This window comes from Paenibacillus sp. JT22N15 (genome assembly GCF_059383755.1).
On the sequence record NZ_JBXENV010000006.1, the window covers coordinates 403,699 to 447,677 of the forward strand.

Genomic DNA, 43,979 nt, shown 5'->3' on the forward strand with positions numbered 1-43,979 from the left:
TGATCAAGCAGCGATGGACGAAGTGCTGGCCAGACTGGGGCAAAAGCAAATACAATTCCGCAAGCAGGCAGATGGCTGGATGGTCACAGATCCTTCTGGCATATCCAGTTTGCTGACGATTGGTGGGTAAGTGGAGATGGAGAAGCAAACGGATGGTCAACCGGAACAGGCCGCTATTGAAATTGGCATTTATACACTAGGCGATATATTGCCTGATCCTCATACATCGGACACGATAAGTGCGAAGCAGCGGATTCAGGACATTATTGCTGCGGCAAAGCTGGCGGATGAGGGAGGCCTCGACATTTTCGGCTTGGGCGAGCATCATCGCCATGATTTTGTCGTTTCGGCAACGCCGGTTATGCTGGCAGCTATTGCCCGGGAAACGAAGCGCATCAGGCTGACGAGTGCGACTACCGTGCTAAGTACGGTTGATCCGGTGCGCTTGTTTGAGGATTATGCGACGCTTGATTTATTATCTGATGGACGCGCGGAAATTATTGCAGGACGCGGAGCTTTCGTCGAATCGTTCCCGCTGTTTGGCTATGAATTGAGCGATTATGATGAGCTGTTTAGCGAAAATCTGGAGCTGTTCGGCGAGCTAAGCCGCCAGGATACGGTAACCTGGAATGGCAAGCATCGCCCTGCCCTTCGGGCCGCTGCGATTGCCCCGCGTCCAATTCAGCCGCAAATTCCGGTATGGGTTGGCGTTGGCGGATCGCCGCAGAGCGCCGTGCGCGCAGGGGAGTTTGGCCTCGGCATGATCATGGCGATTCTTGGCGGTTCGCCGGACAGGTTCAAGCCGCTCGTCGATCTTTATCGCGAAACGGGAATCGCGTCGGGCTTTGATGCAGCGAGCTTGAAGGTTGGCGTCACTGGCCACAGTTATATCGCGAAGGATAGCCAGCAGGCGCGTGCGGAATATTTCCCCTATTACACGAATTATTGGTCGCATATGAACCGCCAGCGCGGCAGCGATTTCCGGATTACGAAGGAGGAATTCGCCGATATGACGGCGCCGGATCAGGCCTTGTTCGTCGGCAGCCCTGAGGAAATAGCTGAGAAGATTATTTGCCAGCATGAGCTGTTCGGGCATCAGCGTTTTATTGCCCAGCTCGATATTGGCGGCATTCCTTATGCCAAAGTTGCCGAAAGCATCGAGCTTTTAGCCGGGAAGGTCGCACCTATGGTGCGTGCAGCGACAAAAACGAAATCATAGTTTGAACCGCATCCGTGCTGATTTTGCCGAAAGCTGGCGCTTAACGGTATGCCATTCATAGATTCATAGACAATCTGGCAGACGCTGCTTTATAGCGTTTGCCAGATTTTTTTTAAATATAAGCCGATTATAAGTTTCACACTTATAATCGGCTTATATTTCTCGGAATGTAACGCGCCGCGCCGCCAAAGGACGGCGACAGCCGTTTCACCTTGTATGCTCCAAAATATTTTCAATAATCAGACGATTCTACAATTTTCTCGTAAACGATCCTTTACAATAGATTTTAGCGAACTTAGAAATACATATTTATGGATTAAAAGGAAATTTGTGATATGAGATAGAAAGGAGGATCGGCTAGCAGTTTAGTAGAGGGCAAAGAAAAATAGGAGGGATTTCATGCAGCAATGGTTTAAACGCAAAACAAGTCGGAATAAGCCATTATCTATTTTAATCGTTATGGCGCTTTTGCTCACCTTATTGTTCCCCGCGGGAGCTATGGGGGCGGAAGCAGCGCCGCAAAGCATTAAGTCTTCCATTTTGTCACAGCAGCTGAAGCTGCCAAAATCGGCCTATCAGCAAATAGATTCAGCTGGCAAGAAGGAGTCGGCAGGCTTGCTTGGCGCTCAGGGCGAGCAGCGCTTCAAGCTGGAAGCGGCGAGTGGCTCCGAAACCACGGGTTCTGCAGCAGATGGAACAACGCCATTGCTCAAAAATTATGTGCCGCATTCGGACAGTGGCCAGACGATCAGCGTCATTGTTGAGCTGGTTTCTGATCCCATTGCCGTACAGGGCGTCAAGGCACAGCAAGGGCAGGCTAAGTCTATTGCCAACTATCAGACGATTGTGAAGCAGGAGCAATCGAGCTTTGCTGCTGCTGCGAGGAAGATGAATGTGAAGCTCGGGCGCCAGTATCAGCAAATTTTCAATGGCTACGCGGTACAGGTTCCGGCCAATCAGGTGGACAAGCTGCTGGCGCTGCCTGGCGTGAAGGCAATCTACCCGAATACGGAAATCATTATAGACCCGCTGCCAAGCGTAGAGGCGAAAATGGACGAAAGTGCTCCATTTATCGGTGCCCCTACTTATTGGGACAGCGGCCTAACGGGGGAAGGCATTAAGGTTGGTGTGATCGACAGCGGCATTGACTATCTCCATCCAAGCTTGAAGGATGCTTATAAGGGCGGCTATGATTTTGTCGACAATGACAATGATCCGTACGAGACGCTTCCCGATCCGAATGATGCCGAAGTGGCAACCTCCCACGGCACACATGTGGCTGGTACCGTGGCAGGGCGCGGCGATCCGGGAAACCCGGATAGCGAAAGCGGCTGGGTAAAAGGCGTCGCATACGGTGCAGATATTTATGCTTACCGCGTACTGGGGCCAAAAGGCAGAGGTTCGACCGAAAACGTCATTGCCGCCATGGAACGATCGGTTACTGATGGTATGGATGTCATTAACCTTTCGCTGGGCGATGACTTTAATGACCAGTTCGAGGCTAGCGCCGTTGCGCTGAATAATGTGATGCTGGCGGGCGTCGTGGCAGTTGCGGCGAACGGCAATGATGGACCAGAGCCGTATACGGTTGGTGTTCCAGCTACTGCAGAGCTGGCGATTTCCGTCGGTGCATCTTCACCGCCATTATCAGTGCCAGTGCTGACAGGAGCTGGTGCAGGCCGTGTTTATGGTGCGTACATGGCCTATTCTCCCGAGCTTGGAAATTTGGAAAATAGTGCACTGGAGCTTGTATATGCCGGCTTTGGAACAGCGGCAGATTTCATTGGCAAAGATGTGACGGGGAAAGCTGCCCTCATTTCACGGGGCTCCATTACTTTTGGCGAAAAGGCGCTGAATGCCTTAAATGCCGGAGCTGCGGCTGTCATTATTTATAACAATGCGACAGGCGAATTTAGCGGAACGCTCAATGCTGGAGTCGATTATGTCCCAACGCTTAGCATCTCGCAGGAGGATGGACTTGCGCTCAAAGCGAAGGCTGACGCGGCGGCGGCTGGAGCCAGTGCTTACATGATCGACTTCAGCACAGTAGTAGAGCAGGATATGATGGGAGATTTCAGCTCGCGCGGCCCATCGCTGCCGGGTCTGGCCATTAAGCCGGATATAACGGCGCCAGGTGTAGCCATTCGTTCATCCATACCTGCGTATGGCGGCGATTATTCGGATGCTTATGAAAATAAGCAAGGCACGAGCATGGCAAGTCCGCATATTGCAGGCGCTGCGGCGCTGCTGCTTCAAAAGAAGCGGGGGCTTACTCCGTTTGAGGTAAAAGGACTGCTGATGAACAATGCGAAGAAGCTGGCAGATCGCAGCGGCGAGCGTTATTCGCATATGGATCAAGGGGCAGGACGGATTGACTTGGAGCAAATTTCCAATGCCAAAGCGATAGCGCTCGTGGAAGAAACGACGGTTGCGGTAGCAGGATCAGCCGCTACATCCTATTTGACGGGCAGCTTGTCTTTCGGGGCGCTGGCCGCCGGGAATGAGTCGGCAAAAACCATTCAAGTGAAGGATATTTCCGGAGCAGGTAGCTCGTATGCGGTATCGTCGATATGGTATGGCGAGGCAGCGGGTGAGCTGAGTGTTAGCGAAGAACAGTTTGCGGTGGCGGCAGGAGGTACTGCTTCCTTCGATGTAGCGCTGCATGTAGCTGAAGCAGCAGCAGCTGGCCGTTACGAGGGCGAGGTCGTCATTCAAGGTGCAGGACAGACGATACAGCTTCCACTCGCTGTCTATGTGGGCGACGTGGAGCTTCCGGCAAAAGTATCGGAAATTACGCTTGAACCGTTCCTCTTTTCGCCAAATGGTGATGGCGCAGCGGATACGACCGACCTTAAGTTCCGCGTAAATGCCACACTGCCGTATTTTTCACTAGATGTTTATGCGGTTTCGGGAAGCAATTTGTCCTGGAAGGGCGTCATTGTGGAAAGCGCGCAAGGCATTAGCCCGGGCAGCTACATCGTTGAAGGCTGGGACGGGGAAATATTGACGGCACTTGGCCCTCAGCAGCTTGGGGAAGGACAATATGTCGTCGTGCCTTGGGTTGGTCTTGGGAACGAAGATTATTTGCTGGACCAGCTTGCCGAATTTATCGTGGATGTGCAGGCTCCGGTTGCGGAGCTCTCTGATCCGCCGATTGCCGTTACGGGCAGTGAAGGCGTGATTAGCGGGCGAATTATTAGCGACCGCCTCATTACTTTGTTCGGCGATTATTCGGCAGTTGGCGCTGCTGCGATGGCTGAGGATGCAAAAGGCGATTTGCAGCAGTATGATGCGACGATTGCAGCAGACGGGCGTTTTGAGATTCCGGTGCCGATTGTCCAAGGAAGCAATACGTTTGATGTGTATGTGTATGATGCCGCCGATAATGGCGTCATTGAGCCAGCCTTTGTTGTCCGTTATGAGAGCACGGCTCAGCAGCCTGCCACATTAGCGGCTGTTGCTTCAAAGTCCAGCGTACGGACAGGAGAAACCTTTGACATTGATGTGAATTTTGCTCATGTTAAGGACTTATATGCGGCGCAATTCAGCTTGACGTATGACAGCTCGCTGGTGAAAGGCTCAGTGGAGCCGAGCGTTGCATTGTCGACCTACCAGCAGCAGGCGAATCCTGGCGGATCGCTTATCGTAGATGAGACGATTGTCGATCTCGGCAACGGCACTGCAAGGAGCGATTATGTCGTATCCTTGACCGGAGATCATAGCGGCTACAGTGGCTCCGGGACGCTGGCAACGTTCCATTTCTCCAGTGGCAGCACCGGAAAACGGGATTTTAAATTGTCCAATGTACGGGCATTGAACAGCGATACGCAAGAAATTTCCTACAGCAGCGTGAGTGACGTGTCTGTTACGGTGACTGCGGGTCCTACAGAGCCGGAGCATCGGATTACAGGCAGAATAACAGCGGAAGCTTTCGGCAGCGGTGTGAATTACAGCGAGACTTGGTACCAGGGTGCGGATGGCGTGCATAAAGTTGTGGTAGAGGCCATTACAGCAAGCAAAGAGGTTGCAGCTGTTGGTGAAGTGAAGGCGGATGGAAGCTATACGCTGCTTGTCCCAGCGGGGACTTATACGGTGCGCGTAGTAGCGCCAGGCCATGTGGCTTCGGCTGCTTCGGTGACGGTGGCAGGCGAGGATACGACGCTTAATGTCGGACCGCTTCTGGCGGGCGACGTGAATGGCGACGGCAAAATCGATCTGGCCGATCTCCAGCTTGTTGCCAAGCAGTTCGGCAAGTCGCGGAGCTCAAGCTGGGCAAATGCGCAAGCAAGCGCTGCGGACATTAACCGGGATAACGCGGTTGATCTGCTCGATATTTCCTTCGTTTTAGGCAACTTCAAGCTGTAAGCGGCAAGAGGTAAAAGGACAAGAAACAAGAAACAAGAGACAAGTGGCTGATCATGAAACAGTCGTGAAAAAATGGAAGGGGAGCGCGATCGGCTCCCCTCCTTATTTTCAGGATGCCACATAGGTATGGTTGAATCTGAGCATTCTCTTTTTTAATAGGCTGTTTTCTGAAATATGGTAGCTAAATAAAAAACAATTATAGTGATTTTACCCTCGCAATAGATTCTCTTAGAGAGTTATTATAGACATTAGTACAGTTTATAGAGGGAGAATTATCATGGACACTAATATTCGTTTCGTTCCAGAGGAAAACGCTTTTACGATTGACTGCAAGGATGTGATTCTAAGAGAATTCTTGGCTACTGATTTAGATCATTTTCATTCACTCACCTGGCAACCTGAAATACATGAGTATTTGCCAGGCTGGAACGTATCTAAAGAGCAACGGAAAGATTGGTTTATTAACTATGAAATTCCAGAGAACAAACAGTTTTTCAATACGGTATCGAAAGGTGAAGATATTGGTGATCTCCGTCTTCGATTAGGAATTATTTTGAAAGAGACAGGAGAATTTATCGGTTGGTGTTGTTCAGGAATGAAAGAAGAATTGCCACCGCCAAACCGAGAAATCATGTATGCAATTTCAAAAGATCATAGAGGTAAAGGTTATACACCCCAAGCCTCACAAGGAATGACTAATTATTTATTCGAGAATACGAATGTTGAGGTGCTTAGTGCTATTGCTCTATTAGACAATGTTCCGTCGAATAGAGTAATAGATAAATGTGGTTTCAACTTTCAGAGTATGATCGAGATTGATAACGAAAAATATAACTATTATAAACTTGATAAAAAAGATTGGGCAGGCAACCTAACAACTTTCAGACCACTTCCGCATAATAGTAATAACCTTTAAGAAAACCGCCTTTTAAATTATATTTGCTCACTAGGCAAGCGATGGATATGGCGTAAGAAGCTGAGGACAGGAGAGATGGGATTTGAGAGTGAGTCTGCATTCAAAATGGTTGTTATTGATGGGGGCTAGCCTGCTGGCCGCTGCATGGCTGGGGCTTGGTACGGTTGCAGCCGCGGGAGCCGAGAAGGTGGAGGCAGGCAAGCTGCCGCAAATTCGCATTGTCCCATCCGCGGACCAGGTGAAGGCTGGCGAGGAGTTCGAGGTCGCCGTATGGCTGCAAGGGTTTAAGGGGAGCTACGGTGGTGTCCAAGGCTATGAGGTACATATGAAATACGATACGGAGCGGATAGCGCCTGTAGTTGAAAAAGGGGCGGGGGCGCTGCTGCGGCCTGCAGTATTTGCAGCTGCGGCGAGCCCCATGCAGCTGCTGAACAAGCTTGATGCAGCAGCAGGTCTGATTCAGATTGCCGAGGCGACGGCCCAGCGCGGCCCGGCATTATTTTCAGGCTATGGCAAGCTGGGCAGTGTGACCTTCAAAGCGGTGAAGGATGGAGCAGCGAGCTTCAGCTTGGCGAAGTCGATTATTATTTTGCCGGATAATCCGGGGCTGAATATCCAGCATAGCGTGAATGAGCCAGTTGTCAGCATTGGCGCCGGACCCGCAAAGGAAGGTGCGGCGAAAATCGTTGGACAAGCGCCTTCGAAAGCTGCCGCCCAATTGACCGTGGAGCAGCGCCTTAAGCAATTCAAGGATTATGAAGCGGTTGCGAAGCTGAAATGGGCTTCCGCAGCTGTCGGGGAGCTGGCGCTGGAGCAGGTGATGCAAGGTACGGCCGCTGGCGATTTTGAGCCGGGACGCCTAATGACGCGGGCAGAATTCGCTAAGGCTGCTGTGCTGGCATTTGAGCTGGATATGAAGCAGCAGTCCATCCCTGCTTTTACCGATGTGGGCAAAAGCGATTGGTCATACGACTATGTGGAGACGGCTGCGGCAAGTGGCCTGCTGCAAGGGGTAGAGCGGCCGCAAGGCAGCGCTTTTCTGCCGAACCAGCCGATTACGCGGGCGGAAATTGCTGCGGTGCTGTCGCGGCAGCTTAAGGCGCTCGGCGCGGCGGAGGCCGCTGCTTCCGCAGCAGCTGCAAAGCCTGCAACGGGGGAAGCAGCTACTGCGGAAGCCTCGCCGACAAACGAGGCCAAGCCAGCAGGTGCGCCGGGAGCAGCCTCGTCCGCCGGGCATCCGTTTAGCGATATTAGCGGCCACTGGGCAGAGCAGGATATTGCGTATTTGTACGGGCAGGAGCTGCTGCAAGGGCGGACGGACAAGCTTTTTGCTCCGGGCGAGCATGCGATCCGTGCAGAAGTCAGCGTGCTGCTGCACCGCGTGATGCAGCGCTTGAATTAACAGCCACTATACGACGCAGCCATGAAAAATCCCCCTGCCACGCGGCAGGGGGATTTTGTATAACACGCGCTATACCGGAATCATAAGCAAAATAATCGAAAATAGCGAGAAGCATACGCTAATCAGGAACAGAAACGACAATACTTGCGTAGGTTTGAGGCCGGAATGCAGCAGACGGTAATGGACCTGTGTCGCATCTGCCTGATAGATCGGCTTGCCCTGAATCATGCGCTTGATTACGACGAAGATGTTATCGAAGATCGGTACGCCGAGCGCTAAAATCGGAATGAATATCGACAGCACGGTCGCCTGCTTGAAGGCGCCATCGAGGGCAATAACCCCGAGCATGAAGCCGAGAAACGTCGCGCCAGCGTCGCCCATAAATATTTTCGCCGGAGGCTTGTTGTAACGCAAGTACGCAATCGCAGCTCCGATCAAAATAATAGCCAGCATCGCGGAATCGCTTTGTCCCTTGGTGAGGGCCACAATAAACAGCGTCACAGCTGAAATTGTTGAAAGGCCGCCCGCCAAGCCATCCATGCCATCCGAGAAGTTAATAACGGTCGTTACGCCGAAGATCCATAAAATCGTCAGCACGAACTGCAAAGCATAAGGCAGGTTGACGAATTCCCCGCTAAGCGGATTATAGAAGCCCTCGAACGATACCCCGGCGAAAAATACGATTGCGGCGGCTGACACTTGAACGAGCATTTTCGGCAGAGACGGAAAATCCTTGCCATGCGTCTTGTACCAATCGTCAATCGTGCCAATAATGAGCAGCAAAATCGAGCTTATAATAATAGCTACTGTTTTCATTGTAATTTCATCTACAAACACCAAATACGTTGCCATGAAGCCGACAAAAATAGCATAGCTCGCCGTGAGTGGAATCGGCTCTTTATGTATTTTGCGTTCGACATCCTTGCGAGGCTTGTCCACAAAATCGATGCGGAAAGCGAGCTTGCGAAGCGGAGGAATAAGCAGCAGCACAATAAGGAAAGACATTGCAAATGCAGCAGCGTAACTAATCTAGATCATCTCCTGAATGTATAAATATAAATAATGGGCAGCAAAACTAGCAATCTCTCAAACTAATAAAATGTTACAATAAACGAGTTTGAATAGCAAATTTCTGATAAAGTACTCATTTTCTGTCCCTTTTCGGCCGTCGTCCAAATCGTTCACCCTTCGCCGGATTGTTCAATTGAAATCGCTTACATAAATGTTGATTGCTGCCGGAGCGATTCCGGCGGGCCGTGCCAACGCTGCAAGCGTCAGCATTATGAACGGGACGGATTGGAAAGACACCGCAGGCAATCCGATCCTTGCGAACAGCGGCAACATTTTAAAAGTCGGTTCTACCTACTATTGGTATGGCGAGCATGCAACGAGCGGAACCTTCGATGCCGTTAACGTGTATACGTCAAGCGATCTCAAAAATTGGACCTTCCGCAGCAGTGTGCTGACTAAAACCTCGGCAACGGAGCTGAATACGAGCAAAATTGAGCGCCCGAAGGTCATCTATAACGCCGCAACAGGCAAATAGGTGCTTTGGATGCATTACGAAAATGGCAGCGATTATTCGCGGCTATTACGTTCGCCATTATAACTTCGTGCTGCGGCTGGATGTCTTGAGCGCGCTCACAACAACGACTGCCAAAAACGACGCGACATTCAAACGAACGAACTATTCTTAAAATATAGAAAGATGGAAAGGTGAGAGGCTGAATAGAGCCTGAAAAAAGAGGCGCGAGAAAGAGTAGAAAGAGAGGCCGCCCCCTCTTTCTCTTGTTTTTATGGATGGACAGTGGCTTCATATATTTTTGCAGCTTCTCCATTAAAGAGGTAGCCCTTGGTGAGATACGTCCAATCATATTTTTCATAATAGCCTTCCAAATCAGTAGAGAGATGTACCGACAATGGAATCATTTTGCAGCGCAATATAAAATCGTGGAAGGTCACAATCGGATTTACATGAATGAAGCATGCAATCCTGATAAAACTTAAAGTTGCTCTCGCTACCCCATTGATCCCAGTACATCTGAACAGCCTCATCAAAAAACGCCATCTTATCTCGCAATTCAAATACTTCTATCATCGTTTGCAATCTCCTATTTAATAATACCTTGCTGCAATTTATTTAAAGCCGTTAGCGAATATCCTTATAAATTTCCCGCATCACATGACCGAGTTCAGGAACGATAATGCGTTCGGCCGCGAGCCGGACTGCGCCGCTGGAGCCGGGCATAGAGAAAATCGCTGTATCCTCGTAGACGCCAGCAATCGCCCTGCTTAAAATTGCCGCCGTGCCGATATCTTCAGCAAAGCTCAAATAGCGAAAAATCTCGCCAAACCCATGCATCTCCTTGTCCAGCAAATCTTTTACAGCCTCATAGGTCGTATCGCGCTTGGCAATGCCCGTCCCGCCATTGAGCAAAATCGCCTCAACTGCCGGGTCCGAAGCTCCGCTGCGCAGCGCGGACTGGATTTCGCTGTATTCATCCTTGACGATGGCGTAGCGCGTCGTTTGATAGCCGCCTGCCTTGAGCAGCTCTATAAGCAGCGTGCCGCTTTTATCGGTAGAAGGCGTACGTGTGTCAGATACGGTAATGACCATGCAATTGACGGTCGAAGGTGCTTCCTCGCGATGTTGTTCAACGGATGTACTCATCGGAAATGTAAACATCCTTTCTTGGCAAGCTATGCCGGAAAATATTTGAATAATGACTTTTATTGTATACTGGATCTGGCCTGTATGCCAGCGCATGCCTCGGATATTCCTCCGTATAAGGCGATGGGGGCTAGCCCAAAATAGGCAGTTGACGAATGAAAATCTGCTTGCTATACTCATTAAGCGTAATAATTACTATTAAACAAGGTGATAACGGATAACAAGTCGCTGCTGGCGATTTATTTTTCAAGATAATATCGTAATAATTACGATTAGTCATAAACGGCTGTCTCCATCCCCAGGCGGCAAAGCTGCCGTTTCGCGGGTGAAACTTATAAATTCTTATATTTTTAAAAAATAACGTTGGAGCAGAAGGAGAGAGACCGCGTGCAGATTGCTACTTTAAAAAAGGTCGTATTCGGCTACGGCAGCGTACCGAGTCTGAATGAAGCCGATATGGCGATTCATGCCGGCGAATTTATAGCGGTAACCGGGCCTAACGGCGCCTCGAAGACGACGCTGCTTAAGCTGGCGCTGGGCTTGCTGAAGCCATGGAGCGGGGAGGTTTACTTGGCGAAGCAGAGTGCGAGCGGCAAGAAGCTCGTGATCGGCTATGTGCCGCAGCAGATTGCGGCGTTTAACAGCGGCTTTCCCAGCACGGTGCTGGAGTTCGTCAGGTCAGGCGCATATGAGAGCGGAGCTTGGCTGCGGCGGCTGCGGCCGCAGGAGCGGGCTCGTGCCGAGGAGGCGCTGCGCCAGGTCGGCATGTGGGAGCAGCACGGCTGCAAAATCGGCGAGCTCTCAGGCGGACAGAAGCAGCGGGTGTGTATTGCCAGAGCGCTGGCCCAGCAGCCTGATCTGCTCGTTATGGATGAGCCGACAACCGGCATGGATGAAGCGAGCCGTAGAGGTTTTTACGAGTTAATGTATCATCATGTGCAGGCTCATGGACGGACGGTTGTGATGGTGACCCATGGACTCGAAGAGGTCCGGCCTTATTTGGACCGAATAATTGAGCTGGAACGAAAGGGGGAGGGAGGATGGAAATGCTGCACTACGACTTCATGCAGCGGGCATTTTGCGCCGGAGGCATCATCGCTTTAGTCGCCTCTGTGCTGGGCGTACATTTAATGCTGAGACGGCAGGCGCTGATGGCGGATATGCTTTCGCATGTATCATTAGCCGGCGTTGCCGCGGGTGCCTACCTGGGCTGGAATCCTTCCTATGCCGGGTTTGCTGCTGCTGTAGCAGGAGCGATAGCGGTTGAATATATTCGGCGCTCCTACCGCGCCTACAGCGAAATGTCGATTGCCATTATTATGATTGGCGGCTTGTCGAGTGCCGTTGTACTGATGGGGCTGAATAAGGGAATGAACAAAAGCTTCTCCTCGTATTTATTCGGCTCCGTCGTCGCGGTGAACGAAGCCGAGCTTATGCTCATGCTCGGTGCGGCGGCAGTAGGCGCGATCTTTTTTATTTTGCTGCGCAGACCGTTGTATCAGATGGCTTTCGACGAGGAAACGGCACAAACGAATGGCATTCCCGTCCGGCTCATCTCCATGCTGTTCAGCATGGTGACGGGCATGATTGTCGCTGCGGCTATGCCGATTGTAGGCGTGCTGCTCGTATCGGCGCTGATCGTGCTGCCTGCGGCGCTGGCGGTTCGTCTTGCCCGCAGCTTTGCGGCAGCGCTCATGATTGCGATGCTGGCCGGCGTGGCGGGCGTTTTTACCGGACTGACCGCCTCTTATGAGCTGGGAACGCCGCCAGGCGGAACGATCGCCCTATTTTTGCTGGCGCTGCTGATCCTTGGCATTGTATTGAAGAAGGTATCCGTCATCGCCGGCAAGCTGGGCAATCGGCAAAATCGCACCATCATCAACCATCATCAAACGGGGCAAGTGCAAGTGGCGAAGCAGGACGCTTTTCCCCGTATGAAGAGCAACAAGCTGGATGCACCAGCTACTCACACACATGGAGGTACAGAAAATGAAAGTTATGTTTAGTAAAATTTCTTTGTTATTAATGGCAGCGATGCTGCTGTTGTCGGGATGCGGCGCGGCAGGAAGCACGAATGGGGTGAATACAGTTGGGGCGCAGGCAGATAACGGAGGTGCTGCTTCATCAGAGCCAAGCGTTTCGCCAACTGCGGGGGAGAAGGAAGCGAAGAAGCTGCAAGTCGTAACTACCTTTTATCCCATGTATGAATTCAGCAAGCAGGTGGGCGGCGAATATGCCGATGTAACAGCGCTTATTCCGGCCGGCACGGAGCCGCATGACTGGGAGCCAAGTGCCAAGGACATGGCGGTGCTGAAAGAGGCAGATGTATTCGTATATAACGGCATTGTAGAAGGCTGGGCGGAACAGGCGCTGGACAGCGCCGCCAATGAGAAGCGCATCGTCGTGGAGGCGAGCAGCAGCATTGAACTAGCAGAGGGCGGGGAAGATGAGCATTCGCATGGAGAAGAGGCGCACGGTGCTGCGAGTGATGCGGATGCGGAACATGATCATGACCATGCTGCCGAGCATGAGGAAGCTGCCCATGGGGAGGAGGGGCATGATCACGCTCATGAGCATAGCCTCGATCCGCATGTATGGCTGAGTCCGAAGCTGGCACAAGCAGAAGTAGCGGCGATTCAAGAGGCGTTCGCGAAAGCAGATCCCGCCCATGCCGACAACTACAAAGCGAATGCTGATGCTTATATTACCAAGCTCCAAGAGCTGGATGAGGCTTATAAAACAGGGCTTGCAGGAGTGAAGCGTACGGAGTTCGTTACCCAGCATGCGGCTTTTGGCTATTTGGCGCGTGAATACGGCTTGACGCAGGTGCCGATTTCCGGCCTTTCTCCTGACCAGGAGCCATCCCCGGAGCAAATGGCGGAAATTGTGAAGCTGGCGAAGGAGCAGCAAATAAAGACGATTTTTTTCGAAACGTTGGTTGATCCAAAAATCGCCAGCACGATTGCGAGCGAAATCGGCGCCAAGACAGCTGTACTTAATCCACTTGAAGGGCTGACAGAGGAAGAAGCGGCAGACGGGCTCGATTATATTGGTGTAATGAAAAATAACCTGGAAGCACTCAAGCTCGCTTTGAACGAATAAGGCAGTTTTAAGCCATAGCAAGAGACAGGTCATCTAGCGTTTAGACCAAGCTATTTACAAGCTATATATGAAGGGAAGCGTGAAAACGAATGGACAAGGAAGCAGTAGTGGAGAAGCAAGCAGGCTTTAAAATTCCCGTGACGGTGCTAAGCGGTTATTTAGGAGCAGGAAAAACGACGATTCTCAATCATGTGCTGAACAATCGCGATGGCCTTCGGGTGGCGGTCATCGTCAATGATCTAAGCGAGGTCAATATTGATGCGGCTTTGGTTCAAAAAGAAGGCGGGCTGTCCCGCACCGATGAGCAGCTGGTGGAAATGTCGAATGGCTGCATCTGCTGCACGCTGCGCGAGGATTTGCTGCGCGAGGTGGAGCGGCTGGCGAAGCAGGAGCGCTTTGATTATATTTTGATTGAATCGACGGGTGTGGGCGAGCCGGTTCCCGTTGCCCAAACGTTCACCTATATTGATGAGGAGCAGGGCATTGACCTGTCGCAATTTTGCCGCTTGGACTGCATGGTGACGGTCGTTGATGCATACCGCTTCTGGCATGATTATGCCTCTGGCGAGACGCTGCTTGAACGCAGCCAAGGGGCGCATGAGGAAGACCACCGGGAGGTCGTTGATCTGCTGATCGACCAAATTGAATTTTGCGATGTGCTGCTGCTAAATAAATGCGATCTGGTGAGCGAGGAGGATTTGGACGAGCTGGAAGGTGTGCTTCGTACACTTCAGCCGCGTGCCAAGCTGATTCGCACCGAGCAGGGCAAGGTCGATCCCGCGGAAATTTTGAATACCGGCAGATTCAACTTTGAAGAAGCCAGCGTATCGGCTGGCTGGATGCGGGAGCTGAATGCCCCAGTACATACGCCAGAAACGGAAGAATACGGGATTGGCTCATTCGTTTATGTGCGGGCGAAGCCTTTTCATCCGGGGCGCTTGATGCATTGGATGGAGGAGTGGCCTTCGGACATTATCCGGGCCAAAGGCATTATGTGGCTGGCAACCCGCAGCTTGCAGGCGCAGAGCATTAGCCAGGCGGGGCCATCGATTCAATTTGGCCCTGCTGGACTGTGGGTGGCTGCGCTTCCTGAGTCAGAGCAGCACCTGCTGCTTGAGTCGGAGCCTGAGCTGGCGGACAGCTGGCATCCGATGTATGGCGACCGAATCAATAAGGTTGTGTTTATCGGAATCGATTTGCAGCGTGCCGAGATTGAAGCAACGCTTGACCAATGCTTGCTGACGAAGGAAGAGATGAAGCAGGATTGGGACAGCCTTATTGATCCGTTTCCGCAGTCGCAGCAGGAGGCTTGCGCAATAAATTAAGGAGACAGGCCGTTCAATAATATGTTATAAAAGGAGGTGAGCCTAATGAGAGTTACTGTAACGTTGGCATGCACGGAGACGGGTGACCGCAACTACACGACCTCCAAAAATAAACGTACGACCCCGGAGCGGCTGGAGATGCGCAAATACAGTCCTCGCCTCAAGCGGGTAACTGTGCACCGGGAAACGAGGTAGGAAAGGAGGCTTCAAGAGGATGGCAACTTGGAACCTGACGCAGACGCGCCATCATCTGCTTCTATGCAACGGAGGCAGCTGTAAACGCAGCGGCGCTGAAGAGGTAACGCTCGCCATCCGTGAGGAGCTTGCGAGGCGCGAAGCGGATTCTTTCGTCCATACGACGAAGACGATGTGCAACGGCAGATGCGAGGATGCTTGCAATGTGGTCGTCTATCCCGACGGCAACTGGTATAACGGCATGACGCCAGAGCTTGGCCGCGAGCTCGTTCGCGGACTGCTAGACGGCAATCGGATGCCGCTGCCGGAGCGAATCTCGTATAACTACGAAGCGGATAGCTTCGCAGCGACGGGCAGTGCGGCGGAAGGCATCAGCAAGCCGGTAGTGAAGAGAGTGGAAAGAGCATAGCATCGAATTTTTTTTACGCTAGATCTATCGTTTTATTTTTGACCAAGAGGAGGGGCTCTATAGAGCTCTTCCTCTTGGTTTTAATGTTGAGATGCAACAATTTAATAAATATGATGCTGAAAAAAAGAAAGCTCATTTGGATTGACGGAAGAGGAGATCCGAGCAATAAAGCCGTTGTAATAAACGAAATACAGAAGGGCCGCCCCATTAAGGTGCGGCTCTTCTGTATTTTGCCTTTTTTTAAACCAACGTCGCCAACTGCTGCGCAAGATGCTCAGGGCTTACAACCTCAAGGGATGAAATTTTATTATCATAATCAAGGGATTAGCTAAGGCTGCAATAAAACAAGTGAATAGAAAATTGTCGAAAAAGTGTCACATTGGTTAAAAAGTCTCATTCCTATTCCGATATAACTACTACACAATAATCATTTTTTAAAAAAGGGGATAGCTTATGGCTTTCAAAAATTCACGTTTTATTCGTGCTTTACTTAGGTTCTGTTCCCTTCGTCAAACAGCGGGGCGGATCGTGCTGTCTACACTGCTCATAGTCGTTGTCTGTGTATCGGTCCTGTCCTATACGTTCTATGCCCCCACCTCAAGTGAGGTCAGGAGCCAGTCAGAGAAGCAAATGGAGTTGAATACGCGGCTGCTGGCAAAGGAAGTTGACAGCAGAATGAAAGAGAAGCAGACCATTATTAAAATGCTTGCGGAGCATGGAGCGGAGCTTGGAGACGACAAGCAAAAGCAGCTTGACTATATCATCGAGTCACAGAAGCTGCATCCTGAATTTTCAACGATTATGTATTCGGCTGATATGACAGGCAAGCTTGCAATAGACTTGAACGGCAAGGAATATGACTTATCTGAACGCGCCTATATAAAGGAGGTACAGGCAGGACGCGCTTTCGTCTCTGACCCGATTATTTCTAAAGTAGACAACCAGCTTGTCGTTGCGATTGGTGCTCCGTTAATGAAGGATGGCAAGCCTGTGGGCTTCTATTCAGCAGCATATCCAATCAGTGAGGCGGTTGAGAGCATCGCCCGCTTTGAGCAAGGCGAGACGGGAAGAGCTCTTATGACGACTGCGGATGGAACCTTTATTTATTTTCCGGATGAGTCCTTTATTTTAAACAATAAGATTGCCGATTTGAACAACCCTGTACTGGATGAAGCATTCGCTGATGCGGTTCAGGGCAATTACAAGGCCATTCATTTCCATGAATCAGGGGTCGACCAGCTTTCCTATTTAACCAAAACAGATCTCAATTGGATCGTTGTCACCTATGTGCATGAAAGCGAGTTTTTAAAACCGGTTAATGATTTGCTGAAGCTCATTATTATCGTAGGGCAATTCATTATTTTGGGCGCGCTGCTGCTTAGCATTTTGATAGCGCTCCGAATTGTACATCCTATCCGCCAGTTGACTCACGGAATTGATTTGCTGGCACAAGGGGATCTCACGCATCGCATTCCGGCCAAAGGCAAAAACGATATTAGCGTTGCTCTACATTCCTTTAATGCAGCAGGCGATCAAATGCACCAATTAATGAAAGGCGTTGCAGGCTTATCCGAGCAATTGACGGAATCAGCGAAGCAGCTTGCGGCAGGCGCCGATCAAGGGGCGCATGCAGCGCAGAGCATTTCGGAGGCTATTATGGTTGTGGCCGAAAGCTCGGAGCGGCAAACGTCCAGCGTACAAGATGGCAGCGATGCAGCTGAAAATATTGCTGTGCAAATTAACGGCGTTGCTGCACATAGCTCAGACGTATCAGTCATTGCTTCTGAGACGTCCACTCTTGCAACAGATGGGTCAGCCGCTATGATTAAGCTCGGTGGAAAAATGGACGAGATGGAGCTCGGCATTCGCGAGCTGTCCGGTACGATTCAAGACCTTAGTGGCTTGTCGGACAAAATTGGCGAGGTTGTAGGAAGCATTAGCAACATCGCTCGCCAGACGAATATTCTCTCCTTGAATGCGGCAATTGAAGCATCGCGCTCTGGCGAAGCTGGGCGAGGTTTTGCCGTCGTTGCCGATGAAATTCGGAAGCTTGCAGGACAGTCGATGGCATCGGCGGAGCAAATTTCCGGCTTTATTGGCAGCATTCAACTTGAGATTAAGCGGACGCTTCTCGCGTCTGATCAGACCGTAGAGCAAGCTGCTCAGGGCAGACAAGCAGGCGAATCGGCAAGCGAGCTGTTTACGCATATTCGCTCATCCGTAGAGCAGGTTGCTGGCAGCATCCGAAGCGTTTCGGCAGCGGCGGACGAAATTGTCTCTGGCACAGGAAGCCTAGTGGACGCTATTCGTCACATTGCCGATTCCGCCAGCGAAACCGCTGCTGAATCTCAAAATGTCTCGGCTGCAGCGCAGCAGCAAATGGCATCGATGGAGGAAGTCGCTTCCTCCTCAGCGGAGCTCGCCAACATGGCGGAGAAGCTGCGGACGCAAATCGATAAATTTAAGCTTTAGAAGGTTGATCGGTAAAAGGTGAGAGGTAAAAGATAATAGGTAAAACGACAAAAACCGTTTCATCGTTAAGGGCAAGCAGAGTCTGCCATTAACGAAAGGAACGGTTTTTGTTGATGTTGCAAGTAGAATGGTATAACTTTAGAGCTCTAATGGCCTGCGATTTTGCTAAGAGTACGCGGCTCAGGCTACTCACTCTTTTTTCAAGGACTGAGATTCCGCTATTTTGGCTTTTAAACTGAATTTAGACCTTAAGCGGACTGGAAAGCCGCTATTGCCCTCATTATCCCGTCAAAATGATCATTTGCAGCACATTAGCATCTCCTGAGTCCGCAGCTTGTGCCATAACCTGTGATTCTGTCGAAATAGCTGCTGCTGTGTCCACCAAATCTATTTAAGTGCGACTGTTTGCGGAAGAAAAAAATAGGTGCGGTCAAGCAGCTTCAATCCACGCACCCCATACGGAGTGCGACTTTTTCAAATGTTAATATGAAAGGATTTTCGTCTGTTTCAATCCACGCACCCCATACGGAGTGCGACCGTGCGTATGCTGTCACATGAGCAGCAACAGCGGGGTTTCAATCCACGCACCCCATACGGAGTGCGACGTTGCCACATCATCAGCCGATGCAGCACCAGCAGCAGTTTCAATCCACGCACCCCATACGGAGTGCGACAGCGAAAATCCCCATGAATGATGCCAAGCAGGCATTCATCCAGCACATTTTCAAAAAAAGTAATGCCAAACAAGTCTAAAACAAAAATTGACTTTTGCCCGTTCTCATGAAAATAAGTCGTTTTCGACAAGTTTCGAGGTGCGAATCCCCCAGGGATTTCATGGGAGCTTCACATTCGCACCAGTCTTTTGCATATTTCCCTTACATACTTCTTTTACATTATTTTCTCTCATCGTAAGGGATGGCAGAAAACAATACAACCCCTAATTCAGCATGAAATCCACCGCCGATACCGCTGATACTAGCGACGCTATAGCTCACCCCAATCGTTCCCCACAAGTCCATGCCACCCTCAAAAAAATAAAGCGTCCCAGAAGGAACGCTTCATCTCCATCTCCATCCGGCACACTAGCGCCGACGATGAACATTTTTACTGCTATGTGTTACAAGCCGTTTGCTTCTCCATTAACCGAAATGCCCAGACGGTTGAAAATCTTGGTATGGGCGTTTGGCAGGGAGCTGTCCTGCGGCAATTTGCCATTGTTCAAATTGACGAGCATGGCCGAAAGCTCATTAAACCAAGCTTCATCGTTTGTTGCGAGCGCCAGGTCGATTAGCTGCGTCAGTTGCTGCACCGTATAAAGCGGTGACGAGCGCAGCGAATTAACCTGTGAAGCTGCAAGCGTAATCGTTCTGCCGATGGCAAGCTCATTGTCGCATGCCGTTACATATAGCCGTACCGTGCCGTGGGAAGCATCAACGCTTTCTACGAAGCCGAGCATCAGCTCGCCATTTCCAGTCGTTCCGTTCATCCAGTCGCCCGGTTTAATTATCATCTCATTATTCATTCCAGTCACCACCTGTCGTTTAATGGAACCTGCAATTATGCCTGATTTTTTCAAAAATATAAGCATTTATAAGTCACATCCTTATAAATGGGCTTATATTTCAGCGTGAAACGGTAACTTTGCCGCCAGAGGACGGCGACAGCCGTTTACACTTGAAATATAGGAAGGGATATCGTAACACTATCCTTTCTCTATATTTCTCGGAATGAAACGCGCTGCGCCGTCAAAGGATGGCAACGGCCGTTTCACCTTGAATCCCATTACAATCTAACAATGATAATACTGTAATTATAATTTATACAGTTACAGCTGTCAATCGTTGCTCTCTGTTTTCCCGCTAATGAGCTGGGAGCGGTATTGCTTGGGCGCAATCCCTACATTTTTCTTAAACGCTTTGGAAAAAGAAAAGAGGTCGGGGAAGCCGATGGAGCTGGCGATTTCCGATAACGTATAGCCGGTTTGCGCGAGAAGACGCTTGGCTTCGCCCATTTTTTGCTGCTGGATATATTGGACCGGTGTTATGCCGTATGCTTTGCTGAATTGTTTAGTAAAATGTGTGCGATTGACTCCCACGTAGTCGGAGACGCTCTCCACGGAAATGCCCTCCGCATAATGAATCTCCATATACTCCAGCCCCTTTTGCAGCCAACTGATGCTGCGATGGTCGCGGGGAACAACAGCGGGAGAAGCAGATGAGACAAGCTCATCCCATATCCGGTGAAAAAGGCCTAGCCGCGCCAGGTCGGTATTCGGTGGACCCGAGTGGCTGACGAGCTGCAATAGCTGCTGCATAAATTCGGCAGCCTGTGGTGTCAATGCACCGGGTGCATGGGGCGATTGCGGCCCAAGCCCGAGCCGGGCCAACAGCTGAATCGCTTTCTTGCCATCAAAGGCAAAAAAGATTTTGTGCAGCGGCTCCTCCGCCAAGGTGAAATATTCATGGGTAACTTGCGGGAACAGGCAGAACAGATCATTTTGACGCAGCGTGTACGTCTTGTTGCCCTGAATGAATGTTCCTTGCCCCTCCAGCACGCCTAGCAAATAATAATAAGGCGCCACGCGCGGGCCGATATGATAATTCGGCTTGGCGATATTCGTTCCGACCCGAATGGGCCATGCAGCTCCCGATTTCTCGAAAGCAGAAGGCGTGAAATGATAGATTTCCAGCCATTCATGATGGTCCTCACGCATATTCGGTCTCATCATTAATACCCCCTTTTTTCCATGTTTAAACGTGCCTGGCCTACAATCTATTATTCTATCTTTACCTCAATGGCGCTGTGAAAAGACATAACCTTTCCCAGTATAGCAAATGATTCGACATCACAAAATGACAAGTTTAAAACGCCGCGAAATGACATTGACCCACTAACGGTTGATTGTTATGATGCAAATACAACTATTCCTACTAAACTTGTTGGTTATTGACCGGACAGCCGGATGTACCATAGGCATCTGCCAGACGAACTGGAGATACGGGCTGCTCACGGATCCAGAGTCATACCCGTAAAGGAGAGCATAATGGTGAATAATCTTAATGAACATAAAGAGATAGAATTTGGCTGGTTTCTGCCTACGGCGGGAGATGGCAGCTACGTAGGCGTAGCATCGGAGAGGGAACCTACGCTGGAGTATTTGATTGATGTGGCTAAAGCGGCTGAAAAAGCAGGCCTTGGCTTCGTACTGATCCCAACGGGCGGCCCGTGCTTGGACGCTTGGGTTGTTGGCTCAGCCATTATGAGCCACACGACGACGCTTCGCCCGCTTGTAGCGGTGCGCCCAGGCCTCACAACCCCAGTGCTGTCGGCCCGGATGGGAGCGGCGCTCGATCAATTATCTGGCGGACGCGCGATGATTAACGTCGTGACCGGAAGCTCGGTGCAGGATCTGGAGGAGCTTGGCGACCCGCTTGCCCATGCGCATGATAAGCGCTATGAGCGCGCTAGTGAATATTTGGCGGTGATGCAGCAGGCGTGGACGCAATCGGATGGCATTAAAGCTTCTGAATTCGTCGGCAGCGAAGGTGCCGAAACGAAGCAGAACGATCAGCAGCAGCCTTTCCGCGGAAAATATTATCAGTTCACGCGTGCGGTGACGACGCCGCTGACGGTGCAGAAGCCTCATCCGCCGTTTTACCTCGGCGGAAGCTCTCCATCAGCGAAGCGCGTAGCGGTTGAATTCGCGGATACGTATTTAATGTGGGGCGAGCCGCATGACTGGATTCGCGAGCAGATCGAAGATTTTGAAGTCGTTCGTTCGCAGTATCGCGAGGAGACGGGCATTGACCGTCCGGTCCGCTTCGGGCTGCGGGCGCAAGTGTTGGTGCGCGACACTGAGGACGAGGCTTGGGCCGCGGCATGGGAGCTCATTAGCAAGGTGTCGCCTGAAGCGATTGAGCAGGCGCAGAAAGCTTTTGCCAAGACAGATGCAACGAACCAACGCCGGCAGAACGAGCTGCGCGAGCAGTTCAAGGATGAGCGATTTGTCGTAGGGCCGAACCTGTGGGCGGGACTGTCGCTTGTCCGTTCGGGCGGAGCGATCCTGATTGTAGGCACAGCCGACCAAGTATCAGAACGATTAATTGAATACGCAGAGCTAGGCGTATCCTCCTTTATATTGTCGGGCTACCCTCATCTGGAGGAGGCAGAGCGCTTCGGCAAAGAAGCATTGCCGCTGTTCCATCAGAAGTGGGCGAGCAGACGCGAAGTACGGGCGTAAATTTTCACAGAAGATGACAGGAGGGTTATTAAATCCATGATGTTGAAAAAATATTCGTTTCCCGCAGCCATACTGCTGCTGCTTGCACTCATCTTGGCAGCTTGCGGCGGCAATGGCGGCGATGCCAGCAGCAATACCGCATCCAGCGGCAATAGCGGAGCTGGCAAGCCCGTAGAGATCAGCTTTATCCATTGGCAGGGCGATGTGCCAGTCTGGAACGAGATTATTAAAGATTTTGAGCAGGAAAATCCCGGCATCAAAGTGTCGATGCAGACGTTCCCGTCTGAGCAATATCAGACGACGGCGCAGGTTAAGCTGCTCGACGGCTCTGTAGGCGACGTATTTGCTTCCTTCCCGGGCGCACAGTTTGAATCCATTGCCAAAGCAGGCTTATACACCGATTTAACGAATGAGGCATTCGTCCAATCGTTCGTGCCGGAGCTGATTAAATCCGGAGCAAAGGATGGCAAGCAATACGCGCTGCCGTATTCTCTCGTGTACAACATTCCGGTATACAACGTCGGGCTGTTCGAGCAATACAACCTTTCACCGCCGAAGGATTGGGACAGCTTCCTTGCCGCAAGCGAAACGCTTAAGAGCAACGGCATTATCCCGATCGCCTTCCCCGGCGCCGATATTGGACCAGGCCAATTCATGAACCCGATAATGATGAACAATGCGCCGGATGAAGAGGTGTTCCAAAAGCTTGAGAAGGGCGAAACCAAGCTTACGGATGAATGGTGGACCACCACGCTGTCGCAGTTCAAAGAACTGAACGACAAAGGTTATTTCCAGCCGGATTCGCTGGGTACGAATACGGATGCGGCGATTGCCCTTTTCTCACAAGGAAAAGCGGCGATGCTGGCAACTGGCTCGTACTCCATTGCAGCCGTATTGAAAGCGAGTCCTGAGCTGAAGCTGGATTTGCTCGCTCCAATTACCGTGCCCGCTGATCAAGCAATCTATGAAGGCATTCATACGACGACATTCATGCTTGGCGTCAACAGCAAGTCCAAGCATCCGGAAGAAGCCAAAGCCTTCATTTCCTATCTGGGCAAAAAAGAAGTAGCGGGCAAAGTCGCAAATGCGGCGAACCAGAACATTCCGGGCAAGGATATCGAATACACAAGCCCTGCTTTGCAAGTCATCAGCGGCTGGGCCGATAAAAAAACGCGCTTCCAGCCTCGTTATCTCATTACGAATATTGAAATTCAGAAGGCGGTTACCGGCTCCATTCAAGCGGTCATTGCTGGCGATTCGGCGGAAGGGGCTGCCAGCAGCGCGCAAGCGATTGTGGAACAGCAGCTGAAGCCATAGTCTGATGGCTGTGCGGAAGACGATATACTTCTTTTTTGTCCCGGGGCTGCTGCTCTATGCTGTCTTCTTCCTATATCCGACGCTGTCCGGCTTCTACAATTCCTTCACGGATTGGGACGGCATGTCGGACACCTCCGGCTTCGTAGGTCTTGATAATTACAAGACGGTAGCAGACAGCATTATTTTCAAAAAAGCGATCGGCAACAACTTGCGGCTCATGCTGTCGGTCGTGGTCGTGCAGACGCTCGTATCACTAATTGTAGCGCTGCTGCTGACGAAAAATAAAAAAACGACGGTGGCGCTGCGGGCGCTGTATTTCTTCCCGACGATATTATCGTCTGCCGCCGTCGGCTTTATCGCTGCTTATGTTTACGATCCGAATCTGGGGCTGCTTAACGAGCTGCTCCGGATGCTCGGATTGTCAGCGCTTGCGAATAATTGGCTTGGCAATCCGTCGCTTGCGATCTATTCCATTGCTGCCGTTCAAGCATGGGCGCATATTGGGCAAATGGCAATTTTGTTTATCGCAGGCCTGCATGCGATTCCGGAGGAACTGTATGAGGCGGCGAAGCTGGACGGAGGCGGCAGATGGGCTATTTTTCGCCGGATTACTTGGCCCTTGCTTGCGCCTGCGGCTACGATTGTTGTCGCTTATACGACGATTCAGTCCTTCAAGGCGTTTGATTTGATTTTCGTTACGACGCGGGGCGGCCCGAATTATGCGACGGAAATTTTGTCCACGTACATTTATTCGGCGGCGTTCCAAAACTATAAGTTTGGCCAAGCGTCCGCTGCATCGATTTATTTCCTGTTTATTATTGCCTTCATTACGTTTCTGCAATTCAGAGCGCTGCGAGCGAATCGCGTCTCCTATTAGGCCGTATTTTCAAGCTGCCCCACGCGCTGCGAAGCAGGCGGCTTGAAGATAGGCCCTTAACTTGCGTCATGATCAGATCAGAAAGGAGGCATGGATTCATGCTGTTACGAATAGCAGGGCGTTTGTTTCTGCTCGCTTTCGCGATCATTATTTTGCTGCCGCTTATTTTCCTGATTGTGACGACGATCAAAGACCAGCAGCAGTTTTATGCGAGTCCGCTCGGTATTCCAAGCTCATTCACAGGGCAAACTACAGCCATCTATTCGACAGCCAACCGATGCTGTCTTATTTCAGCAATAGCATAACGGTTTCTTTCAGCACGGTTGTCCTGGAGCTGATCGTGTCGAGCATGATTGCTTACGGCATTTACCGGATTGCCAATAGGCTCGGGCTAATCCTTTACGGCATATTTCTCATAGGATTGATGGTTCCGGCACAGGTGAATATGATTCCAATCTACTCCTTTATGCGCGATCTTGGGCTGATGAACAGCCGGTTTGGGCTCATATTAGTGACGGTCGCGATGCTGCTGCCAGTAGCGGTTTTTATGCTGACGGGCTTCATGCGCGCGCTGCCAAAGGAAATGTTCGAGGCAGGCAGCATGGATGGCGCGGGGGAATGGCGGCTTTACAGCCAAATAGCGCTGCCGCTGTCAGCACCTTCGCTTGCGGCAACAGCTATCTTCCTGCTCGTGGGCGTCTGGAATGACCTGCTGTTCCCAATGCTGCTGCTCACAGATAAGGCAAAAATGACGCTGCCCTTAGCGCTTTTGCAATTCCAGGGCGAATATTCAACCAATTATCCGGGGCTGCTGACCGGAGTTGTACTGATCTCGCTGCCGATGCTTATTTTATTTTTATTGCTGCAGCGTTATTTTATTTCCGGCATGGCCGCCGGATCATTGAAGGGCTAGAAGGAGCGCACACCGCTGGGGTGCAGCTCTTTTTTTGATCTTTATACGTAAGCTGGTGACAAGTTTTATGCTTGTTAGCGGCTTTTTTTTGTGCAAAATGACAGTATGCCAATTATGCTCGGCGGAAGTTTTTTTGATTATTCCTTGACAGGAATATTCCTGTAATGGTATATTCAATTCAGGGAAACGAAAGCACCTTCATAGCGCTGACTTCCCTTTAATTCTAACAGCGCCATTAAAGGACGCGGTTTTTATGAAAGCTACGACATTCAGCGCATTATCCGACCCGACGCGCCTGCGGATCATGGAGCTGCTGGTGGATGGTTCCTTGACTGTCGGAGAAATTGCGGAACGTCTGCCCATTCGTCAGCCTCAGGCTTCCAAGCATTTGCGTATATTGCTGGAAGCAGGGCTCGTCGAGGTGCAGGCAGCGGCCAATCGCCGTTATTACAAGCTTCGGGTGGAGCCGCTCCAAGAGATGGACAGCTGGCTGGAAACCTATCGCAGCCTATGGAGCGAGCGGTTCGACAAATTGGATTTTTACTTGCAGCAGTTGAAGGAACGAGGCAGCAAACCAAACTAACTTTCAGGAGGCAATCACAATGACGAACAAATTAAGCTTTAAGGTAGACGGACAGGTACTTACGATGGAGCGGGTTTTTGACGCACCGCATGCACTCGTGTTTGAAGCCCATTCCACGGCTGAGCATTTGAAGCATTGGTGGGGACCGAATGGCTGGATTTTGTCGGCTTGCACAGTCGATTTCCGTCCAGGCGGCGTATGGCATTACTGCATGAAATGCATCGACCAGAACCAAGGGGATTTTTTCGGCTATGAATCATGGGGCAAGGCCGTATACAAGGAAATTGTAACGAATGAGAAAATCGCCTACGTAGATTATTTCTCCGATGCCGAAGGCAATGAATCCGCGGACATGCCGTCAGCTAACGTCACCATGACGTTCGAAGCGACGCAGGATGGCAAAACCAAATTCGTGAGCGTGACCCGCTACCCAACGGAGGAAGCACTCAAGACGGTAGTCGAAATGGGAATGGAGCAGGGCATCAGCGAAACATCGGATCGTCTGGTCGCCTACTTGGAAGAGCTGAAATCATCCTAACGCCAATACAGCTTGGAAAAATAAAGCCAGCAAGCTGCCCGCTGCCGTTCAGACTGCTGCTCAACTATAGAAAAGACAAGCGCTGCTGAATCGGCAGCGCTTGTCTTTTTATTTTCCAGCCTGTTGGTATGACCATTATCTGGACATGTTTTACTTCGTTTCTGGCTGCACCTGGGCTGCTTCCGCAAGGGGGGCAGCTGGAGCTTGCAGCATTTCCAGCCCGTTCATATAGGGACGAAGCGCTGGCGGAATATAAATCGAGCCGTCTTCCAGCTGATGATTTTCCAGCAGCGGAATAAGAATGCGCGGCGTTGCGACCGCCGTGTTGTTGAGCGTGTGGCAGTAGCGCAGCTTGCCTTCGGCATCGCGATAGCGAATATTCGAGCGCCGCGCCTGAAAATCATGCACATTCGACGACGAATGCGTCTCGCCATAAGCTTGCCTGCTCGGCATCCACGTTTCAATGTCGAATTGCTTCACATTTTTTTGCGACATATCGCCGGTACATACCGCAACAACGCGATAGGGCAGCTCCAGCAATTGCAGCAGCTGTTCCGCATTCGCTGTTATTTCGTGGAGCAGCGCCTCCGAACGGGCAGGATCGGCTTCGCAAATCACAACCTGCTCAACCTTGGCAAATTGATGCACGCGGTAGAGGCCGCGCACATCCCGGCCAGCCGAGCCGACCTCGCTGCGGAAGCAGGCGGTTGCGGCAGTAAGCCGAATCGGCTCGGCCACATCGACGATTTCATTATCGTAATAGGCGACTAGCGGTACTTCCGAAGTCCCGATCAGCCAGCGATCTTCGCCGTCGATCCGGTATGCCGAATCCGTTCCCCCGGGGAAATATCCCGTATTGTACATCGCTTCCTCTCTTACCATCAGAGGCACATCAAGCAGCGTAAATCCGCGCTCCAGCAAGTAATCGAGCGCAAGCTGCTGGACCGCACGGTGCAGCAGGGCACCTGCCCCTTTCAAATAGTAGCTGCGCGAGCCCGCCGTCCGAACGCCGCGATTTATATCTATCATGCCGTGGAGCTCGCCAAGCTCTACATGATCCCGCAGCGCAAAAGCGGGGGCCGGAATGCTGCCGATTCGGCGCAATTCCACATTGTCAGCATCCGACCTGCCGATAGGCGTATCTGTCGAAGCCGGATTCGGCACCTCCAGCATAAGCTTGCGGAATTGCTGCTCGGCTTCAAGCAGCTGCTCCTCGCAAGGCTTTAGCAGCTCATTAATTTTCGCTACTGCCTGCTTCAATTGCTCGGCCTGCTCTTGCTCCGTCCATTGCGGCGGTTCGAACGCCGCCTGTTGCTGCTTTGCCCCGTGCTGCTCCGCTCCTTGCTTCTGCTGCCTCGCATTTGCGCTCTGCATCAGCTTCCCAATGCGCTGCGAATGCGCATTGCGCTCCTGCCTAAGTTCGTCCGCCTTCTGCTGCAGCTCGCGTCTGTGGCTATCGGCGTCCAGCAGATGCTGAACGTTAAAATCCAGCCCCTTATGCTCCGCCGCTTGCTGCACCAGCTCTTTGTTTTCGCGAATCCATTTCATGTCCAGCATGTTACCGCGCTCCTTCACCTTTTAAATAAAAACGCAAAAAACGCCCCTCATCCTTTTGGGACGAGGAGCGTTAAACTCGCGGTGCCACCCAACTTGACCGGACGGCAGTGCCGAACGATCCGCTTTGGTTCCGCGATAACGGGCGGGCCCGGTTAACTTAGGAGAAGTGCTAAACATCTCTCTTGACGAGAACGCCTCGGAGTTGGATTCTCGTCATCAGCAAGTCGTTGTAATGAAATTAGATGTATTATAGCGCGCGCTGCTGATGAAAGCAAGGCTGAATTATTTTAACCAAGCATCAACCAGCTCGGCGTTGCCTTCAACCCAGGCTTTAGCTGCTGCTTCTGGCGTTTCGCCGCCTTGAATAGCAACCATGACCTTCGCCATATCCTCCGGCGTCCAGTTGAACTTGTCGAGGAAAGCATAAGCTTCCGGTTTGTCCTCTTTCAGTCCTTTGCGTACAATCGTATGAATTTGTTCCGCGCTGCCGTATACATTTTTCGGATCATCCAAATATTTCAGATCCATCTTGGCGAACATCCAATGTGGTGTCCAACCCGTTACAACGATCGGCTCCTTATTGTCATACGCCTTCTGAAGCTCCTGCGACATTGCAGCGGACGAGCTTTCAAGCAGCGTCCATTTATCACGCAGGCCGTATGCATCGAGCGCTTTCACCGAAGCCATCATAAGTCCGGCACCCGGCTCAATGCCAATAATTTTATAGTCCAGCTCGGGACCCGTCTTATCATTCAAATCCTCGATGCTGTTGATGTCCATATATTTAGGAACGACAAGTCCGGTTTTGGTGCCTTCTAGGTTAGCGCCGAGATCCTCATATTGCCCTTTATATTTATCTGCATAAGAGGCATGCGTGCTTGGGAGCCAAGCGGCAACGATTCCGTCTGCGCTTCCGTCGGAAATGCCAGCCCACATCGGCCCGGCATCCACTTGAAGCATTTCAACCTTGTAGCCCAGCTTCTGTTCCAACACTTCTTTAACGACATAGGTGCTCGCAATTTCTGAATCCCAAGCGACATAAGCAAGGGTAATGTTCTTGCTTCCGCTGGCGGAAGAACAGCCGGCGGCTAGAACAGCGAGCATAACGGCAGCAACTAGCATTTTCATTTTTTTCAACAATAACACTCCTTCTGAAAATCTTTCGATTGATCGAGCAGCTATCCCGCTGTATAGGCGGGAAGGGACTTGAGATTAATTACGCCTTTTTCGTACGGCGAATCGCATTTTGCGTCAAGCGGTCGAGGATAATCGCCAGTATAACGATGGCAATCCCCGCCTCAAAGCCAACTCCAGTGTTGCCCTGTGTCACCGCACGGTAAACGTACGAGCCGACACCTTGTGCGCCGATCATAGATGCGATAACGACCATCGAAAGCGACAGCATAATCGTCTGATTGATGCCCGCCATTATGCTTGGCAGCGCAATCGGCAATTGCAGCTTGATCAGCTTCTGCGATGGTGTAGAGCCGAACGCGTCCGCCGCTTCAGTCAGCTCTTCCGGAACTTGGCGTATGCCAAGATTGGTCATGCGAATCGTTGGTGGAATCGCAAAAATAATCGAAGCGATGACGCCAGGCACGACGCCAAGCGAGAAGAAGGAGACGGCAGGCAGCAAATAAACGAAGGCCGGCATCGTCTGCATAAAGTCAAGAATCGGAGTAACGATATTTTGAATGCTATTTTTACGTGCACACAAAATGCCAACAGGAACACCGACCACGACTGAAATGAGGGCAGAGGTCAGCACAAGCGACAGCGTCTGCATCGTTTGGCTCCAGTAGCCGAGATTATCAATGATGAGCAGGCCGACAAACGTAAACAGCGCCATGCGCCATTTGCCGAGAAACCAAGCTGCTGCGGTAAAAAGAATAATGAGCACGATCGCCGGGAAAAAGTCGAGAACGGTATTTAATCCGCCAACCGTTTCGCCAACGACCACTTTAATTAGCTTGAAGAAGGGGCTGAGATGGGTTTCAAGCCATGTTTCCAGCGCCCCAATCCAGTCCGCTAAAGGGATTTTGGGTATATTCATGCTTTAACACCTGCCTCTATTTCGGTATTGCCTGCGAGTGCGGCGAGCACTGCGCCTTTAATGACGATGCCCTTTAATCGGCCATTTTCACCGATGACTGCAACGGGCAATCGGGCATTGCCCATCAGCTCAAACAGCTCATTGAGCAGCGTATCGGGGGAGACGGTCGGAACATCACGCTGGGTCAGCGATTCGAGTGACAGTCCTTCCTTCAAAGCTTTCGCAGCATCGTCAGCCGTAATGACACCAAGCAAGCGCATTTCCCTATCTACCATGTACAAGCTGGAAATGCTTCTGGCACGCATGAGTTGGAGCGCAACGCGCGGTCCTCTCTCATTCGTAATCGTCTCGGCCTTCGCCATCACATGAGAGGCGGTGAGCACCTTGGACAAATCGACGTCCTCAACGAAACGCTCGACATATTTATTGGCCGGCTGCATCAAAATTTCTTCCGGCGAGCCGATTTGCACGATGCTGCCATCTTTCATTAGGGCGATTTGGTCGCCAATGCGCAGCGCCTCATTCAAATCATGGGTAATGAAGACGATCGTTTTTTTCATCTTCGATTGCAGCTCCAGCAGCTCATCCTGCATATCCTTGCGGATAAGCGGATCAAGGGCGCTGAACGCTTCATCCATTAGCAGTACCTCTGGATCGCTGGCAAGTCCCCTTGCAAGGCCTACGCGCTGCTGCATCCCGCCGCTTAGCTGCTCGGGATAACTGTCGCCGTAGCCTTTCAAGCCGACAAGCTCTAAAGATTGGATTGCCATTTCCCGGCGCTTTGACTTATGAATGCCTTGAACTTCAAGGCCGTATTCGATATTTTGCAGCACGGTGCGATGCGGGAACAGCGCAAACTTCTGAAATACCATCCCGACATGCTTGCGCCGAAATTGTCTAAGCTGCTCAGCCGTCATTTTCAGGACATCCTTGCCATTAAACAGCACCTGTCCGCCCGTCGGCTCAATTAAGCGATTCAATAAGCGAACGAGCGTCGATTTGCCGCTGCCCGATAAGCCCATAATGACAAAAATTTGTCCGGCTTCTATCGAAAAATTAGCTTGATTCACCCCGACAGTCAGCTTCGTTTCTTTTAAAATCTTTTCCTTTGACCAGCCTTTATCCAGCAGCGGTATCGCTTTTTTTGGATCCGCTCCGAAAATCTTGGTCAGCTTTATAGCTTCTATAATAGCCATGTAGTACCCCCTCCACGATCCTTGGCACAGGAAGCGAGGTGGACGCTATATCATAACGCTTAATCACCAAGCTTCGAGTGTTCGTCTGCTTACAAGTGTAGTTGGATAACAATGTACTGGTCAAAAGGCGTGAGCCTCTGTATAATTTGTACAGTTATAACTTTACAAACTTTTCGTACAGAATACTCCTGATAACTCCCTTTTTCATATCAACATGTTTCTTTACATTTCCCTAGACGTTTGATTACAATACATGTTGTAGGATGAATGGGACACGCCACTCCTCAGGAGGAACGACATGGATGAACTTGCAGCATTAACAGAAGAGCAGCAGCAGCAGTTGCTGAAGACGCGTCGGCGCGTCATTGAATCAATCGGCAAAAACATGGATCTATATGGCATAACGTTGTCCATCGGGCATTTATACGGCAATATGTATTTCAACCGCGAGCCTGTCACGCTGGACGAAATGAGTGCTACGATGGGAATGAGCAAAACGTCAATGAGCACCGGAATGCGGACGTTATACGATCTGAAAATGATCAATAAAGTATGGGGCAAAGGCTCACGCAAAGATTTGTATGAGGTGGTGCCGGATTGGCATGAAAACTTCACGGACTTCTTCTCTATTAAATGGAGGAAGGCTGCGGAGCAAAATGTGCTCGCCCTAACCCGTTCTCTTAAGGAAATTGAACAGCTTGAGAACAACACGGAGCAGTCCGAAGCCTTTCTGGATGTGCTAGCTAGCGACAGGCAGAAGCTTCAGGAAGCCCTTGCGTATTACAAATGGCTGGGACGCCTCATTGATGCTTTTGAATCAGGAGAAATTTACAAGCTGATTCCGAAGGAAGAGTAGACAGCAGAATTTCGCACAACATAGCATACGTATAAAAAACATAGGTTTCGTGCAAGGCCGGTTGAATACAACCGGTCTTTTCTGCGTCTCCCTGTGGGGTTTAGTGTAAAGAGAAGCCACTATAACCGATATAGTTACTAGACGTTTTTATCTACTATAATTTGGAATGGGGGATTTGCATTGCTTCATGCGCTTCTCGTTCATGACCACGTAATCGAAAGAGCGATTATTACGGATGTGTTCACAGAACAAAATATACAAATCTCGGCTGAGAGCAGGCTGGAAGACGCTTTGCTCTGGTTCAAGCAGGGCGACGAGGCTGACTTATGTCTTATTGACGCTTCTCTGGCAGAGGATGCTGAAGCCGCGTGCCGCGCTATTCGTGAGGCAAGCGGCAGCAAGGAGCTATACATACTCCTACTGCTTGACATCAAGGCCAGGAGTCAGCTGGAACGGCTCTACACAGCTGGGATGAATGATTATTTATTGCGGCCCTTCGCCGCTGTAGAGCTTAAGCATAAGCTCTGCATGCTCATGCAGCTGAGAAAATCAGAGGCCGGGCTTGTAGAGACGGAGCTGGCGATGCTGCGTGCGAAGATTAAGCCGCATTTTTTGTTTAATGCAATCGGCACAATCATTTTCATCAGCAAGCGTAATGCCGAGGAAGCGAGGGGACTGCTTCGCAGCCTGAGTGAATTTTTGCGCAGCAGCTTTGATTTTGAGAATCAGGCGGAGGCAGTTTCATTCAAGGTCGAGCTTGCACTCGTCAGCGCCTATCTGGATTTGGAGAAGGCTAGATTTGGCAGCCGTCTGCAGGTGAATTACGAGCTCGGAGCGACGCAGTTTCACCTGCCACCCTTTGTCATTCAGACGCTGGTGGAAAATGCGATTCGCCATGGCATTACAGCCAAGCTCATTGGCGGCACGATTGAAATTATTACGCTCTCCGTTCCTGGGGGCATCCGCGTCATTATTAAGGACGATGGAGTCGGTATTCCGGAGGAGCAGCTTGAAAGCTTCATGCGCTTAAGGAAGCAGCCGCCAGGCAGGCGTTTGCCAAGCGGGCAACAGCTGCGGCAGGGAATTGGGCTTGCGAATACAAACGAGCGGCTGCTTCGCCATTTTGGAACGGGACTACATATTAGACGGCGCGAAAGCGGAGGCACGACCGTTACCTTTTTGATACCAGCACAGGGAGGGATTTGAAATGTTGAACGTCGCGGTGGTGGATGATGAGCACTGGGCGCTTGAGGAAATGAAGGAATATTTATCGAACTGTGAAGGAATCGGCTCCATTCAGCTTTATGATGATCCGCTGGAGGGGCTTGCGGCCATTAAGCGCGAGCCGCCGGATGTCGTGTTCATAGACATTTACATGCCGCAAATTTCTGGTCTTATGTTCGCGGAGGAAATGCTCGCTTATTGCCCAGGGACGGCTACCGTATTTGTCACGGCATTTGACAATCATGCGTTGCAGGCTTATGAGCTGAATGTGGAGGATTATATTTTGAAACCGGTAGCCCCGCAGCGGCTTCAGCGAACGGTGGAGCGTGTACGTCAACGCAGAATTGGGAGAAATAAATTGGCCGCCGAGGCGGTAAAGCAGAAAGACAGAGTCGACGTTCAATGCTTCGGCAAGCTGAACCTGTATGGGACAGCAGGTCCCGTCAAATGGAAGGTGCTGAAAACGAAGGAGCTGTTCGCGTATTTATGGACGAACCGGGAATGCCGCGTGGAGAATATTATGGATGATGTTTTTCCTGGAATGGAAGATACGAAGGCAAGGGCATACATTCACACCTGCGTGTATCAACTCCGTCAGCTGTTGAAGCGTAATGGGCTGGACGGGAGGGTTCGGATTAAATCGCTGCGGGAGAAGTATATTTTGACTGCCGAGCATATGTCCTCAGATATGCTTGAATTTCAACAGCTAGCGAAACGTGCGGTCGACATGGGCAGCCTATTTTTGCTCCGACAGGCGGTGAACTTATACAAGGAGGAAGTGCTGACTGACATTCAGAGCGTCTGGGTTTATCGGCTGCGCGAGCATTATAGGCTTATCGGAGGCCTGGTTGTGGAGCGGCTTGTCGAGGAGCTGCTGAATCAGGGAGATATTCTTGTAGCAACGGATTATGCGCTCGAATACTTAAACAAGGAGCCTTACGATGAGGGGGCCTTATGGCTCGTAGTCCGCTGCTATAAGAGAGGAGGCAATCGGGTGAAGGCCGACACCGTATTTAAGCAGTTTTGCAAGCGCAGTGCAGGGGAGCTTGGAGCTTGTCCGCATGCCGAGCTTGTAGACCGATATGAGTCGCTAATGCTATCAACCTGATAGGGGATAATAAGAAGCTGCCTTTTGTCTGAGACAAAGGTAGTTTTTTTGCGCTTTTGAGAAGATTATGAAAAGTTTCCTAAATTGATCAAGTTAACGCGTAATGCTAATTAAATTCGTTAAAATGCTACAAAAATCGACAAAAGATTCAGTTATGATTCAGAGATGTTTGTTATTGTGTAGGAAATAAGGCGCAGCAATCAGCAAAACGGGAGGACTGAAGATGTAAAATTTGGTGGAGAAGAGACCATTATGGCGCTTCAGTGCGGGGCGGTTGATTTTGTCGCCAAGCCGTCGGGAGAGCTGTCAGCCGATATATATAAAGTAAAGTCAGAATTGTGTAAAAAATAAAAAACGCAACCGGAGCGCCGATAGTTGATCGGGGAACCGTCGATTATGTGCTGCCCATTGAGCAGATTGGCAGAAAGCTGCTGGACGTTACCAAAGGCAGAATATGAAAGGGGGTGAAATCATGCAGGGGGTAGAGCAAATGCAGTATGTACAATTTGGCGTAGGGGAAGAAAGCTATGGCATACGTATAGCTGAAGTTCATGAAATTATACGTATGCAGGAAATTACCGAAATACCGAATTGCCAGTTTTATGTGATGGGTGTCATTAATTTACGCGGCAAAATTATTCCGGTTATTAGCCTGCGAGCGTTATTTTCACTGGATGAGGATGTGTATTCAAAAGCGACGCGAATCGTCGTTGTTCATCATCAGGAGGAGTCGATCGGCATTATTGTGGATCGGGTGTACAAGGTTACGTCGTTTCACGATATTCAGCCACCGCCGGAGCGGGTAGGCGGCATTAACGGTGCCTATTTTACAGGAATCGGTCTTACAGAGTCAGAATTGGTCGGCATATTAAAGATCGATGAGGTGCTGCTGCGCGATTAATGCTTCTTGCTTCACATGGCATACTTCAAGCAGCAAGGGAGCTCTTAAGTCAACGCTTACAAGGTGGTGCATATGTTCGATAACTCGGAATTTAGGCAAGTGTTTCTCGAAGAGCTTGAGGAACAAATTATGACGATGGAAGAAGAGATTTTATCTTTGGAAAAGCAAGGCTCTCATTCTGAGGGCATTCAGCGGCTTTTCCGGGCGGCACATACGATTAAAGGCTCTTCCGCGGCAATGGGCTATATGGAGCTCAAGCAGCTAACCCATGAATGGGAGCATCTGCTTGATATGCTGCGCAATGAAGAGCTTGAGATGACACGGGAATTAACGAATTTATTTTTTCAATGTCTCGACTTTATTAAAGATTTGCAAAACAGCATTATCCACGAGGAGCTGCTGCCGGACCCTTCGGCGGTCATCAAGGAATTGGGACGCTTCTCGAAAGCAAATACGGAATCAGTCGCGGCTGCAAAGGAATCAGCAGGCGAAGCTTTGCCGGAAGAGGCGAAGCAGTTGCTGCGAGAATATATACATAGCGGTCAAACCGTATATACAATTACCGTCAAGCTGACTGAGGACTGCATGATGAAGCTCGCTCGCATCAGCATTATTGATATTTCCTTGCGTGCGTTTGGCGAGGTGCTGTGGAATGAGCCCAATATGAAGCTGGTGCAGGATGATCAGGATATTCATGCGATACGGTGGCTGATTGCCACTCAAGAGGTGGAGCCAGATGCTCTTGAGCTGGCGGTAGCTGGGCTGATGGACGTGCAGAGCGTAAGGGTGGAGGCAGCGATGCCGTCCCAACCGGAGGCTGAGACAGCCGCAGTTTTGGAGCTGGAACAGGAGAACGTGGACATGCTGCCCGGTTTTGCCGTAAGCGTAGCGCAGGATGAAGCAGACAAGACGCAGCAGTCCAAAGCGTCAGTGAAACAGCAGACGATTCGCGTCAACGTGGAACGACTGGAAAATGTACTCGATTTGCTCGGAGAGCTAGTAATCGACCAAACCCGCTTGAAGCAGGCCATTCAAACACTGCATCAAGCATATGGGTATTCCGAGACGATGGATGACCTCGGCGAAATCAGCGATCATCTGTCCAGATTGATTGGCAGCCTGCAGGAAAACGTACTAAAAGTACGGATGCTGCCGATCGAGCAGCTGTTCAGCCGTTTCCCGCGCATGGTCCGTGATTTGGCGCAAACGCTGAATAAAAGCGTTGATCTGCAAATGGTCGGCGGCGATACAGAGCTTGACCGCACGCTTATTGAAGAGGTCGGCGATCCGATGATTCATTTGATCCGCAACGCGGTGGACCACGGTATTGAAATGCCGGAAGAGCGGGTTAAATGCGGCAAGCCTGAGCAGGGAACAGTTAGAATAAGCGCGGCGCATGAGGATAATCAGGTTGTTGTTGTCGTCGAGGATGATGGCGGCGGCATTGATACGAACAAGCTGCGTAAATCCGCTGTTGCCAAAGGTGTCATCACCGCAGAGGAGGCGGCACTGCTCGATGAGCATAAGGCGCTGCGCCTTATTTTTCACCCAGGCTTCTCAACGGCCTCCCAGCTTAGCGATGTATCGGGCAGAGGCGTGGGCATGGATATCGTGCGGACGGATATCGAGCGGCTTGGCGGAATTATTGATATTGATACGTCCGTCGGCGTTGGAACGAAGTTCACGATAAGGCTGCCGCTGACGCTTGCCATTACAACGGGCTTGCTCGTCAAGGCGAGCGACCAAACGTTTATTTTGCCAATGAGCGCCGTTGTGGAAATTATTCGAGTCGATACAAGCACGCTCAAAATGATAAAAGGCTCGCCGGTTATTAAAATCCGCAATCAGATCGTACCGTTCGTATGGCTGCATGAAATGTTCGGCTATACACGCACGGAGGGCAGACCCGACAAAATTCCGGTCGTAATGATCGGCAGAGCGGAGCAGCGGCTGGCTATTGCGGTCGATCAGCTGCTTGGCAATCAAGAGGTCGTTATTAAAACGCTTGGTTCCTATGTGGGCAAGGTGGACGGTATTTCAGGAGCAACGATTTTGGGCAACGGGCGAATTGCGTTGATTTTGGAAATTGGCGGCATTATGAAAAAAGCAAGCGGCATCAGCTAGAACGTCGTTTGCCAGATCTGCAAGAAAACAAACTAACAGCAAATATTAGATAGAATAGGGAGGGTATTTGATATGAATTGGTTCTACAACTTGAAAATCAGTGTCAAATTAATATCCGCTTTTCTGATTGTTGCGATTATTTTAGGTGTCGTAGGTTTATTCGGTATTTATAATTTGAATAAAATGCATGCGTCGCAGGATGATATGTATTCCAATAATTTGATTCCTGTTAAAGAAGCTTATGAGGCGCAGGTCAACTATACCAGTATGCGGGTTCAAATCCGAAGCCTGTATATGCATGATACGGAGCAGAAAATGCAGGCAGAGCTTGCTACAATTAGGGAAACGACAACACATGTCGAGCAGGCTGTTGAAAAATATAAAGCAACGAATATGAGCGATGATGCTAAAAGGATCATTGATAGCTTTGATACGGATTGGAAAGCTTATTTGGTCATTTACAACCGGGGTATTGAACTCAATAATTCCGGCGATGATGCCGCGTTTAAAAATTTGATCAGTAACGAATTAAAAACGCAGGGTGATATTGTTTTCAAGATTCTTGAGGATAGCATCGAGCTTTCGATTCGTGAAGCGGACGCAGCGAACCAGAAGGGGGCGGAAGCATATAATAGCGCTTTGTTGATTACAATTGTCATTGTGGTGCTGGCATTCCTGCTGAGCATTATTTTCGGAATCGTGTTGTCCCGGATGATTTCGAAGCCGCTCAGCCGTATCGTTGTTCTGGCGAGAAATGTGGCCGACGGCGATCTGCGTGAAAAGGTAGACATCCATACGAAGGACGAGGTCGGCAATCTTGCAAGCTCCTTCAACCATATGATTGACCGTTTGAACGGAACGGTTAGCGGTATTATTGAATCATCGCACAGCGTAGCTGCGGCTGCAGAGCAAATTTCGGCTGCTACAGAGGAAATTGCCGGCGGGAGCACAGCTCAAGCATCGGCGGCACAGACGATTCATGAGCTGTTCAGCGAGCTGACGATGGCCATTCAATCGGTCGCTCAAAGTACAGAGCAAGCATCAGAGCTATCGGATTCCGCGATGAAAATTGCTAGAGAAGGCCGCACCATTATCGACAACTCGGTGAAAAGCATGAATGGCGTGCGCGAGCAAATGTCCCAGCTGGAGCAGGATTCCCATCAGGTTGGCGATATTATCGAGGTCATTGAGGATATCGCCGATCAAACGAACCTCCTTGCGCTGAATGCAGCCATTGAAGCAGCACGGGCAGGCGAACAAGGACGAGGCTTTGCTGTTGTAGCCGATGAGGTACGCAAGCTGGCGGAGCGAAGTGGCGAAGCGACGAAGAAAATTACGGTCATTATTCAAGGCATGCAGCAAAATACGAAGCGCAGCGTGAATGCAGTTGAGGAAAGCGCAACGCTGTCGGAGAAAACGGGAGAAGCATTCGAGCGTATTACGAAGATGGTCAACGATACAGGCCATCGCGTATCCGAAATTGCCGCAGCGAGCGAAGAGCAGGCGGCCCAAGCGACAAACGTGTTGACTACCGTTGAAAATGTTTCCGCTGCTGCCGAGGAGTCCGCAGCGAGCAGCGAAGAATCCGCAGCGACCGCGCAATCGCTGGCCCAACTGGCGGATGATCTCCAGCATACGGTGTCGATGTTTAAGACGGCGTAGTTGCATAAAGTTTTTTAGCAGCTGAGATTACATGCCCAGGTGCGAATGTGAAGCTCACATAAAAACCCTAGGGGATTCGCACCTCAGAAATTGTAGAAGCATGTCGATTTTGAGCTATTTCAAGAAAAGTCAAGATTTGATCTAGATTTTTCTAGTATTATATTTATTGTAAAATGAGGTGATTGATGCCATGATGGGATCAATCACTTGTATTTTCGCTGTCGCACTCCGTACGGAGTGCGTGGATTGAAACCACTAAATATAAGGAGCCAGCAAAAGGAACCGTTGGTCGCACTCCGTACGGAGTGCGTGGATTGAAACTACTGGCTTGCCGCCTTTCGCTTTGCTGAAATGCGTCGCACTCCGTACGGAGTGCGTGGATTGAAACCTGTACATCCGAATACGCTCGCCAATCGCTGTCAACGTCGCACTCCGTACGGAGTGCGTGGATTGAAACCCTGACAGGTTTGTCCGGCATAATGTACACACCAGTCGCACTCCGTACGGAGTGCGTGGATTGAAACTTCTCGTTGATAATCGTTGAAATATCTTGGGGAAGTCGCACTCCGTACGGAGTGCGTGGATTGAAACGCCAGCGTCCGCAGCTTCTACGATATCCGCGAATCGGTCGCACTCCGTACGGAGTGCGTGGATTGAAACTCGAGTCGCCCGAGCAATGGAAACAACGCTGCTCGTCGCACTCCGTATGGAGTGCGTGGATTGAAACTGTGCAGCCCATGGGAGATAGGTTGATGCAACTGTCGCACTCCGTACGGAGTGCGCAGATTAAAGTTGCAAAAAGTAAGACTATTTTTACTCTCAATCTGCTTCTACATATATCGCACTAAAACTAACGTTCTTATCTTTCTTGGAAAAGAACGCCCCAAATACAAAAAACACCCGAAACCGCTAGTACAGCGATTTCGGGTGTTTTTTGCAATGCCCTTTTACTATTTAATATACACGCTGCCGAACGGCAGCACTTCACGCAGCAATCGCTTGAAGAAGCCGTCGTTTTGCAGCGGATGCTCCAAATCTTTTCCATGCGAGCCCGTCTGAATAAGGACAGGGCCGCTGCCGGTAATTTTCCACTGGACGTTCATGTTCTGGCTCGCCAGCTGATTGCCGTAGACGGCAAGCTGGATGCTCGCATTGGCGGGATAAGCGACGAGCGAGCTGGTATTTACAAAAAGCGGCCGCTCCTTGTCCAACTGAAGCACCGCAATGTCGCCGCTTGTGATGACCCCAAGCTCGCCGGGGCCGGAGAAGCGCATCCGCACCAACTCGCGGGTGATCCACACATTTTTCATTTTCTGAATGACGCTCTTGAGCTGCATGCCGTCTGTGAAATAGAGCACGTGGCGGTAGTCGAACAGCAAATCGCTTTCCGGTCCGATGGGGATCGTCTCCAGCGAGCAGCCCGGCGGCAAGCCGATAATAAATTCGGAGGGGCCGCTCAGCAGGGCGCGCACCCATTTCTTTTTGCGATAGACGCCTGCCAAATTCATAAAACGATCCTCGCGCTGCTGCGGTGCGCCTTGGTAAGCAATAATCGCTCCCGGATGGAGCACATGGAGCTTGTCCGCTTCCTGAAGCGTCACCTTCACATGTCCAATCGGCGCGGGGGAGGTTGCTTTCATCCGCTACACTCCTCTGCCGACATGCTTCTGTTTGCGCCAAACGAGATAGCGCCAAACGCGAAGGGAAAGAATATAGGCGAAAATAATAATCATAATGATGATTGCTGTATTGATGAGCTTTTGCGTAAAGCTGGCTTGCTTCTGCTTGATTTGCTCCATTTCTTGTATAAGCGTGTTGTTCTGTTCCATTAGCTGCTCGTTGGTTTTGCGGAACTGCTCGTTCTGCTGCATGAGCTCCTCTTGCCTGGCTGCGTATTGCTCTGCACTTTGCAGCGATTCGGTGAGCTGCTCCTTCTGTGCATCAAGCTGCTGCTTGGCATCCATATATTGCTGCTCCAGCGCGTCGATTTTTTCGGGGGCGGAGAAAATGCCCTTTATGTTGCTCCACATGCCTGCTTCGGCAACCTGATGCGGAAATAACAGAAATAGCAAGGACATGAATAATAGAGTAGAAACAAGGAATGGCGCTTTTGGCAACGTTGATCCCTCCTCAGATATTGCGATAGCTTTAGTGTAGCTTCTTTTTTGCCCATTTGCTAGATTGGCTGGACAAGTTTATCGAAAGAACGATTTTTTTCGACAGCATCCATGCGGGCAGCAAAGCAATCTAAAGAGTTATACGACATTAAATGAGGATTGGTAACGATAGAAAATAATAGAATTACAATTTTACTAGGATGTTTATGCAAACTTCAATATATCGAAGCTTGGTTTTTTAGGGAAGGAGTTGTCTCCACGATATAAGTGTGTTAAAATACCAATTAACCAAACATCCTATGTTTGATAAATAGATGAAATGAGGACTGACGTATGCTTCAGAAAACAAATCGATTGACGCTGGTCGAGCAAGTCGCATTGCAAATGGAAAGACAGATCGAGTCCGGCAAGTGGGCGGTGGGGATGCGTATTCCGGCCGAGCCGGAGTTGATGGTCGAGTTGAATGTTAGCCGCAATACATTGAGGGAAGCCGTTCGGGCTTTGATCCACGCGGGACTCTTAAAGACGAAGCAAGGGGACGGAACGTACGTCAGCTCTTCGAGCGCGCTGGGAGTGGTGCTGCAAAAACGAATTATGCGCTCCGATACGCTGCAGACGTTGGAAGTCCGGCATGCACTCGAACGCGAGGGAGCCCATCTGGCTGCACAGCGTAGAACGGACGAAGAGGCGCGCGAGCTTCTTCTCCAACTGGAACGCTGGGAGGGGGCGGCAGCACGCGGTGACATGGATGCCATTGTTACGGAGGATATCCGTCTTCACCAAGGCATCATCGCGGCGTCTCATAATGAAATCTTGATTGAATTGTACAACCATATCGCGGACGCGTCACAAGATTCGATTACAAGCTTGACTCGTTATGAAGCCGATGGGGATTTCTTGGAGATGCACCGGCAATTGGTTCAAGCGATTGTCGATCAAGACGCCGATCGTGCCGTGGCAACGGTTCACCGTTATATTGCGGAATCGAAAGCAGTTCTTGAGGTCAAAGGAGGCGAGCGGCTATGAGCGTAACAAGCGATACGAAGTCAATGATGGCGAAGAAGTCTTTGTCGCTGGGTTGGCCGATCATCCTCGGCATCGTCCTGATCGCACTGACAATGCGGTCGCCGCTAACGTCGGTAGGCCCATTGGTCGGCTCGATTCGCGAATTCCTCGGACTGTCGAATGCTGCGGCAGGTCTGCTCACTACACTGCCGTTGCTTGCTTTCGCGCTGCTTTCACCGTTCGCACCCTTTCTGGCACGCCGCTTGGGGGCGGAGCGGACCCTGCTTTATGCGCTGGTTTTACTCATGGCGGGTATCGCGATCCGTTCGTTGACCGCAACCGCTTCGTTGTTTGCAGGCACTGCTTTGATTGGGCTGGCGATTGCGGTGTGCAACGTGCTCATTCCAAGTTTGGTCAAACGGAATTTTGCTCATCAAGTCGGCCTCATGACCGGCGTGTACTCCGTGTCAATGAATTTATGCGGGGCAATCGCATCCGGTGTCAGTGTTCCGGTCGCCCGTGACCTCGGTTTCGGCTGGAATGGCGCGCTCGGCATATGGGGCATACTCGTTCTGTTGGCCGCGCTGTTCTGGTTGCCTCAAGCCCGGGCGAGTCGGGCGGCTGTTGGGGCAGCGACGAGCGGTGCATCGAAGCGTGGAAGTCTGTGGCGTTCGCCACTGGCATGGATGGTTACGATTTTTATGGGGATGCAGTCTCTCTTGTTCTATGTGCTGATCGCTTGGATGCCTGAAATCATGTCAAGCCGGGGCTTGAATGAAGACAGCGGCGGCTTGCTGCTGTCGCTGTTTCAGATGGCCGCGCTGCCCGTTGCGTTCATTGTGCCGATCGTGGCGGGACGCATGAAGAACCAACGTTTGCTGGTCATCATCATGTCGGTTCTGTTGTTTGTTTCATTGGGAGGTCTTTATTTCGGAGGAAATGCGTTCATTTCGTTGTGGACCGTTTTACTCGGAATTGGCGGAGGATGTGCGTTCAGCTTGGCCATGATCTTTTTAAGCTTGCGCACGAAAGATGCCTTCGATTCCGCTGCTCTTTCCGGCATGTCGCAATCGGTTGGCTATTTGCTGGCGGCAACCGGACCGATCTTGTTCGGTCTGCTTCATGATATTACGGCAAGCTGGAAGCCCCCGCTGTTGCTGCTGCTTGTCGTTAGCGCTCTGCTGCTCCTGTCCGGCCTCGGCGCCTCCAGAAATCGCACGGTATAAGGCACATGAAAGAAAAAACAGACCCAAACAACTCCGTGAATGAATGAGTGGATGAATGGATGAAGAAAAATAGGCAGAGCAGCGTCAGCCATCTCCCAGGTCAGCCGGAATACCATTCGCAAAGGGTTGCGCAAACTGGAAGACTCTATACCCGGCTGACGGTCAAAGTCATTCACGAATTGCAGATTCGCGAGAACGGCTATACGAAGGAAGAACTGCCCTCGTGTGATTGTATGGTTCTACTAATTTTTTGAGTCTGCCTAAGCGGACAGGATGCTCTTCTGTCAATAGAGTGGACACGCCCATTATGCTATTTTTTCGTAATAAAGCTGTTCGAAACGCAAGGGTGACATGTAGCCAAGCGTGCTGTTTGAACGTTTTCGGTTATAAAAGAACTCCAGATACC

The 43,979-nt window shown here is 50.7% G+C and carries 41 protein-coding genes, 2 pseudogenes and 1 CRISPR repeat array (1 of these 44 running past the window's edge); of the genes and pseudogenes, 31 read left to right on the forward strand and 12 right to left on the reverse strand.

Annotation, left to right across the window (positions count from 1 at the left end):
* The 5 genes from AC50X8_RS14520 to AC50X8_RS14540 form a co-directional block, all read left to right on the forward strand.
* On the forward strand, window positions 1-130 hold the final stretch of the coding sequence (locus tag AC50X8_RS14520) for a VOC family protein (protein ID WP_494859336.1). The gene continues 731 nt to the left of window position 1, outside the view; only the last 130 of its 861 coding nucleotides appear in the window; the start codon falls outside the window, past its left edge; the stop codon is at window positions 128-130.
* Between the two features lie 6 nt (window positions 131-136).
* Window positions 137-1,219 (forward strand): LLM class flavin-dependent oxidoreductase, encoded by a 1,083-nt coding sequence (locus AC50X8_RS14525; protein WP_494880184.1) that lies wholly within the window; start codon window positions 137-139, stop codon window positions 1,217-1,219.
* Window positions 1,220-1,618: 399 nt separating this feature from the next.
* Window positions 1,619-5,584 (forward strand): S8 family serine peptidase, encoded by a 3,966-nt coding sequence (locus tag AC50X8_RS14530; RefSeq protein ID WP_494880185.1) that lies wholly within the window; start codon window positions 1,619-1,621, stop codon window positions 5,582-5,584.
* Between the two features lie 277 nt (window positions 5,585-5,861).
* A complete protein-coding gene (locus AC50X8_RS14535; protein ID WP_494880186.1) occupies window positions 5,862-6,500 on the forward strand; it encodes a GNAT family N-acetyltransferase in 639 nt (212 codons plus the stop codon).
* Window positions 6,501-6,588: 88 nt separating this feature from the next.
* Window positions 6,589-7,902, forward strand: a complete 1,314-nt coding sequence (locus AC50X8_RS14540; RefSeq protein ID WP_494880222.1) for an S-layer homology domain-containing protein — start codon at window positions 6,589-6,591, stop codon at window positions 7,900-7,902.
* A 69-nt stretch (window positions 7,903-7,971) separates the two neighbouring features.
* On the opposite strand, the gene AC50X8_RS14545 is transcribed toward AC50X8_RS14540, so the two are convergent.
* Entirely contained in the window at window positions 7,972-8,907 is a 936-nt protein-coding gene (locus tag AC50X8_RS14545) for an MraY family glycosyltransferase (protein WP_494880187.1), read from the reverse strand.
* A gap of 217 nt (window positions 8,908-9,124) precedes the next feature.
* Here AC50X8_RS14545 and AC50X8_RS14550 point away from each other — a divergent pair.
* Window positions 9,125-9,445, forward strand: a pseudogene (locus tag AC50X8_RS14550) (beta-xylosidase); the annotation flags it as partial.
* 25 nt (window positions 9,446-9,470) lie between these two features.
* Window positions 9,471-9,599 carry a hypothetical protein gene (locus tag AC50X8_RS14555; RefSeq protein WP_494880188.1) on the forward strand — a complete coding sequence of 43 codons (129 nt, stop codon included), beginning with the start codon at window positions 9,471-9,473 and terminating at the stop codon, window positions 9,597-9,599.
* Window positions 9,600-9,799: 200 nt separating this feature from the next.
* Here AC50X8_RS14555 and AC50X8_RS14560 read toward each other — a convergent pair whose 3' ends face one another.
* Window positions 9,800-10,000, reverse strand: a complete 201-nt coding sequence (locus AC50X8_RS14560; protein ID WP_056042817.1) for a hypothetical protein — start codon at window positions 9,998-10,000, stop codon at window positions 9,800-9,802.
* Window positions 10,001-10,051: 51 nt separating this feature from the next.
* On the reverse strand, window positions 10,052-10,573 hold the full coding sequence (locus AC50X8_RS14565) for a MogA/MoaB family molybdenum cofactor biosynthesis protein (RefSeq protein WP_056043023.1): 522 nt from the start codon (window positions 10,571-10,573) through the stop codon (window positions 10,052-10,054).
* A gap of 387 nt (window positions 10,574-10,960) precedes the next feature.
* Here AC50X8_RS14565 and AC50X8_RS14570 point away from each other — a divergent pair, with 387 nt between their 5' ends.
* The 8 genes from AC50X8_RS14570 to AC50X8_RS14605 all read left to right on the forward strand — a co-directional run bounded on the left by AC50X8_RS14570 (window position 10,961) and on the right by AC50X8_RS14605 (window position 18,076).
* Window positions 10,961-11,677 (forward strand): metal ABC transporter ATP-binding protein, encoded by a 717-nt coding sequence (locus tag AC50X8_RS14570; protein ID WP_494880189.1) that lies wholly within the window; start codon window positions 10,961-10,963, stop codon window positions 11,675-11,677.
* On the forward strand, window positions 11,614-12,579 hold the full coding sequence (locus AC50X8_RS14575; protein ID WP_081419141.1) for a metal ABC transporter permease: 966 nt from the start codon (window positions 11,614-11,616) through the stop codon (window positions 12,577-12,579). Before AC50X8_RS14570 ends, AC50X8_RS14575 begins: the two co-directional genes overlap by 64 nt.
* Window positions 12,563-13,675: a metal ABC transporter substrate-binding protein gene (locus AC50X8_RS14580; RefSeq protein ID WP_494880190.1), complete on the forward strand. Its 1,113-nt coding sequence runs from the start codon at window positions 12,563-12,565 to the stop codon at window positions 13,673-13,675. The genes AC50X8_RS14575 and AC50X8_RS14580 overlap by 17 nt, the downstream gene beginning before the upstream one ends.
* An 89-nt stretch (window positions 13,676-13,764) precedes the next feature.
* Window positions 13,765-15,000, forward strand: coding sequence for a GTP-binding protein (locus tag AC50X8_RS14585; protein WP_494880191.1), 1,236 nt, complete (start codon window positions 13,765-13,767; stop codon window positions 14,998-15,000).
* Window positions 15,001-15,045: 45 nt separating this feature from the next.
* Window positions 15,046-15,195, forward strand: a complete 150-nt coding sequence (gene rpmG, locus AC50X8_RS14590; RefSeq protein ID WP_074905075.1) for a 50S ribosomal protein L33 — start codon at window positions 15,046-15,048, stop codon at window positions 15,193-15,195.
* Window positions 15,196-15,214: 19 nt separating this feature from the next.
* Window positions 15,215-15,604, forward strand: coding sequence for a (2Fe-2S) ferredoxin domain-containing protein (locus AC50X8_RS14595; protein ID WP_494880192.1), 390 nt, complete (start codon window positions 15,215-15,217; stop codon window positions 15,602-15,604).
* Between the two features lie 110 nt (window positions 15,605-15,714).
* Complete coding sequence (locus AC50X8_RS14600) at window positions 15,715-15,936, forward strand: hypothetical protein (RefSeq protein ID WP_494880193.1); 222 nt, start codon at window positions 15,715-15,717, stop codon at window positions 15,934-15,936.
* A 121-nt stretch (window positions 15,937-16,057) separates the two neighbouring features.
* Window positions 16,058-18,076 carry a methyl-accepting chemotaxis protein gene (locus AC50X8_RS14605; protein ID WP_494880194.1) on the forward strand — a complete coding sequence of 673 codons (2,019 nt, stop codon included), beginning with the start codon at window positions 16,058-16,060 and terminating at the stop codon, window positions 18,074-18,076.
* A 550-nt stretch (window positions 18,077-18,626) separates the two neighbouring features.
* Here AC50X8_RS14605 and AC50X8_RS14610 read toward each other — a convergent pair.
* The 3 genes from AC50X8_RS14610 to AC50X8_RS14620 all read right to left on the reverse strand — a co-directional run bounded on the left by AC50X8_RS14610 (window position 18,627) and on the right by AC50X8_RS14620 (window position 20,801).
* Window positions 18,627-18,785 carry a hypothetical protein gene (locus AC50X8_RS14610; RefSeq protein WP_494880195.1) on the reverse strand — a complete coding sequence of 53 codons (159 nt, stop codon included), beginning with the start codon at window positions 18,783-18,785 and terminating at the stop codon, window positions 18,627-18,629.
* 408 nt (window positions 18,786-19,193) lie between these two features.
* Window positions 19,194-19,598 carry an IDEAL domain-containing protein gene (locus AC50X8_RS14615; protein ID WP_063892701.1) on the reverse strand — a complete coding sequence of 135 codons (405 nt, stop codon included), beginning with the start codon at window positions 19,596-19,598 and terminating at the stop codon, window positions 19,194-19,196.
* 312 nt (window positions 19,599-19,910) lie between these two features.
* A complete protein-coding gene (locus AC50X8_RS14620) occupies window positions 19,911-20,801 on the reverse strand; it encodes an AraC family transcriptional regulator (RefSeq protein ID WP_494859717.1) in 891 nt (296 codons plus the stop codon).
* Window positions 20,802-21,119: 318 nt separating this feature from the next.
* On the opposite strand from AC50X8_RS14620, the gene AC50X8_RS14625 reads away from it, so the two are divergent.
* The 7 genes from AC50X8_RS14625 (at window position 21,120) to AC50X8_RS14655 (ending at window position 26,544) form a co-directional block, all read left to right on the forward strand.
* On the forward strand, window positions 21,120-22,316 hold the full coding sequence (locus AC50X8_RS14625; protein WP_494880196.1) for an LLM class flavin-dependent oxidoreductase: 1,197 nt from the start codon (window positions 21,120-21,122) through the stop codon (window positions 22,314-22,316).
* Between the two features lie 36 nt (window positions 22,317-22,352).
* Window positions 22,353-23,633, forward strand: coding sequence for an ABC transporter substrate-binding protein (locus tag AC50X8_RS14630; RefSeq protein WP_494880197.1), 1,281 nt, complete (start codon window positions 22,353-22,355; stop codon window positions 23,631-23,633).
* Between the two features lie 4 nt (window positions 23,634-23,637).
* A complete protein-coding gene (locus tag AC50X8_RS14635; protein WP_494880198.1) occupies window positions 23,638-24,510 on the forward strand; it encodes a carbohydrate ABC transporter permease in 873 nt (290 codons plus the stop codon).
* Between the two features lie 98 nt (window positions 24,511-24,608).
* Window positions 24,609-24,815: a hypothetical protein gene (locus AC50X8_RS14640; RefSeq protein WP_494880199.1), complete on the forward strand. Its 207-nt coding sequence runs from the start codon at window positions 24,609-24,611 to the stop codon at window positions 24,813-24,815.
* Complete coding sequence (locus tag AC50X8_RS14645) at window positions 24,788-25,423, forward strand: carbohydrate ABC transporter permease (RefSeq protein ID WP_494880200.1); 636 nt, start codon at window positions 24,788-24,790, stop codon at window positions 25,421-25,423. Before AC50X8_RS14640 ends, AC50X8_RS14645 begins: the two co-directional genes overlap by 28 nt.
* A 253-nt stretch (window positions 25,424-25,676) precedes the next feature.
* Window positions 25,677-26,006, forward strand: coding sequence for an ArsR/SmtB family transcription factor (locus AC50X8_RS14650; protein ID WP_056042790.1), 330 nt, complete (start codon window positions 25,677-25,679; stop codon window positions 26,004-26,006).
* 19 nt (window positions 26,007-26,025) lie between these two features.
* A complete protein-coding gene (locus AC50X8_RS14655; protein WP_494859357.1) occupies window positions 26,026-26,544 on the forward strand; it encodes an SRPBCC domain-containing protein in 519 nt (172 codons plus the stop codon).
* Between the two features lie 150 nt (window positions 26,545-26,694).
* Here the strand turns inward: AC50X8_RS14655 and serS are convergent, their stop codons facing one another.
* The 4 genes from serS to AC50X8_RS14675 form a co-directional block, all read right to left on the reverse strand.
* Window positions 26,695-28,101: a serine--tRNA ligase gene (serS, locus tag AC50X8_RS14660; RefSeq protein ID WP_494880201.1), complete on the reverse strand. Its 1,407-nt coding sequence runs from the start codon at window positions 28,099-28,101 to the stop codon at window positions 26,695-26,697.
* 282 nt (window positions 28,102-28,383) lie between these two features.
* Window positions 28,384-29,229 carry a glycine betaine ABC transporter substrate-binding protein gene (locus AC50X8_RS14665; protein ID WP_494880223.1) on the reverse strand — a complete coding sequence of 282 codons (846 nt, stop codon included), beginning with the start codon at window positions 29,227-29,229 and terminating at the stop codon, window positions 28,384-28,386.
* An 88-nt stretch (window positions 29,230-29,317) separates the two neighbouring features.
* A complete protein-coding gene (locus AC50X8_RS14670; protein ID WP_494880202.1) occupies window positions 29,318-30,154 on the reverse strand; it encodes an ABC transporter permease in 837 nt (278 codons plus the stop codon).
* Window positions 30,151-31,350 carry a quaternary amine ABC transporter ATP-binding protein gene (locus tag AC50X8_RS14675; RefSeq protein WP_494880203.1) on the reverse strand — a complete coding sequence of 400 codons (1,200 nt, stop codon included), beginning with the start codon at window positions 31,348-31,350 and terminating at the stop codon, window positions 30,151-30,153. The genes AC50X8_RS14670 and AC50X8_RS14675 overlap by 4 nt, the downstream gene beginning before the upstream one ends.
* 298 nt (window positions 31,351-31,648) lie before the next feature.
* On the opposite strand from AC50X8_RS14675, the gene AC50X8_RS14680 reads away from it, so the two are divergent.
* The 7 genes and pseudogenes from AC50X8_RS14680 (at window position 31,649) to AC50X8_RS14710 (ending at window position 39,225) form a co-directional block, all read left to right on the forward strand.
* Window positions 31,649-32,206 (forward strand): GbsR/MarR family transcriptional regulator, encoded by a 558-nt coding sequence (locus tag AC50X8_RS14680; protein WP_056042783.1) that lies wholly within the window; start codon window positions 31,649-31,651, stop codon window positions 32,204-32,206.
* Window positions 32,207-32,386: 180 nt separating this feature from the next.
* Window positions 32,387-33,412: a histidine kinase gene (locus tag AC50X8_RS14685; RefSeq protein ID WP_494880204.1), complete on the forward strand. Its 1,026-nt coding sequence runs from the start codon at window positions 32,387-32,389 to the stop codon at window positions 33,410-33,412.
* A 1-nt stretch (window position 33,413) separates the two neighbouring features.
* Window positions 33,414-34,538 carry a response regulator gene (locus AC50X8_RS14690; RefSeq protein ID WP_494880205.1) on the forward strand — a complete coding sequence of 375 codons (1,125 nt, stop codon included), beginning with the start codon at window positions 33,414-33,416 and terminating at the stop codon, window positions 34,536-34,538.
* 234 nt (window positions 34,539-34,772) lie between these two features.
* A pseudogene (locus AC50X8_RS14695) lies at window positions 34,773-34,886 on the forward strand (chemotaxis response regulator protein-glutamate methylesterase); the annotation flags it as partial.
* A 124-nt stretch (window positions 34,887-35,010) separates the two neighbouring features.
* Entirely contained in the window at window positions 35,011-35,439 is a 429-nt protein-coding gene (locus tag AC50X8_RS14700) for a chemotaxis protein CheW (protein WP_056042776.1), read from the forward strand.
* Between the two features lie 72 nt (window positions 35,440-35,511).
* Window positions 35,512-37,563: a chemotaxis protein CheW gene (locus tag AC50X8_RS14705; RefSeq protein ID WP_494880206.1), complete on the forward strand. Its 2,052-nt coding sequence runs from the start codon at window positions 35,512-35,514 to the stop codon at window positions 37,561-37,563.
* Between the two features lie 72 nt (window positions 37,564-37,635).
* Window positions 37,636-39,225, forward strand: a complete 1,590-nt coding sequence (locus AC50X8_RS14710; RefSeq protein ID WP_494880207.1) for a methyl-accepting chemotaxis protein — start codon at window positions 37,636-37,638, stop codon at window positions 39,223-39,225.
* A 220-nt stretch (window positions 39,226-39,445) separates the two neighbouring features.
* A CRISPR array of direct repeats spans window positions 39,446-40,018; the repeat unit is 33 nt; unit sequence GTCGCACTCCGTACGGAGTGCGTGGATTGAAAC.
* 157 nt (window positions 40,019-40,175) lie between these two features.
* Here AC50X8_RS14710 and AC50X8_RS14715 read toward each other — a convergent pair.
* Together AC50X8_RS14715 and AC50X8_RS14720 are read right to left on the reverse strand one after the other, a co-directional pair.
* Window positions 40,176-40,865: an AIM24 family protein gene (locus AC50X8_RS14715; protein WP_056042767.1), complete on the reverse strand. Its 690-nt coding sequence runs from the start codon at window positions 40,863-40,865 to the stop codon at window positions 40,176-40,178.
* Between the two features lie 3 nt (window positions 40,866-40,868).
* A complete protein-coding gene (locus tag AC50X8_RS14720) occupies window positions 40,869-41,342 on the reverse strand; it encodes a hypothetical protein (RefSeq protein ID WP_494880208.1) in 474 nt (157 codons plus the stop codon).
* Window positions 41,343-41,675: 333 nt separating this feature from the next.
* On the opposite strand from AC50X8_RS14720, the gene AC50X8_RS14725 reads away from it, so the two are divergent.
* Together AC50X8_RS14725 and AC50X8_RS14730 are read left to right on the forward strand one after the other, a co-directional pair.
* Window positions 41,676-42,368, forward strand: a complete 693-nt coding sequence (locus AC50X8_RS14725; RefSeq protein WP_056042764.1) for a FadR/GntR family transcriptional regulator — start codon at window positions 41,676-41,678, stop codon at window positions 42,366-42,368.
* Window positions 42,365-43,573 (forward strand): CynX/NimT family MFS transporter, encoded by a 1,209-nt coding sequence (locus AC50X8_RS14730; RefSeq protein WP_494880209.1) that lies wholly within the window; start codon window positions 42,365-42,367, stop codon window positions 43,571-43,573. The genes AC50X8_RS14725 and AC50X8_RS14730 overlap by 4 nt, the downstream gene beginning before the upstream one ends.
* Window positions 43,574-43,979: the final 406 nt, after the last annotated feature.

Excerpts from the sequence above, each read along its gene's own strand:
- AC50X8_RS14525 (WP_494880184.1), top strand. The coding sequence starts at position 137 with ATGGAGAAGCAAACGGATGGTCAACCGGAACAGGCCGCTATTGAAATT.
- AC50X8_RS14530 (WP_494880185.1), top strand. The coding sequence starts at position 1,619 with ATGCAGCAATGGTTTAAACGCAAAACAAGTCGGAATAAGCCATTATCT.
- AC50X8_RS14535 (WP_494880186.1), top strand. The coding sequence starts at position 5,862 with ATGGACACTAATATTCGTTTCGTTCCAGAGGAAAACGCTTTTACGATT.
- AC50X8_RS14545 (WP_494880187.1), bottom strand. The coding sequence starts at position 8,907 with ATGTCTTTCCTTATTGTGCTGCTGCTTATTCCTCCGCTTCGCAAGCTC.
- AC50X8_RS14555 (WP_494880188.1), top strand. The coding sequence starts at position 9,471 with ATGGCAGCGATTATTCGCGGCTATTACGTTCGCCATTATAACTTCGTG.
- AC50X8_RS14560 (WP_056042817.1), bottom strand. The coding sequence starts at position 10,000 with ATGATAGAAGTATTTGAATTGCGAGATAAGATGGCGTTTTTTGATGAG.
- AC50X8_RS14565 (WP_056043023.1), bottom strand. The coding sequence starts at position 10,573 with ATGAGTACATCCGTTGAACAACATCGCGAGGAAGCACCTTCGACCGTC.
- AC50X8_RS14575 (WP_081419141.1), top strand. The coding sequence starts at position 11,614 with ATGGAAATGCTGCACTACGACTTCATGCAGCGGGCATTTTGCGCCGGA.
- AC50X8_RS14580 (WP_494880190.1), top strand. The coding sequence starts at position 12,563 with ATGAAAGTTATGTTTAGTAAAATTTCTTTGTTATTAATGGCAGCGATG.
- AC50X8_RS14585 (WP_494880191.1), top strand. The coding sequence starts at position 13,765 with ATGGACAAGGAAGCAGTAGTGGAGAAGCAAGCAGGCTTTAAAATTCCC.
- rpmG (WP_074905075.1), top strand. The coding sequence starts at position 15,046 with ATGAGAGTTACTGTAACGTTGGCATGCACGGAGACGGGTGACCGCAAC.
- AC50X8_RS14595 (WP_494880192.1), top strand. The coding sequence starts at position 15,215 with ATGGCAACTTGGAACCTGACGCAGACGCGCCATCATCTGCTTCTATGC.
- AC50X8_RS14600 (WP_494880193.1), top strand. The coding sequence starts at position 15,715 with ATGATGCTGAAAAAAAGAAAGCTCATTTGGATTGACGGAAGAGGAGAT.
- AC50X8_RS14605 (WP_494880194.1), top strand. The coding sequence starts at position 16,058 with ATGGCTTTCAAAAATTCACGTTTTATTCGTGCTTTACTTAGGTTCTGT.
- AC50X8_RS14610 (WP_494880195.1), bottom strand. The coding sequence starts at position 18,785 with ATGCCTGCTTGGCATCATTCATGGGGATTTTCGCTGTCGCACTCCGTA.
- AC50X8_RS14615 (WP_063892701.1), bottom strand. The coding sequence starts at position 19,598 with ATGAATAATGAGATGATAATTAAACCGGGCGACTGGATGAACGGAACG.
- AC50X8_RS14620 (WP_494859717.1), bottom strand. The coding sequence starts at position 20,801 with ATGAGACCGAATATGCGTGAGGACCATCATGAATGGCTGGAAATCTAT.
- AC50X8_RS14625 (WP_494880196.1), top strand. The coding sequence starts at position 21,120 with ATGGTGAATAATCTTAATGAACATAAAGAGATAGAATTTGGCTGGTTT.
- AC50X8_RS14630 (WP_494880197.1), top strand. The coding sequence starts at position 22,353 with ATGATGTTGAAAAAATATTCGTTTCCCGCAGCCATACTGCTGCTGCTT.
- AC50X8_RS14635 (WP_494880198.1), top strand. The coding sequence starts at position 23,638 with ATGGCTGTGCGGAAGACGATATACTTCTTTTTTGTCCCGGGGCTGCTG.
- AC50X8_RS14640 (WP_494880199.1), top strand. The coding sequence starts at position 24,609 with ATGCTGTTACGAATAGCAGGGCGTTTGTTTCTGCTCGCTTTCGCGATC.
- AC50X8_RS14645 (WP_494880200.1), top strand. The coding sequence starts at position 24,788 with ATGCTGTCTTATTTCAGCAATAGCATAACGGTTTCTTTCAGCACGGTT.
- AC50X8_RS14650 (WP_056042790.1), top strand. The coding sequence starts at position 25,677 with ATGAAAGCTACGACATTCAGCGCATTATCCGACCCGACGCGCCTGCGG.
- AC50X8_RS14655 (WP_494859357.1), top strand. The coding sequence starts at position 26,026 with ATGACGAACAAATTAAGCTTTAAGGTAGACGGACAGGTACTTACGATG.
- serS (WP_494880201.1), bottom strand. The coding sequence starts at position 28,101 with ATGCTGGACATGAAATGGATTCGCGAAAACAAAGAGCTGGTGCAGCAA.
- AC50X8_RS14665 (WP_494880223.1), bottom strand. The coding sequence starts at position 29,229 with ATGAAAATGCTAGTTGCTGCCGTTATGCTCGCTGTTCTAGCCGCCGGC.
- AC50X8_RS14670 (WP_494880202.1), bottom strand. The coding sequence starts at position 30,154 with ATGAATATACCCAAAATCCCTTTAGCGGACTGGATTGGGGCGCTGGAA.
- AC50X8_RS14675 (WP_494880203.1), bottom strand. The coding sequence starts at position 31,350 with ATGGCTATTATAGAAGCTATAAAGCTGACCAAGATTTTCGGAGCGGAT.
- AC50X8_RS14680 (WP_056042783.1), top strand. The coding sequence starts at position 31,649 with ATGGATGAACTTGCAGCATTAACAGAAGAGCAGCAGCAGCAGTTGCTG.
- AC50X8_RS14690 (WP_494880205.1), top strand. The coding sequence starts at position 33,414 with ATGTTGAACGTCGCGGTGGTGGATGATGAGCACTGGGCGCTTGAGGAA.
- AC50X8_RS14700 (WP_056042776.1), top strand. The coding sequence starts at position 35,011 with ATGCAGGGGGTAGAGCAAATGCAGTATGTACAATTTGGCGTAGGGGAA.
- AC50X8_RS14705 (WP_494880206.1), top strand. The coding sequence starts at position 35,512 with ATGTTCGATAACTCGGAATTTAGGCAAGTGTTTCTCGAAGAGCTTGAG.
- AC50X8_RS14710 (WP_494880207.1), top strand. The coding sequence starts at position 37,636 with ATGAATTGGTTCTACAACTTGAAAATCAGTGTCAAATTAATATCCGCT.
- AC50X8_RS14715 (WP_056042767.1), bottom strand. The coding sequence starts at position 40,865 with ATGAAAGCAACCTCCCCCGCGCCGATTGGACATGTGAAGGTGACGCTT.
- AC50X8_RS14725 (WP_056042764.1), top strand. The coding sequence starts at position 41,676 with ATGCTTCAGAAAACAAATCGATTGACGCTGGTCGAGCAAGTCGCATTG.
- AC50X8_RS14730 (WP_494880209.1), top strand. The coding sequence starts at position 42,365 with ATGAGCGTAACAAGCGATACGAAGTCAATGATGGCGAAGAAGTCTTTG.